The organism is Nicoliella sp. ESL1113 (assembly GCF_058509245.1).
This window is the reverse complement of sequence record NZ_CP196387.1, coordinates 1,326,442-1,384,112: the sequence shown is the minus strand read 5'-3', so window position 1 is coordinate 1,384,112 and position 57,671 is coordinate 1,326,442. Positions and strand designations below refer to the sequence as shown.

The window sequence follows — 57,671 nt, the reverse complement described above, 5'->3', positions numbered from 1 at the left end:
TTGAAGATATCGCTGATGACTTGATTGAACTATACGCTAAAAGATCATCCGAAACTGGCTTTGCATTCCCACCTGATGATGTTTATCAAGAACAATTCGACTATGCGTTCCCATATCCAGAAACGCCTGACCAACTCAAGAGCATTGATGAAATTAAAACCGATATGGAAAAGCCCCATCCAATGGATCGCCTATTAGTCGGTGACGTTGGGTATGGTAAAACCGAGGTCGCATTACGCGCGGCGTTTAAGGCCATTGAAGCGGGCAAACAAGTTGCCTTTTTAGTCCCGACGACCGTATTGGCTCACCAACACTATGAAACGATTCTAAAACGTTTCGATGGATTTCCAGTTCAAGCGGCCGTATTATCACGTTTTAGAACCCCAAAAGAGATTAAAGAGACGATTAGCGGACTTGCTGATGGTTCGATCGATATCGTGGTCGGCACCCACCGATTGTTGTCTAAGGACGTTCGTTTTAAGGACCTCGGCCTATTGATCGTCGATGAGGAACAACGGTTTGGGGTCAAGCATAAGGAACGGATCAAAACGATGCGTTCTGCCGTCGATGTTTTGACTTTGACGGCAACGCCGATTCCCAGAACTTTAAACATGTCGATGATGGGGGTCCGTGATCTGTCAGTAATTGAAACGCCCCCGATCAATCGATATCCGATTCAAACATATGTGTTAGAAGAAAATGCTGGGACGATCAAAGATGGGATTCACCGTGAGATGGACCGCGGCGGGCAGGTCTTTTATCTTCACAACCGTGTCGAAGATATTGAAAAAACGGTCGGGCTACTAGAACAATTGGTGCCAGATGCTCGGGTTGGTTACATTCACGGCAAGATGAACGAAAATCAATTGGAAAGCGTTCTCTATGACTTTGTGAATGGTGAATACGACGTATTAGTCACCACGACGATTATTGAAACGGGTGTCGATATCCCAAACGCCAATACGCTTTTCGTGGAAAATTCTGATCACATGGGCTTGTCGCAGCTATACCAGTTGCGCGGTCGGATTGGGCGGAGTAATCGAATCGCTTATGCTTATTTCATGTACAAACCCAATAAGGTATTGACCGAGGTTAGTGAGAACCGCTTGGATGCCATTCGTGACTTTACGGCACTGGGATCTGGATTTAAAATCGCCATGCGCGATTTATCGTTACGTGGTGCTGGTAACTTACTGGGGAAGCAGCAACACGGGTTCGTTGATTCGGTTGGTTATGATCTGTATACCGAAATGTTATCAGATGCAGTGGCTCAAAAACGTGGGACGAGTCGCACCCAGAAGGTTGACTCCACGATCGAATTGGATGTTGAAGCATACTTGCCAGATGATTACATTAGCGATCATCAACAAAAAATCGAGCTCTACAAACGGATTCGCCAATTGGAGAATGAAGATCAATACACTGAGATTCAGGGTGATTTGATCGATCGATTCGGTGATTATCCACAAGCGGTTGCCAACCTGTTATTGATTGGCCGAATGAAGATGTTATCGGATCAAGCTTTGATTAAAAAAATTAGTAACAATGATCAGGCCATCTTAATTACGCTTTCTAAATTGGGGACCGATAAATTCGATTCCAAGGATATTTTAAGGGCCATTGCTGAAACCAAGTTTCGTTCTACGATTGAGGTTGTGAATGAACGAATTCAAATTAAGCTGATCATTCAGCCCAATATGAAACAATCTGAATGGCTAAACGAGCTAATGAAGTTGATTGAGTCATTGTTCCAACGCAGAATGGAGATTGATGATGAGCGGTAATTCCCAAATTAAAACCGTAATGAGTGGCGCTGGAATATTAACCATTTCCGCTTTGATTGCTAAAATTTTAAGTGCAGCTTATCGAATCCCATTACAAAACCTAGTCGGGAACGTTGGCTTTTATATTTATCAACAAGTTTACCCAATTTATGGAATTGGGATGACGTTTGCGCTTTCCGGACTGCCAGTTTTAATTTCTAAACTAGTGGCTGAAGAATCCAACTTAGAACAGCGAATTGGTTTGATCAAAAGGATCCACTTGATTTTGGTGGTTGCAGCAATATTCATTTTTTCAGGACTACAATTAGGGGCGCCATTGATTGCAATTCAGATGGGGGATGTCCGATTATCGATTGTCATTCGTGCGGTTAGCTGGATGTTTTTATTAATGCCGTTCTTATCAACTAGTCGTGGTTTTTTTCAAGGCACCTTGAACATGTTGCCAACTGCAATTTCGCAGGTAGTTGAGCAGATCATTAGAATTTCAATTATTATCATAGTTGCAATTTTAGCCCACCGTAATCACTGGGACCTTTATTTAATGGGGCGGAATGCAATGTTGTCATCACCGATTGGGGCAATTTTTTCTAGCTTAGTTTTACTAATGTTCATTTGGCCAACTTTCAAAAAGCATGGTAAGCGTCCTCAAATCAGTAATTGGCAAATTACAAGAAAATTATTCATTGAAGGTGGTACGATTTGTTTATTATCTTCAATCATGATAATGATGCAATTGGTCGATTCATTTACGATTAGAAAGGGATTAATTCTATCAGGCGTCGATGGATTGCTTTCGCAAGATATCAAGGGGGTTTATGATCGGGCGCAACCATTAGTGCAAGTCGGGTTAGTAATTGGGACCTCGTTTGCTTCTGCCGCATTACCATCCCTAGCAAAGTCAATCCAAGAACACCATCAAAGAACGTTTGAATCCACTGCACGGTTGATGGTAAAGAGCAGCTTGGTAATAACCGTTTTGATAACGACGGGAATGATTATTTTAATGCCTTCAATCAATCGGGTGTTGTTTGGAACGACTTCAGGAAGCATGACGCTAGCATTTTATTGTTTAAGTATCATTATTGTAACTTTAATTACTACCGATAATAGTATCTTGCAGGGAATTGGTAATTTTCGAATTGGTTTTTATGCGGTTATTACAAGTATGGTAATAAAAGCATTCATTACAGAGGCATTAGTTGCTAGAATTGGGATATTGGGTGGTAGTATTTCGACCGTCGTTGCACTGCTAGTTGGATTAACGGTAAATGAAATCGGGGTTAAGCAGCTGCTTTCAATCCAGGCATATTCGTGGCAGATGATTTTAAAATTACTAATGGCTACTTTTATAATGGCCGTCGTCGTTATTATTATTCAATTTGGGCTAAACCAATTAATGCCGCCGACACCTGGAAGAATGGTGACGTTAGGGATGTTAATTATTGAAACATTATTCGGTGGTTGCACGGCCTTGCTTGCGGTGCTAAAACTGAAAATATTTGAACCCGATGAACTAAGCGATTTACCAGTTATTAATCATTGGATGAAAAAATAATTAAATTCGGAGAGTGAATTTTATGAGATTAGATAAATTTTTAAAGATTTCCAGAATTATTAAGAGAAGAACCGTTGCTAAAAGTATTTCTGATCAAGGACGAATTGAAATTAACGGTCGGGTTGCAAAGTCATCGACCAACGTTAGTCCCCGCGATCAATTAACAATTAAGTTTGGTAATAAAACTTTAACAATCGAGGTGGTTCAATTAGTTGATACCACTAAAAAGGCCGATGCAGATAAAATGTATAAAATTTTAAGCGAAGATTATGAACATGATTATCAAAATGAACAATTTTAAACGCTTTCATCCCTAGTACGATAGACAATGGCGTGACTTATTGCTATACTTAAGGCAATTGAATAATTTTTGGGGGAATTATTTATGAAAAATAGCAATGTCAAGGCGCTGAATAACGATTATACCAAGAGTTATTATCGTAAAATTAAGTGGGCATTCATTAATAAACCAAAATTTAGGCGCATTTGTCTAGCTTCGATTATTTTTTTATTGTTTTCAATTCCGATGTTATTTGGGATTATTAAGTCGTCTTCACAAACATCCGCAATTCAGCAACAAACAAACGTTAGCAAACAAAATTTAGTTGATGCAAAGGCAAAAAACCAAGAGTTAAAGTTGAATGTAAAACAATTGAATAATTCTGAATACGTCCAACAATTGATTCGTGACAAATATTACTATACTAAGTCTGGTGAAACCGTTTATAGTTTGCCTAATGACACGGCTAAGGATGTTACACAAAATTAAATGTTTTTACGTTTTTTATATGTAATATTGATGCTTTTGGTGCTATACTAAAAGCACTTAATTATTAGGAGGAAACACTTTTTTATGGCAATTGAAGTTGGAACAAAAGTTCCTGGCAAAGTTTCTGGAATTACTAATTTTGGGGCTTTCGTAGACCTAGGAGATCACAAAACTGGTTTAGTACACATTAGTGAAGTCTCAGATGGCTTTATTAAGGATATTCATGATGTACTTAAGGTTGGCGACCAAGTAAATGTTAAGGTCCTAAAAGTTGGTGACGATGGAAAAATTGCTCTTTCTATGAAGCAAGCAAATGATGAACATAGTCATGTTAGTGAAAAACATGGTGGACATAATCAAAACCACGGTGAACATCACGAACACAACGGTCACAAGAATTTTCATGGAAATGGTGGCAATAAGAACCACTTTAATAATCACCATAATGAAGGTGCCGTAAACCATAAAAATACCCAGACGGAAAATTTTGATGATATGATGTCAAAATTTCTCAAGCAAAGTGATAGTCGATTAGCAACACTTAAAAAGAATACTGAAGGTAAACGTGGCGGTCGTGGTGGCCGACGGAGTTAACCGTTAAATTATTTAATAATTATAAAAGATTAAGGATGAAACCTTAGTCTTTTTTATTTAGGAGGGGTGCAATGAAATTAGCGCTTCGAAAACAGTTCGCTAGTATTGTTAGACGAAATAAATATTGGCAATCAGATCAACCGATTGTGGTAGCGGTTTCAACTGGAGTAGACTCAATGGTACTACTGGATCTATTGTTGCATTTAAGGAATCGCATTCCAAAAATTATCGTGGCACATGTTAACCATAAGCTGAGAACAGCCAGTGATGAGGAACAACTTTATATTGAAGACTACTGCAAAGCGCATGGAATAGAATTAGCAGAAACGATTTGGCCCCGTGCTGATCACCCGAAAAATGGGGTTGAAGCAGCAGCACGTGATTTTCGGTACGCCTTTTTTAAGGAGGTAATGAATGTAAATCATGCTCAAGTGTTAGTTACCGCTCACCACCAAAACGATCAAGCTGAAACGGTTTTAATGAAGCTGATCCGTGGTGATAGTATTGGGCAAGTCAGGGGAATTCAACCCGAGCGTCGCTTTGCTAACGGGGGATTAGTGCGGCCGTTACTAGCATTTTCTAAAAAAACACTAATTGAGTATGCAAATGAAGCTTCGATCAAGTGGTTCGAAGATCAAACTAATCAAGATGATGATGTAATGCGCAATCGAGTCCGTCATAATTTACTACCGATGATGGAACGTGAAAATCCACGAATAGTGAGTGCATTGAGCCAATTTGCCAGTCAAATTTCTGAAGTTTTATCTACCAATCAATTTATGCTCGAACAACTAATTAATCAAATCAAAGTAGCGGATTATTATCATTTAGCTTCTTTTTTGAAGTTCCCGTTAGATGTACAGAAACAATTGTTATTTAGAATTGATCGAGATCTAGGAGCTGGACGGCCGCTAAACGCAAAACAAGTGCAAAATATTTTACGAATTTTGAATAATCACCAAAAACCACAGGGGATTTTTAAAATTAATGCAAGCATAATTCTTCGGAAAACTTACGTTGGATTTAAATTAGATGTTAGTAAAATTATTAAGAAAAATGCAATCAAAATTAATAAAATTATGGTAAGATTAAATCATTGGTATCGAATTAATGATCGAATGACTGTTGGGGTTTTTACACCTCAGAGCCCCGTTAAATTAACGAATGCCCACATCCTAAATTTTCAGTTGAACGTCTCTTGTTTACCATTAACGATTAGACCTTGGCAACCACAGGATAAAGTGACTTTGAAATCGGGTGGCCATCAGAGGGTAAAAAGAGTCTTGATTAATCAAAAAGTTCCCAATGCACAGCGTGAACAAGCAATGGTACTGGTTGATAACAATGAGCGGGTCATTTCGCTGTTAGGATATAAGGATTCTATTTTTATTGAAAATGATGGAGCAGTCGGCTCGTATCAATTATTAATTCGGACTTAACTTTGAGAGGAGAATTCCATGAATAACGACATATTGAAGTCTGTCTGTGATCAAAAGCACATTCAGCAAGTTTGTAAGCGACTTGGGGAACAAATTACAAAAGATTATCAAGGTAAAGAACCGCTGGTAGTAGGGGTGTTGAATGGTGCGATTTTCTTTATGACCGATGTCGTTCGTTATATGGACTTGTACTTATCAATCGATTTTATCGATGTGTCTAGTTATAATGGTGGCACTCAATCTTCTGGGAAGGTCAATTTAATCAAGGACTTAGATAGTGATGTTAAGGGCCGTGATGTAATCATTGTTGAAGACATTATCGAAACTGGACGGACTTTAAAGTACGTTCAAGAACTACTTAAGGATCGCGGAGCTAAGTCGATTAAAATGTGTACACTGGTTGATAAGCCTAAGGCACGCGTGGTTGAATTACCAGTTGATTACGTTGGAATTGACGTTCCTAATGAATTTTTAGTGGGATATGGACTTGATTATCAGGGAAAGTATCGTAACTTACCTTATATTGGGGTGTTAAAGCCTGATATTTATCAAAACAAATAATTAGTTCATTTATGAAAATCATGGTATCATTATTTTTTGTAAAATAAGTTTACGATTGTTGCGAAATACCGCTTAATCGTAATCGGTTAATTAGGAGGCACTTAATGAAAAACAATAAAAATGGACTATTCCGAAGTAGTCTGTTCTATATTGTTATTGCCATGTTGTTGATTGGGGTTTTATACTTCGTTAGTGGCAATGGCAATAGCGGCCAGACTCAACAAATTCAATCAAGCCAATTCATAAGTTCATTAAAAACAGATAAAGTTAAAAACTTCTCAATCCAGCCTTCTGGCGGTGTTTATAGGATTACTGGTCAATATCGTAGTGCACAATCTGCAAGTAATTCTAACCAAAGCACCTTCACACTTGGGGCAGCTAAGAGCAATAAGGTTACTAACTTTTCAACTACGATTTTAAAGAACAATTCTTCAGTTGCTGAAGTTAATAAGGCAGCAAGACAATCAGATACTAAGGTGAATGTTAAACCAGCTGAATCTAATAGTATTTGGATTAATTTAATTGTTTATATCTTACCAATGATTTTATTAGTCTTTTTCTTCTATATGATGATGAACCAAGCCGGCCGTGGTGGCGGAAATGGAATCATGAAGTTTAGCAAGAGTAAGGCTAAACCCACAGATAGTAAGGAAAACAAGGTTCGTTTTTCTGACGTTGCTGGTGAAGAGGAAGAAAAACAAGAACTAGTTGAAGTAGTGGAATTTTTGAAGAATCCTAAAAAGTATTCATCATTGGGAGCAACGATTCCACATGGGGTTCTTTTAGAGGGACCTCCTGGAACTGGTAAAACACTTCTTGCTAAGGCAGTTGCTGGTGAAGCGAACGTACCGTTTTATTCCATTTCTGGTTCTGATTTCGTTGAAATGTTTGTTGGGGTTGGAGCTAGTCGAGTTCGTGATTTATTTGAACAGGCTAAAAAATCCGCACCAGCAATTATCTTTATTGATGAAATTGATGCCGTTGGTAGAAAACGTGGTTCCGGAACCGGTGGTGGTCACGATGAACGTGAACAAACCCTTAACCAACTCCTGGTTGAAATGGACGGTTTTAGCGGGAATGAAGGGGTCATTGTTATTGCAGCTACTAACCGTGCTGATGTTTTAGATAATGCTTTGACTCGTCCTGGTCGTTTTGATCGAAAGGTGCTTGTTGGTCGTCCTGATGTTAAGGGACGTGAAGCAATCTTGGATGTGCATGCTAAGGGTAAGCCCCTTGCTGATAATGTGGATCTACATGAGATTGCTAAGCAGACGCCTGGGTTCGTTGGGGCTGACCTTGCTAACCTGTTGAATGAAGCAGCATTATTAGCTGCTCGTCGGGATAAGAAGTTAATCGGACCCGCTGAAATAGACGAAGCTGAAGATCGGGTCATTGCTGGTCCTGCCAAGAAGAATCGGGTCATTAATCAACAAGAGCAAAAGACGGTCGCTTATCATGAAGCTGGTCATACGATCGTTGGATTAGTTCTGAACGACGCAAGGGTTGTTCATAAGGTTACCATTGTCCCACGTGGTCGTGCCGGTGGATATGCGATTATGCTTCCTAAGGAAGACCAACAATTGCTTTCTAAGAAAAATGCAATGGAACAAATTGCTGGTTTAATGGGTGGACGGACTGCCGAAGAAATTATTTTTAACTCTCAATCATCTGGAGCTTCTAATGATTTTGAACAAGCAACCAATATTGCAAGAGCAATGGTTACTCAATATGGAATGAGTGAAAAGCTTGGAATGGTCCAATTAGAAAATCCAAACCAAGAAGCATATGCTCAACCTCGCTATTCTGATGAAACTGCTGCATTGATTGACTCTGAAGTTCGTCGGATTACTAGTGAAGGGCATGAAACTGCTAAGAAAATCATTGAATCGCATCGTGAACAACATCGGGTTATTGCTGAAGCATTGCTTAAGTATGAAACACTTGATGAAAAGCAAATCCTTAGTTTATACAATACTGGTAAGATGCCTACCGAGGATAGTGAATATCCAAGCGAAGCTGCTACTTTTGAACAAACTAAAGAGGAGTTAGCTAAGCAAGAGGCTGATAAGGATAAAGAATTTGAATCAGAAGCTGATCGACAAGCTAAGCACGATGAAAAAAAACATGATGATGACGATAATTATTATTAAAAAGATGAATATCTAGTTAAAAAACGTGGGTTAAACATTGCACTCACGTTTTTTGTATATCAATACCATTGATTAATGAAATGAAAGGATGGATTAAAATGGTGCCAAAAGATCATTTGATTAAAAGTATTACTAAGGATGGAATGTTTAGAGCATATGCAATTGATGCAACTGGTGTCGTTGCTGAAGCTCAAAAGCGCCAAGATACTTGGAGCGCGTCTTCTGCTGCTCTTGGACGGACATTAGTAGGAAGTCTTTTACTTTCTGCTTCTGTGTTAAAGGGGCAAGAGACAATGACGGTGCAGATTAATGGTGGTGGGCCAGTCGGAACGATTATGGTCGATGCCGATGCGAATGGACATGTTAAGGGATACGTTCAAGATCCACATGTTCACTTACCACTTAATAAATTTCACAAAATTGATGTTGGGAAAGCCGTGGGAATAAATGGCTTTATGCAGGTGATGAAGAGTATGGGAGGCGACGAACCTTACTCTAGTAGTGTTCCATTGGCATCTGGTGAAATCGGTGATGATTTTACCTATTACCTAGCTCAGTCTGAACAAATTCCTTCAGCCGTTGGAGTGTCAGTCTTCGTTAATGAGGATAATTCAATTAAGGTTGCGGGAGGGTATTTAATTCAAACCCTTCCTGATGCTGATGATCAGGCAATCAGCAGATTGGAAAAACGATTAAAAGAAATTCCAATGGTATCTGAACTATTGCTTTCAGGTCAAACGCCAAAGGATATTTTAAATTTGATTTTTGGTGAAGAAAATTTAGACTTTTTAACTGATACACCAGTTGAATTCACATGTAGTTGTTCTAAAAAAGGTTTTGCAAAGGCATTATCAAGGGTTAGTCCTGATGAAATTAAAAGAATCATTGATGAGGATCACGGGGCAGAATTAGTTTGCCATTTTTGTGGAGCTCGTTATAATTATGATGAACAAGAATTAAAATCCATATTAGCAATTAGTGAAAAACGTGCTGAAATGGATGCTGAAGATGATGAATCAAAGGATTAAGGAGAAAATTTATGAAAAATGATAGTTGGAAAATTGGGAACATTGAAATTCCTAATCGAGTAGTGGTTGCCCCAATGGCTGGGGTCACTAACTCTGCATTTAGAATTATTTGTAAAAAATTTGGAGCTGGTTTAGTAGTCTGTGAAATGATTTCTGATCGGGGCCTAATGTATCGCAATAAGAAAACCATGACTATGATTGGGGTTAATCCTGAAGAACATCCAATGAGTATCCAAATTTTTGGAGGAAGTAAGGAGACCTTAGTTGAAGCTGCTCAATTTATCGATCAACAAACTGATGCTGATATTATTGATATAAACATGGGTTGTCCAGTTAATAAGGTAGTGAGAACTGATGCTGGATCCAAGTGGCTGTTAGATCCAAATAAGATCTATGAAATGGCCAAGGCAGTTACCAGTGCCGTTGAAAAACCTGTTACGCTTAAGATGCGTACTGGTTGGGACGATGATCATCTCTATGCGGTTGAAAACGCCCTAGCTGCGCAAGAAGCTGGAATTTCTGCTTTAGCAATGCATGGTCGGACTAAGGCTCAAATGTATCGGGGACACTCTAACTGGGAGATCCTACATGAAGTGGCTAATAATATTTCCATTCCATTTATGGGAAACGGGGATGTTAGAACCCCTCAAGAAGCTAAGCAAATGCTTGAAGAAGTTGGAGCGGATGCAGTAATGATGGGTAGAGCAGTTGAAGGGAATCCATGGATTTTAAAACAAACTACTCATTATTTAGACACAGGTGAATTACTACCAGAACCAAGCGTGGAAGAAAAAATTCAAACTGCAAAGGAACACCTCCACCGTTTAGTTGGTCTGAAGGGTGATTTTGTTGCTCCCCGTGAGTTTAGAGGCCAAGCTGCTTACTACTTGAAGGGAATTTCACATTCAGCACGGGCAAGAGCAGCTTTGAATGATGCAAATACTGAAGCTGAAATGAATGAAATTTTTGATCAATTTGTTGATAAACAAGCAAAAAGAGCAAAGCGGACTACTAGAATGGCTTAATTCCAATCGTTAATCGCCAGTAGTTTTAAAAAATGATATAATGTTTTTGATAATAAGTTATGGGAAAACAATGCATCATAACAAAAAACGGAGGTTTTATTGTGGCAAAAGAAATGAATGATCAAATGCGGGTTCGTTTAGATAAAATGAACGAACTGCGCCAAGAAGGAATTGATCCTTTTGGTCATGCGTTCAAAAGAACTTATTTAGCAAAGCAACTCCATTCTGAATTCAATGATTTAAGTAAGGAATCAATTGAAGAATTAGGTAAAAAAGCAGTTATTGCCGGTCGGATGGTTGCTAAACGTGGTAAGGGTAAAGTTGGATTTGCGGACATCATGGATCGAACTGGTCGGATGCAAATTTACGTTAGAAAAGACGTTGTAGGGGAAGAAAACTACCACATCTTTAAGCGTTCTGATATTGGTGATCACCTTGGTGTAGAAGGTGACATCATTAAGACTGATATGGGTGAGTTAACGATTCGTGCTACTCATATTACTTTCTTATCAAAGGCACTACGGCCATTACCCGATAAATTCCATGGTTTACAAAATAAGGAACAAAAGTATCGTCAAAGATACCTTGATTTAATTTCAAATCCAGAAAGTTTTGATCGTTTCCAAAAACGGACTAAAATTATTTCTGCAATTAGAAGTTACCTTAATAACGAAATGGACTGTACTGAAGTTGAAACGCCAGTACTTCACAACCAAGCTGGTGGAGCAAGTGCACGTCCATTTATTACCCACCACAATGCTTTGAATATCGATCTATACCTTCGAATCGCACTAGAATTACCATTGAAACGGTTGATTGTTGGTGGAATGGAACGGGTTTATGAAATTGGACGCGTATTCAGAAATGAAGGGATGGACCAAGATCATAACCCAGAATTCACTGAATTAGAATCATACATTGCATATTTTGATTTTAAGGATGTAATGGATGAAACTGAAGGGATTTTTAAAGCTGCTGCCAATGCCGTTACCGATGACGGAAAAGTAACTTACGATGGAGAAGAAATTGACTTTAGTAAACCATTTGCTCGCAAGCACATGGTAGATGCAATTAAAGAAGTTACAGGGGTCGATTTCTGGAAACCAATGACTGATGAAGAAGCCCGTAAAATTGCTGATGAACATAACGTTAAATACGAATCATACTGGAAAGTTGGTCATATCATTAATGAATTCTTTGAAGAGTTTGTTGAAGGTACGATTAAACAACCAACTTTTATTTACGGCCATCCAGTTGAAATTTCACCATTAGCTAAGAAAAATGCTGATGATCCACGTTTTACTGATCGTTTCGAGCTCTACATTTCTGGAACTGAATACGGAAATGCATTTACTGAACTTAATGATCCAATTGATCAAAGAGAACGGTTCGAAGCTCAAGCTGCTGAAAAAGATGCTGGTAACGATGAAGCGCAAGGAATTGATGAAGACTTTATCGAAGCCTTGTCATACGGAATGCCACCTACTGGTGGATTGGGAATTGGAATTGATCGGTTAGTAATGTTACTGACGGATGCTGAATCCATTCGTGATGTTATTCTCTTCCCTACGATGCGTCCAGAAGATAATTCACAACCAGAAGAATAGTTTTAAAACTTTAAAAGATGGGATTGGAAAAATCTCATCTTTTTTTATTCAATCTGTTGACTTTTAATTTAAATGTCTGTATAGTAGTTAATGCTGATAAATTAATGACGACCTTATAAAGATTTGTTATTAATTCAGCCAAATTTAATTTTAAAAAATCGTTGACATCCAGTTAGCAATTTGATATTATTAAATAGTTGTCGTTAAGAGCGACGCACAAAAGTAGATCTTTGAAAACTGAACAAAATTATGACAAAAAATGTGTAAGGAACTTCATTTTAAATGGAGTACAAAAAACTTATGCGAAGTCAATTCGCTTTAAAGTAACAAATATTAAGAAGAGCTAACGTTAAGCTTTTCATCATAAGATGAGAGTTTGATCCTGGCTCAGGACGAACGTTGGCGGCGTGCCTAATACATGCAAGTCGAACGAACTTCCGTTAATGATAGTTGATGCTTGCATTAACTTGACTTAACATCGAAGTGAGTGGCGAACTGGTGAGTAACACGTAGGTAACTTGCCCTAAAGCGGGGGATAACATTTGGAAACAAGTGCTAATACCGCATAACAACAAAAACCGCATGGTTTTTGTTTAAAAGATGCGTTTGCATCACTTTAGGATGGACCTGCGGCGTATTAGCTTGTTGGTGGGGTAATGGCCTACCAAGGCAATGATACGTAGCCGACCTGAGAGGGTAATCGGCCACAATGGGACTGAGACACGGCCCATACTCCTACGGGAGGCAGCAGTAGGGAATCTTCCACAATGGACGCAAGTCTGATGGAGCAACGCCGCGTGAGTGAAGAAGGGTTTCGGCTCGTAAAACTCTGTTGTTAAAGAAGAACAAGTTTGATAGGAAATGATCAAGCTTTGACGGTATTTAACCAGAAAGTCACGGCTAACTACGTGCCAGCAGCCGCGGTAATACGTAGGTGGCAAACGTTGTCCGGATTTATTGGGCGTAAAGCGAGCGCAGGCGGTTTTTTAAGTCTGATGTGAAAGCCTTCGGCTTAACCGGAGAAGTGCATCGGAAACTGAGAAACTTGAGTGCAGAAGAGGACAGTGGAACTCCATGTGTAGCGGTGAAATGCGTAGATATATGGAAGAACACCAGTGGCGAAGGCGGCTGTCTGGTCTGTAACTGACGCTGAGGCTCGAAAGCATGGGTAGCAAACAGGATTAGATACCCTGGTAGTCCATGCCGTAAACGATGAATGCTAGGTGTTAGAGGGTTTCCGCCCTTTAGTGCCGCAGCTAACGCATTAAGCATTCCGCCTGGGGAGTACGACCGCAAGGTTGAAACTCAAAGGAATTGACGGGGACCCGCACAAGTGGTGGAGCATGTGGTTTAATTCGATGCTACGCGAAGAACCTTACCAGGCCTTGACATCTCCTGCAAAGCTAAGAGATTAGCCGTTCCCTTCGGGGACAGGATGACAGGTGGTGCATGGTTGTCGTCAGCTCGTGTCGTGAGATGTTGGGTTAAGTCCCGCAACGAGCGCAACCCCTATTATTAGTTGCCAGCATTAAGTTGGGCACTCTAGTGAGACTGCCGGTGACAAACCGGAGGAAGGTGGGGACGACGTCAAATCATCATGCCCCTTATGGCCTGGGCTACACACGTGCTACAATGGACGGTACAACGAGTCGCAAAACCGCGAGGTCAAGCTAATCTCTTAAAGCCGTTCTCAGTTCGGATTGCAGGCTGCAACTCGCCTGCATGAAGTTGGAATCACTAGTAATCGTGGATCAGCATGCCACGGTGAATACGTTCCCGGGTCTTGTACACACCGCCCGTCACACCATGAGAGTTAGTAATACCCAAAGTCGGTGCAGTAACCTCTTTTGAGGAGCTAGCCGCCTAAGGTAGGACTGATGATTAGGGTGAAGTCGTAACAAGGTAGCCGTAGGAGAACCTGCGGCTGGATCACCTCCTTTCTAAGGAATAATTCGGAACCTTACACAGTCATAGTTTTGTTTAGTTTTGAGAGGTCTACTCTCAAACTTGGTTCTTTGAAAACTAGATAATATTTTAATTTTTCCAAATTATTGAATTGTATTAAATACAATTTCAACCGAGAACACCGCGTTATTTTGAGTTTTTTAAATTAGTTTTATTCGTATTTACTCAATTAACCAAATACCACTTCGTGGTAATAGGTTAAGTTATTAAGGGCGCATGGTGGATGCCTTGGTACTAGGAGCCGATGAAGGACGGGACTAACGCCGATATGCTTCGGGGAGCTGTACGTAAGCTTTGATCCGGAGATTTCCGAATGGGGAAACCCAATAAATTTAATCGTTTATTATTCAATGACGAATTCATACTCATTGAAAGGCAGACGTGGGGAACTGAAACATCTAAGTACCCACAGGAAGAGAAAGAAAATTCGATTCCCTCAGTAGCGGCGAGCGAACGGGGAACAGCCCAAACCATCGAGTTTACTCGATGGGGTTGTAGGACTGAACATTTGAGTTACCAAAGAATTAGATAGTCGAAAGATCTGGGAAGTTCTGCGACACAAGGTGATAGCCCTGTAGACGAAATCTAATTCCCTCAGTTCAGGATCCTGAGTACGGCAATACACGTGAAACATTGCCGGAATCCGGGAGGACCATCTCCCAAGGCTAAATACTCCCTAGTGACCGATAGTGAACCAGTACCGTGAGGGAAAGGTGAAAAGCACCCCGGAAGGGGAGTGAAATAGTTCCTGAAACCATGTGCCTACAAGCAGTTAGAGCCCGTTAATGGGTGATAGCGTGCCTCTTGCAGAATGAACCGGCGAGTTATGATAACATGCAAGGTTAAGATGAAAAGTCGGAGCCGTAGCGAAAGCGAGTCTGAATAGGGCGCCATAGTATGTTGTGATAGACCCGAAACCAGGTGATCTACCCATGTCCAGGCTGAAAGTGTGGTAAAACACACCGGAGGGCCGAACCCGTGTACGTTGAAAAGTGCTGGGATGAGGTGTGGGTAGCGGTGAAATTCCAAACGAACTTGGAGATAGCTGGTTCTCTCCGAAATAGCTTTAGGGTTAGCCTTGGAGTCGAGAATCATGGAGGTAGAGCACTGTTTGGGTGAGGGGCCCGTCTTGGGTTACTAAATTCAGATAAACTCCGAATGCCATTGATTTATATCCAGGAGTCAGACGATGAGTGATAAGATCCACCGTCGAAAGGGGAACAGCCCAGACCACCAATTAAGGTCCCTAAATATATGCTGAGTGGAAAAGGATGTGGAGTTGCATAGACAACTAGGATGTTGGCTCAGAAGCAGCCACCATTTAAAGAGTGCGTAATAGCTCACTAGTCGAGTGATCCTGCGCCGAAAATTTACCGGGGCTAAGCATATTACCGAGATTGTGGACGCAACTTATGTTGCGTGATAGGAGAGCGTTCTAAGGGCAATGAAGCCAGACCGTAAGGACTGGTGGAGCGCTTAGAAGTGAGAATGCCGGTATGAGTAGCGAAAGATCAGTGAGAATCTGATCCACCGAATGACTAAGGTTTCCTGGGGAAGGCTCGTCCTCCCAGGGTTAGTCGGGACCTAAGCCGAGGCCGAGAGGCGTAGGCGATGGATAACAGGTTGAGATTCCTGTACTAGTTAACTATGTTTGACCGATGGAAGAACGTAGGAGGCTAAACGTAGCATCCTGTTGGATATGGATGTTCAAGCACTAAGTCAGGTGTTGAGTCAAATGCTTAATACCGTGTTGACAAGGTGTGATGAGGACCGAAATTTAGTAGGGAAGTCGTTGATGTCACACTACCGAGAAAAGTTTCTAGTTAGTAGTTAACTACCCGTACCGCAAACCGACACAGGTAGTCGAGGAGAGAATCCTAAGGTGAGCGAGTGAACTCTCGTTAAGGAACTCGGCAAAATGACCCCGTAACTTCGGGAGAAGGGGTGCTGCACTACGTGCAGCCGCAGTGAAAAAGCTCAGGCGACTGTTTATCAAAAACACAGGTTTCTGCAAAATCGTAAGATGAAGTATAGGGGCTGACGCCTGCCCGGTGCTGGAAGGTTAAGTGGATGAGTTAGCTTCGGCGAAGCCCAGAAACGAAGCCCCAGTAAACGGCGGCCGTAACTATAACGGTCCTAAGGTAGCGAAATTCCTTGTCGGGTAAGTTCCGACCCGCACGAAAGGCGTAACGATCTGAGCACTGTCTCAACGAGAGACTCGGTGAAATTGAGATACCTGTGAAGAAGCAGGTTACCCGCGACAGGACGGAAAGACCCCATGGAGCTTTACTGTAACTTGATATTGGGTGTTTGTATAGCTTGTACAGGATAGGTAGGAGCCATAGAAGTCGGGACGCTAGTCTCGATGGAGGCATTGGTGGGATACTACCCTCGCTGTATGAACACTCTAACCCGCACCACTGATCGTGGTGGGAGACAGTGTCTGGTTGGCAGTTTGACTGGGGCGGTCGCCTCCTAAACAGTAACGGAGGCGCCCAAAGGTTCCCTCAGAATGGTTGGAAATCATTCGACGAGTGTAAAGGCAGAAGGGAGCTTGACTGCGAGACATACAGGTCGAGCAGGGACGAAAGTCGGGCTTAGTGATCCGGTGGTACCGTATGGAAGGGCCATCGCTCAACGGATAAAAGCTACCCTGGGGATAACAGGCTTATCTCCCCCAAGAGTTCACATCGACGGGGAGGTTTGGCACCTCGATGTCGGCTCATCGCATCCTGGGGCTGTAGTTGGTCCCAAGGGTTGGGCTGTTCGCCCATTAAAGCGGTACGCGAGCTGGGTTCAGAACGTCGTGAGACAGTTCGGTCCCTATCCGTCGCGGGCGTAGGAAATTTGAGAGGAGCTGCTCTTAGTACGAGAGGACCGGAGTGGACATACCGCTGGTGTACCAGTTGTGCCGCCAGGCGCATCGCTGGGTAGCTATGTATGGATGAGATAAACGCTGAAAGCATCTAAGTGTGAAACCCACCTCGAGATGAGATTTCCCATTCCTTTATGGAAGTAAGACCCCTGAAAGATGATCAGGTAGATAGGCTGGAAGTGGAAGTGCAGTGATGCATGGAGCGGACCAGTACTAATTGGTCGAGGACTTAACCAAGTAAGGTTGTTCTCATGGAAGAATAAGATATTATCTAGTTTTGAGAGAACGAAGTTCTCACAGATAAATAGTGTGGTGATGATGGCCAGAAGGATACACCTGTTCCCATGTCGAACACAGAAGTTAAGCTTTTGAGCGCCAAAAGTAGTTGGGGGATCGCCCCCTGCAAGGATAGGACGTTGCCACGCAATTATTCCGGCATAGCTCAGTTGGTAGAGCACCTGACTGTTAATCAGGTTGTCGACGGTTCGAGCCCGCCTGCCGGAGTCATAACTAGATAGAGTGCTAACTTATGTTAGCACTTTTGTGTTATATTATATGCCGGCTTAGCTCAGTTGGTAGAGCATCGGTATCGTAAACCGAGGGTCACAGGTTCAAGTCCTGCAGCCGGCATAAATATAGCTAATTAGTTGAGTAATTACAATAAAATGTTAATTTACTATTGACTATTGTGCTATATTTAGGTATTATATTAATTGTCGTTTGATACGATACTTCTACATTTCGGAGGGGTAGCGAAGTCTGGCTAAACGCGGCGGACTGTAAATCCGCTCCTTCGGGTTCGGTGGTTCGAATCCACTCCCCTCCATAATATTGGGCTATAGCCAAGTGGTAAGGCAACGGGTTTTGATCCCGTGATGCGCTGGTTCGAACCCAGCTAGCCCAATCTTAATAAACAATCGTTATTATTAATGTTTAAATACGTTGATATAACGGTTTTTTTGTTTATTGTGTAAATGTTTTTAGTTTAAAAGAATTAAATTTGATCAAAGATGCTATATAATGAAACTATCAGAATCAAATGGAGGGATTTTTAATTTGAGTTCACCTATTTATATTCAAATCCATAATGTAATCAAGCGTAAAATTGAAGATAAAGAATGGCTAATTGGTGATCGAATTCCTTCAGAAAGGGAACTAGCTAATCATTTTCAAGTTAGCAGAATGACCTTAAGACAAGCAATTCAAACTTTAGTAGATGAGGGTATTTTAGAGCAACATGTGGGCTCAGGAACTTTTGTTGCTAATTCTAAGGTGCAAGAGAAGATGTCTGGGGTAACCAGTTTTACAGATATCATGGTTTCACAGGGTAAAAAACCTGATAGCAAGACCATTTCTTATCATGTGATGGCACCATCATTAAGTGAAATGGAAAAATTAAAAATTGGTCAAAACGATAAAGTTCTTAGAATGGAACGGATTCGTTATGGTGATGGAATTCCAATTTGTTTTGAGGTTGCAACGGTTCCTGAAAACATTGTTGATGGACTTAGTAAATCAGATGTTACTAGTTCACTTTATCGAGCGTTGGAAGAGAAAAAGGATTTAATTCCTAGAAAAGCGCACCAAACGGTTTCCGCAATGTTAGCTTCAGAAAAAATTGCTACCTATCTAGATATTAAAAAAGGGGATTCAATTTTAAGACTTAGACAAATCACATATTTACAAAATGGCACTCCATTTGAATATGTTCGTACTCAATACGTTGGAAAGCGGTTTGAATTTTATCTCGAAAAATAAAGTCGTAGCTGGATTATATCCAACTACGACTTTATTTTGATTTTCGAACTAACTTGAGGTATTTCGGAATGACCATAACTCGGGGAAGCCTTTTTGGTTCTTTAAGTAAACGATATAGCCACTCTAAGTGGTGGTTAATCCAAAACTTTGGGGCTCTTTTATTATTACCAGATAAAACATCAAAACTGCCGCCTAAGCCAATCCAAAGCCCGTTATTTAAATGACGATATTGATTAATGAACTCCTCTTGTTTCGGTGATCCAAGGGCTAAAAAGACCATGTCAGGTTGTTGTTGTTTTATCTCTTTTGCCACAGATTCGTTCTCCTTGAAATAACCATCACGAATCCCACTGACTATTAAATTGGGATACTTTTTATGCAAAACACTTTTTAAATCTTCAATAACCTTAGGTTTTGCCCCCACGAAATAAGCTGATTTATGATTTTGATTTCCCCATTCTAGCATTGCTTTAAATATATCAAACCCAGTAATTCTTTCTTGAATGGGTTGATTAATAATTTCAGATGCTTTAATAATTCCAATACCATCTGGAGTAATAAAATCAGCATGTTTTAAAAGGTTTTGGTAATCATGGTTTTGATATGCATAGTAAGCAATTTCTGGATTGACGGTTGCAATGAATGTATTTTCACGTTGCTGAACTCTTGCTTGAATAATTTGTAAAAAATGGGTAAAGTTAGTATTAATATATGAAATATTTAAAATTGTGGTTTTTTTTAACTTGTCGTTCAATAAAAACATCCTTTCAATGTATAATATTAATTATAATTGAACTATCAAGTTTATCAAAGATTATTTTGAGGTGTAAATAGGAAATGTCACTTAGAGACTATACGAATTTAACGCTCCATACTGATGATTACGAAATCAATATGATGCAAACTTATTTTTCAAAGAAAATGGAAAGTCGCCACGCGGTGTTCGAAGTATTCTTCAGAAAGATGCCATTTGAAAATGGATACGCCGTATTTGCTGGATTAGAGCATGTAATTAATTATGTTAATAATCTTCACTTTACCGATGATGACATTCAATACTTAAAGGAAAATGGGGAATATACCCCCGCATTTTTAGGATTTCTACGTAACTTTAAGTTTACGGGGACGATTCGTTCTGCTCAAGAGGGAGATTTAGTATTTAATAATGAACCTATCATGCAGGTAGAGGGAACTTTAGCAGAGTGTCAATTAGTTGAAACTGCAATTTTAAACATTGTAAACTATCAAACGTTGATCGCTACAAAGGCCTCTCGGATTCGCCAAGCGGTCGGATCCGATCCATTAATGGAATTTGGTTCTAGAAGAGCACAAGAAACTGCTGCCGCCCTCTGGGGGACTAGAGCTGCGTTCATTGGTGGCTTTAATTCTACTTCTAATGTTTTAGCTGGAAAGTCATTTGGAATCCCAATTAGTGGTACCCATGCTCATTCATTGGTAGAAACATTTGGTCATGATTACGATGCTTTCAAAGCCTATGCTGAAACCCATAAGAACTGTGTCTTTTTAGTTGATACTTATGATACTTTGAAAAGTGGTGTTCCTAATGCGATTAAGGTTGCTAAGGAAATGGGTGACCGCATCAACTTCGCAGGGGTGCGGATTGATTCTGGCGATATGGCATACCTTTCCAAACGGATTCGGGAGATGTTAGATGCAGCTGGTTTTAAGGACACTAAGATCATTGCTTCAAATGACTTAGATGAAAACACCATCACTAGTTTAAAAATGCAAGATGCTAAGATCGACATCTGGGGTGTTGGGACCAAGCTAATTACCGCATATGATCAACCAGCCTTGGGAGCTGTCTATAAGATGGTTTCAGTGGAGAATGACGATGGGACAATGCGTGATACCATTAAAATATCTAATAACGCTGCTAAGGTCTCTACTCCTGGGAAGAAACAAGTTTGGCGGATCAATAAGAAGTCAGATGGAAAATCAGAAGGCGATTACGTTGCGTTGAGTGATGAAGACCCTAACAGTCAAGATAGTCTGTACATGTTCCATCCGCAGTTTACTTACATTAGTAAGACGTTGACTGACTTTGAAGCTACTCCACTCTTAAAGACAATAATTGATAAGGGTGAACAGGTTTATGAGGTTCCAGAATTAGTCGATATCCAAGCCCATGCGAATGAATCGCTTGCTTCGCTGTGGCCAGAATACAAACGGCAGTTAAACCCACAGGATTATCCGGTGGATCTATCTAAGAATTGTTGGGATAATAAGATGAAGTTGATCGAACAGGTTCATGGATACGTTCAAAAGTTAAATTATTAAGATTAGGGGGAGCTTTATGAGACCTTTACAAAAGAAAATCATTGCTGCTTTGAAGGTGAAGCCTGAGATTGATCCACATCAAGAAATCAGAAATAGTGTCGAATTCTTGAAAGATTATTTGAAAAAGAATTCTTTTTTGAAAACATTGGTTCTCGGTATTTCTGGAGGACAAGATTCAACACTAGCTGGTAAGTTATCTCAAATGGCAATCAGTGAATTACGTGAAGAAACTGGTAATAATGACTACCAGTTTATCGCGGTGCGGTTGCCGTATGGTGAACAAGCAGATGAAGCTGATGCTATGGAAGCAATTAAGTATATGGATGCTGATAAGACAATTCGAGTTAATATTAAGCCAATGGTTGATGCTGCAGTTAATGCGGTTGAAGAAGGTGGCCCTACTATTAATGATTTTAATAAGGGGAACATCAAGGCACGTGAACGGATGATCGCTCAGTATGCAATTGCAGGTGAATGTTCTGGAGCCGTAGTTGGAACGGATCATGCTGCAGAAGCAGTTACTGGTTTTTATACTAAATTTGGTGATGGAGCAGCCGATATAACTCCATTGTGGCGTTTAGATAAGCGGCAGGGGAAAATGCTACTAGCCGTTTTAAATGCGCCTAAACACCTCTATGATAAAGTCCCAACTGCTGATTTAGAGGATAATCGTCCTGCATTACCTGATGAAGCAGCTTTAGGGGTTCGTTATTCTGACATCGATGCTTATTTAGAGGGTAAGGATGTTGATGAAAAAGCTGCGCAAACCATTGAAAACTGGTATATTAAGACTGAACATAAACGGGAATTACCTGTAAATATCTATTCCACATTCTGGAAATAAAAAGGAGTTAACAAATATGAAGGGCGCAAAAATGAGTAACTATGCACCAACTGTTTCACAATTAATTACTGAAACGGATAAAACTGGTGAAAAGCTGGCTAAGTTTTATGAACCATTAAAAAAGGCATTGGATAAGGATGATTTATCTGATATTAACTTAGCAGAGACGAAAGAAAAATTTCAAAATGGGACTACTTTTTATAAGGAAACCCTTCGCAAGTTAAAAGTGCTAGGCGTTCCAGCAAGGGTTCTTGGTAAGCATAAGTTGTTAGTGGGTGCTTATTCAGATTATGCTGATGCATGCCAAGAGATGGTTGATAGTATTAATGTTGATGAAAATACTATTGATAAAGGGGCCTTTAAAGATTCAGAAGATGCCCAAAGCGATAGTGTTGCACGCGTAATTAAATATACTCAAAAAATTTTAGTAGGTTAATGATTAAAAACGGGGCAACCCGTTTTTTTTATTAATCGGATAATAATATAATCACGTATTTTAAAGTATTAAGGGGTAGAGGAGATTTTATTATTGTCCAATCAGGAATTACAAGCGCTATGTGAAAAAATTTCACAACGGTATTTTGCCCGACCGTTTAACCATCGGATTTATTTTAACCATCGTTTAAAAACCACGGGCGGACGTTATTATTTAAAAAGTCACAATATTGATATTAATCCGAAGATGTTAACGGCTTTTTCTAAAGAAACGCTAATTGGGGTTATTAAGCATGAATTATGCCACTACCATCTCCATTTAGCAGGTTATAGTGGTCAACATCGTACAAAAGAATTTCAACAGCTTTTAGCTGCGGTGGGTGGGCTACGGTTTGCTCCACGCATTGATCAACCCAGATATACATTTGAGTGTGAAAAATGTCATCGAAAATATAATCGCGAACGGTTAATTAACACGAGCAAGTTTGTTTGCGGGAAATGTCGTGGTAGGTTAAAATTAATTTCACAAAGAAGATAAAGGAGCGATATTCATTGGGAAAGATCATTATTCGAGTTCCAGCGACTGTTTCTAATTTAGGTCCTGGTATCGATTCATTAGGGTTAGCATTACACCTTTACTATACAGTAATCGTAGAAGAAGAAACTGACCATTGGCGTGTTAACCATGCGCTCGGTGAAAACATTCCGCATGATGAAAATAATTTAATCGTTCAAACAATTTTACGGTTAGATCCTAAAATTCATCCCCATCAATTAACGGTAATGTCTGATATCCCAGTTGAACATGGTTTGGGATCTAGTACTACTGCAGTAATCGTAGGGATAAAAATTGCCAATGCTTTGGGAAATTTAAATCTTTCAATCGACGAACAGATGCAAATTGGAAGTGAAATTGAAGAGCATTCTGAAAATGTTGCTGCCGGTTTTTTAGGTGATTTAACAATTTCAAATGAAAAAGATGGTCAATTAACTGCAATTAAAGCTAAAATGCCCGCCGTTTCAGCGTTAATGTTTGTTATGCCACGTGGTAAAGTAGGCAAAATCGAGCTACCTAAGCAAATTAATGCCCAGTCTGCATTAGCAGCCAGTAACGATGCTAACTTATTAGTAGCAGCTTTAATTACTGATAATTGGGCCGTTGCATCTTCTTTGATTGAGGGAGAATATTTTGGAGAAGAAAATTTGAAACGCGATCAAGACAATTTAGATCTAATTCGTACGGCCGCTCATAATTTAGGGATTTATGGAACCTTTATTAGCGGTACGGGTCCAGTGATCGTATCGCTGGGGCAAAGAGACTTATTGATCAAGTTGCGTGATCAACTCCGTGCAGATGACCGATTAGCAGGAAAAGTGCGGGTAATGGATCTCGACCGTGATGGCGCTACTGTTCGTGGTGAATAATAAAAAAAGAGTTGCTTATTTTGTGAATATTTGATATATTTATATATGTTGATTTTCACATGCGGCCATGGCGGAATTGGCAGACGCGCAAGATTAAGGATCTTGTCGGGAATTTTCTCGGTGGAGGTTCGAGTCCTCTTGGCCGCATAAATAAGAAGCTGAAATGCAGAAATGCGTTTCAGCTTTTTTTGTGCGCCGTTTTGTTTGTCAATAAAGTGACACCATGTTACCATTATTCTGTAAAAATATTGTATTTATTAAAAGGAGTGGTTCACATGACAGATAAGATCAAAACAGCTGAAGGTCAACCATGGGCTGACAATAATCATTCACAAACAGCTGGAAATCGTGGCCCTGTTTTAATGCAAGACTACCAATTACTAGAAAAACTAGCACACTTTAATCGTGAAAGAATTCCAGAACGAGTCGTTCATGCTAAGGGAGCTGGTGCAAAGGGGTTCTTTAAGCTAACTCATGATATGAGTAAATATACTAAGGCTGATATTTTTAATGGCGAACCTGGTAAAAAGACACCAATGATCATCAGATTTTCCCAAGTTGCTGGTGAATCAGGATATCCAGATACAGAACGCGATGTTCGTGGATTCGCATTGAAGTTCTACACTAATGACGGTAATTACGATATCGTTGGTAATAATACCCCTGTCTTTTTCGTTAATGATCCACTTAAGTTCCCAGATTTTATTCATTCGCAAAAGCGTGAACCAGATACTCACTTAAGAAGTCAAGATATGCAATGGGATTTTTGGTCCCATTCTCCAGAATCAGTTCATCAAGTGACCTATTTAATGGGTGACCGTGGTAATCCTGCTAGTTATCGTGAAATGAATGGGTATGGAAGTCATACTTATAAATGGGTCAACGCCAAGGGTGAGGTGTTCTGGGTTAAATATCACTTTATGAGTGAACAAGGCGTAAAGAACATGTCGAACGAAACGGCTGCTAAGACCGCTTCAAAGGATACTGATTTCTTGCTTCATGATCTATATGATGCAATTGCAGATAAAAACTTCCCAAAGTGGAAAGTGATGGTGCAAATTATTCCTTATGAAGATGGTTTGAATTATAAGAAGGACATTTTTGATGTGACCAAGGTCGTTAGTCATGCAGACTATCCACTCCAAGAAGTCGGTGAATTTACATTGGATGAAAATCCAACTAATTATTTTGATGACGTCGAAGAAGCCGCTTTTTCACCAGCTAATCTAGTTCCAGGAATTGAAGCATCCCCAGACAAGTTACTTCAAGGACGCTTGTTTGCATATAAAGATGCTGAAAGATATCGATTAGGTGCTAACTATGAACAGCTACCAATTAATCGTCCGAAGAACGGTACCCCTAAGAACTATGAACGGGATGGTTTTATGGCTCATGATCAGGGGAATGCCGTTAACTACGAACCAAATGGTGAAGGTGGTCCTGTTGAAGATCCTCATGCTAATATTAAGCCATTTAGCGTTGAGGGGGATGCAGGTAGTTATAAGACCTACGATGTCGACTATTATTCTGACGCTGGTGCCTTATACCGTGTTATGAGCCCAGAGGAACGAGACCGCTTAATTGAGACGATTAAGGGAACTCTCGGGACTGTGAAGAGCCATGAAAATAAGGTTTTGGAAACGCGTCAATTTTACAATGCAGATCATGAATATGGAAAACGTGTCGCTGATGCATTGGGCTTAAACATGGATGAAATTACCAAATAATAATTGAAACTAAAAATACCAATCTGGGCATTACCCAGATTGGTATTTTTTTGTTTAATATCCAGTTGATGAATTGGTAGTAGTGCCAGTACCAGTTCCATCAGTACTAGTTCCGTCAGTGGTACTATCAATTCCGCTACCGTTATCATCAGTAGCACTTTGTGTTGCTGAGATACTTGATAGTGAACTGAGGTTTAGATTCTTACGAATGTAGTTAGAAACCCTTAGTAATTCTGATTCTGGTGCGACTTGATAGTCAATCCCATCGATAGTGGCGTCTTCACCTTGCAGGGTATCTGACTTAATATGGTGCGTTGCATCACCATAACGAGCCCGCATCGAAACCATGTCATTAAAAGTAATATCAGTCTTTAAATTACCATTTAGTGATTCGAGGATTTCTTTGTAACGTGGTAGTGAAGAAATCTTCATTGCCTTAAGGACTAGTTTTTGAAGTACTTCTCTTTGGCGTGCTTGTCGACCGTAATCACCGGTTGGATCTTCATGGCGCATTCTTGAGTAATCAAGTGCTTGTTTACCGTTTAAAGTTACCTTTTGCCCCTTGACCACGTTTGCATTACCGTACTTAAACGTAAGTGGCGGATCGACTTCCACGCCACCGACGGCATCAACCATTTTTTCGAGTCCACCCATGTTAATGATTGCGTAAAAATCAATTGGGATGTTCAACAAGTTTTGAACCGTTTGAACGGCAGTCGATGGCCCACCAATCGTATACGCAGCATTAATTTTTTCATATGGTTGCGAATCACCAGGTACAGTTACCTTAGTATCCCGTGGAATACTAGTGATTGAAATATTCTCTTTTTTGGGATTAATCGTGACTACCATCATGGTATCAGTTCTTCCCATGTCATCACGACCCAATGCCCCTGTATCAGTTCCTAATAGTAAGATTGAAAATGGCTTATCCTTACTGATCACTGATGATACATCCCTTAATTTATGAGTATCACCAGCTTCAAATGTTTTATTGAATGTTTTTTGTGCACTATTATAAGCCATATATAAGTAAATCAATCCAGCCGTTACGATGATTAGTAAGATAATCAGGAACGTCCATAGCTTTTTATGACTACGTTTTTTAAAATGGGTTCGATTTTCGCGTCGTTGATAACCATTATTTTCGTTTGAATTATTCATATTTTAATTACCCCATCATTTATAGTCTTGAATTCGATTTTTAAACAATATGTTTGCATTATAAAAAAAATTGAACCAAATCACAACTTTACTTAGTGATATTTAACACCAATTTAATATTTAATATTTGAAAAAATTGAAGCGTTAAAGCAGACTTATTTTTATGCTATAATGCAAACTGTTACAATAATTTTTGAGTTAGGATGTGATGCTATTTGATAGTTTTTGAGAAGAGTATTTCTGGAATTGTAGTGATTTTATTAATGATCCTATTAGGCTTCTTCTTGGCTAAACGACAGTGGTTCGATGAGAAATCTTCGAAACTGATCGCAAAAATCGTTACCCAAGTTGCTTTACCTGCCTATATGATTAGCACGATCACTAGTAAATTTACCGCACAGACGCTTTTACATACATTGCCTGACCTTCGCTTCCCCGTTATTTCCATGTTGATTTTATTCGGGATCTCAGTGGCGGTTGCCAGGGCGCTTAGGATCGCTAAGTACCATCGTGGATTGTTCGAATCCATGTTTTTTAATTCTAATACTGTTTTTGTGGGCTTGCCAGTCAACATAGCATTATTTGGGAATCGCAGTTTACCATATGTGTTGGTTTATTATATGGCAAATACCACGTTCTTTTGGACGCTGGGCGTTTATTTGATCCAACGGGATGGTGATGCCGATAGCAAGTTTAATTTAAAACAAACCCTACAAAAAGTTTTTTCACCACCACTGTTAGGGTTTATCGTTGCCGTTATCATGGTCCTCTTGGACATTCCCAAAATGGAGTTATTACACCCAATTTTAGAACCAGTCCTCCAAAGCTGTGACTATATTGGTGGGTTAACAACCCCGCTTTCGATGTTATTTATAGGGATTGCTGTTTCTAAGGTGAGCTTAAAGGCTGTGAAGTTCGATCGTCTTAACTGGGGCATTCTATTGGGACGGTTCATGATGGCACCGCTTTTGATGACATTATTGGTAACGTTTACGAACATGCCAGTATTAATGAAACAAGTTTTTATTTTGCAATCTGCAATGCCCGTGATGACGAATGCACCAGTTGTATCCAAACTATATAATGCGGATGATGAATACGCATCGTTAATGGTAACTGAAACTACGTTACTTAGTTTAATCGTAATTCCAATCTTAATGACGTTGGTTCAAAAATTTTAATCAGATAAGGAAGCGAAATTGTTTTGCGAAAAACGCTTTTATATGTTTTAATTTCAACCTTTATGTTCAGTTCGATGGAAATTGCTTTAAAGAGTGTCCAAGGTGCTTTTTCACCGATTCAACTTAATTTAATTCGATTCTTCGTGGGTGGCTTGGTCCTATTACCAATTGCTTTGCGGCACAGTAAAAAAGCGAACCAGCAATTTACCAAAAAAGACCTGCTAGTGTTTGCATTGAGTGGCTTTTTATGTGTGATTGTTAGTATGACGCTATATCAAATGGCGATTGAATATGATGAAGCCGCAACGGTTGCGGTATTGTTTAGCGTTAATCCCGTTTTTTCATTGCTATTTGCGTTTATTATTTTAAAAGAGCGAATTGGTCGCTTGAATTTAATTTCAATGCTATTATCAATAGCAGGGTTATTAATAATCGTTAATCCAACTAAGTTAACTAATCCGCTGGGGATTTCACTAGCGATTGGTTCTGCAGTTACGTTTGGCCTTTATAGCATCGTATCACGGTGGTCATCCGTAGTTAGTGGCTTTGATGGAATAACGATGACCTGTTATACATTTATTGCTGGTTCGATCGAGTTGTTTGGATTAGTATTGATTTCTAAAGTTCCAGCAGTTGCTAATTCAATGAGAACGGTTAATTGGATGAAATCCTTTGCTGATACACCGATTTTACAAAACGTTAGTGTCCATTATTTTTGGATTTTATTCTTTATTTGTGTCTGCGTGACAGGTGGGGGCTTTGCATTTTACTTCTTGGCCATGGATCGCGGCGGGGTCTCAATGGCATCGCTCGTATTCTTTATAAAGCCAGGGTTAGCCCCTATTTTGGCACTCTTGATTTTACATGAAACCCTCTCGATTAATACAATTATTGGAATTATTGTAATTTTAATTAGTTCAGTCATTACCTTCATTGGTAATCGCACTAAGACCGATAGCTCCGAAATGAAGGATGCTATTGAGTGATCAAATTAGAAAGTGTGGGATAACGATTGTTTTTAACGTTAATGCGGCATGGAGAAAGTTTAGCAAATGCTAATAATATCTTTACTGGTTGGAATGATGTTTCATTGACTGATGTCGGAATTGCACAGGCTCATTTAGCAGGTCAGAAAATTAAGGCCACTGGAATTCAATTTGATGATGTTCACACTTCCTTTTTAATTCGAGCAATCGATACCACTAACATCGTTTTAGATGAAATTGAGCAGGCCTTTATTGATGAGCATAAATCATGGCGCTTGAACGAACGCCATTATGGAGCGCTACGTGGTCAAAATAAACAAGTTGTTAAGCAACGAGTGGGGGAGCAACAGTTTAATCAATGGCGGCGTAGTTTCGATTCGGTGCCGCCGTTGTTGAAAGAACGTGACCATGACTACCGCTATGAACGAATTGGGGTATTGGAACCCCTAGGGGAAAGTTTAAAAATGGCTTACGAACGGATTATGCCATACTGGGAGGATGCCATTGCTCCACGCCTGTTAGATGGTCATAATCAATTGGTCATTGCCCACGGTAGTACTTTACGCGCCATGATTAAGTATCTAGAACGCATTAGTGATGGACAAATCGATAGAGTCGAGGTACCGAACGGGAAACCAATTCAATATGAATTAGACCGTCAATTAAAAATTGTTGATAAAAAAACATTGTAAATAAAAAGCTGATCCCTAAGGATCAGCTTTTTATTTTGAAATTAGAATTTAGCTAAGGTACCCATTGGATCCCATGGATCTAAGACGATTGGGTCTTGTGCTTGGGCTTTCTTTAATTCATCTGAGAAGTATTTTTTGTTGATAACAACTTGGTAAACGTACTTTCTGAACCATGATTCACTCATTACGAAGTAACCATCAGTTCCAACTTTTTTACCCCAACTATTTTCAACTTTCCACTTAGTTGGTTTACCATCAACGATGTCTACTCCAGTGATAACCATAGCATGATCCATTACACTTTCACCGTAGTCTAATTGTTCTGCCTTGGTTAAATCAAGGTTAATGTCAAATAGTTCATTTCTGGAGTAAAGTTTGTCGTCCATGATTCCCTTTTGCCGATCAGAATCTTGACCAACATCACTACCGAACCAAACTGTTTCGCCATTTTTTAGCTGCTTGATTGCTAATTTTTCAAAGTCATCGATTGAAAGGTTTAAATGCTTAACTTGACGACCACCAACAACGTTTCCTAGTAATTCAATTGTGTAAGTCTTCTTGTAAGGCTTATCGTCAGTAGGCGAATTAATGATTGAAACGTAATCTTCCAAATCTAATTGGATGTATTTCTTGTAGAACGTCTTAGGAGTAAGACCCTTTTCAATGTGATAGTTATTATTTTTATCACGGTATTCAAAGTCAAACTTTTTAGCTGGTTCACCCAAAGCATAAACAAGTACTCGATAGATTTCATTGAGCATCTTGTCCTTTTTAGCAGCGATTTTTTCTTTTGATTCACCATCATTAACTAGGTTTCTCAAGATCATTGCATCGCGTCTAAGCTTCAAGTTTAAAACGCTGTTTAAATCAGCAGAGTTATTACTATTGAAAGTTTCTGACATTGCTGATTGAGGAACGACACCGTACTTTTCAACTAATGCACAGAGCATATCCCATTGTCCACCGTCTTGTTGGGGGGTAGCAAGGAGAAATGAAACTTTTCTAGATGTCCGCTTTTTATCGGCAGTGTTAATGATATTTTCCAAGAAGAAGTTTGACTTTTCAAACTTATCCCAGAAGTTAATGTAGTTTTGTGATAATTCAAAGTTACCCTTGAGGTTAAATTCATTTGCAACTTTGTGGCGTAAAGTGTTCAAGGCTGCAAATGTCCAACAACGACCACTGCGTTGTTGGTTCGCAACGTCACCAGTTTCTAATTCAATGGAAAACACAGGTTTGTTAGCGATTTCTGAACTGTAGTTAGCACTAACTTTAGCGACTCCTTGGTGAGAAACGGCGCGCTCTAAAATCTTAGCGTCTTTGCGCTTATCTACGTCAGACTGATAATTCTTGATATCATCAAAATTGATACTCTTACTCATTGAATTCACTCCTTAATTAATAGAACAATAACCATATTGTAAACAAAAAAAGCCTAAATAAAAAGCAAAACCCACTGAGTTTTGCTAATTTTTACAGATTATCTAGCTTGAATTGTTTCTGGACCATCTGGATGGCCAACGATAATTGTATTAACTATGTCTAAAAATAGTCCATGTTCAACGACGCCAGTCATATCCTTTAGATTTTTGGCGAGTTTATGGGGATCACCAATTTTACCTAATCCAAGGTCAATGATGTAGTTTTTGGAATGGGTCAGAATGAATCTTTCACCATCCATTCTAAATTTTGGATTGTAGCCGCGCTTTTTAAACTTTTTAAATAGTTGTTGACTACCATATGGGATAACTTCGACTGGTAGGGGAAATGAACCTAATTGTTTAGTTAACTTCGATTCATCAACGATCCAAATGTTCTTCTTGGAATTAATTGCAACGATTTTTTCTCTTAGGTGGGCAATGCCGCCCCCCTTGATTCCCTGGTAGTTTGCATCAATTTGATCTGCTCCATCAATTGTTAAATCAATATGGTCAACTTGATCAATATCCTTAACCGTGATTCCCAATTGGGTTGCACGCTTGGCAGTTCGGTTCGAAGTTGGGACTCCAATGATATTTAAGTGTTCATTTTTGACCCGTTCCCCTAATGCTTCAACTAGGTATCTAACCGTTGAACCAGTACCTAATCCAACGGTCATCCCATCTTCAATGTACTTTACGGATTCAATCCCAACTATTTTTTTTAAATCGTCTTGGCTCATCTTGTATGCCCCTCTAGAAATTAATAAGTGTACTGCGGAATGAGAACTTAGCAACTATTTAATCATCCGATTAAAATCCAACATATTTATTCGCTAATGGTAATTGTCTCAAAATTTGTTGCAATAAGCAATTCAAGATTTAATATTTATCGTTATTAATAAAAAAATTTTAGCAAAATCTAATTAATTTATCTACTTTTTTCGTAAATCATCTTTTGAATACTGATTTAAAGAATGGATAATAGTATAATTTGACTATTAATTAAATTAAGGACGTGAAAAAATGAATCGTGGATTTGAGATCGTTTCAAAATATAAGGATAGTGGATTAACCCTTCCATTTCGAGCTACTCAGCAGGCAGCTGGGTATGATTTTGCTAGTGCGGAGGATTTTGTTCTACCATCGATTTGGAAACTGAACTTTTTACGAATTTTGTGGGCCATCAAGCATCGTAAAAAGGTGGCTACTGATGATTTAAAGGATGCTCAACAAATTTTAAAACCCCTGTTAGTACCTACTGGTATTAAGGCTTATATGAAAAATGATGAGGTCCTAATTATTGCGAACCGTTCTAGTAATCCGCTTAAGCGGGGAATGTATTTGCCGAACGGAATTGGTGTAATTGACGCTGATTATTATGACAATCCCAATAATGAAGGCGAGATTTTCGTTCAAATGATTAACTTTGGGCTTACTGATCGCAAAATTAAAAAGGGTGAAAGAATTGCTCAAGGCATTTTTATGCCTTACTTGGTGGCGGACAATGATGATGCTAGTCAAGCCCAGCAAAGAACTGGTGGTTTTGGTTCTTCTGGTAAGTAGGAAGGGGTGGTCACTTGGCAAAGGTAAAAACCCAGTATGTTTGTGATAATTGTGGATATATTTCACCACGTTTCTTAGGCCGATGCCCCAATTGCGGCAAATGGAATACACTGGTTGAAGAAATCGTTAAACCGCAAAACGCAAGCACCGGGAGTGCCAAAAAAATTTCGCCTAGTCGAACTGACTTTGATGGAAGCTCAACTAGGCCTGAATTAGTCGGTGAAATTAAATCGCGTACTGAGATGCGAGTAAAGACGGATTCAGAGGAATTTAATCGCGTCTTAGGAGGAGGTGTGGTGCCCGGCTCATTAATATTAATTGGTGGGGATCCAGGAATTGGTAAATCAACACTCTTGTTGCAAATATCAGGGGAGTTAAGCAATTCTGGACACAAGATGCTTTATGTTTCAGGTGAAGAAAGTGCTAATCAAATTAAGTTGCGCGCTGATCGCTTAGCGGTTGCTAGTGATCAGTTATATATTTACCCAGAGACTGACATGGATTCAATTAGACATGCCATTGAGGAGTTACAACCAGATGCAGTCGTAATTGATTCAGTTCAGACTGTCGAAGAGCCTGCAATCCAGTCTGCGATTGGCTCCGTTGCGCAGGTTAGAGGGATTACCTCTGATTTAATGAACATTGCTAAGTCAAAGGGGATTACCATCTTCGTAGTTGGTCATGTTACTAAGGGTGGCGCATTAGCAGGTCCTAAGACTTTGGAACACATGGTTGATACGGTCCTTTACTTTGAAGGCGATATGCACCATTCTTATCGACTACTAAGGGCCGTTAAAAATCGGTTTGGTTCAACGAACGAGCTAGGTGTTTTTGAAATGCGTGAGGGGGGCTTAAAAGAAGTTCGGAACCCTTCAGAAATTTTCCTAGAAGAACGACTTAAGGATGCAACGGGATCGGCAATCGTTGTCTCAATGGAGGGAACACGGCCGATCCTAGTTGAAATTCAGGCTTTGATCACACCATCGATTTTTGGAAACGCTCAGCGGACGGCATCTGGTCTGGATCGCAACCGCGTTTCCTTGATCATGGCAGTTTTAGAAAAACGTGCGGGCCTAATGTTACAGAACCAAGATGCTTATTTGAAAGCTGCTGGTGGGGTGAAGTTGAACGAGCCGGCAATTGATTTAGCAATGGCAGTCAGCATTGCTTCTAGCTATAAGGATCAAGGAACGCTTCCGTCAGAATGTTATATCGGAGAAATTGGATTGACCGGAGAAATTCGTCGGGTCACAAGAATTGAACAACGGGTTGCAGAAGCTCAAAAGCTGGGCTTTGAACGGGTATTAGTTCCTAAAAATAATTTGAATGGTTGGACACCACCGACTGGAATTAAAGTCATTGGTGTTTCAACCCTTAGAGAGGCCCTTTCAATTGCGCTTAGAAAATAAGTTAATCCTAGGGCAAAAAAATATGAGTATGTTATAATTAATAACGATTTTAGTAAAAGAGGGGAATAGAATTGGCTAAGAATTCGATTCGAGTTAGATACGCACCAAGTCCTACTGGACATTTACACATTGGAAACGCAAGAACTGCAATTTTCAATTATCTTTTTGCCCGTCATAATAAGGGTAAATTTATTATCAGAATTGAAGATACTGATACGAAAAGAAACGTGGCTGATGGTGAAATCAGTCAATTAGATAACTTAAAGTGGTTAGGTTTGGATTGGGATGAAGGTCCAGATAAACCAGGTGATTTTGGACCATACCGTCAATCAGAACGCCGTGATATTTATGAACCACTCATTCAAAAATTATTGGATGAAGGGAAGGCTTATGAATCATATCGGACTGAAGAAGAGCTTACCGCTGACCGAGAAGAACAAAAGGCCCGTGGTGTAATGCCCCATTATGAATATGAATTTGAAGGCATGACCGAAGAAGAAAAGAACCAAGCAATTGCTGATGCAAAAGCCAAGGGCTTAAAGCCAGTGATTCGGTTCCGAGTTCCAAAGAACCATGACTATGAATGGGATGATATGGTAAAGGGTCATTTATCATTTAATTCCGATAGTGTTGGTGGGGACTTCGTTATTGCCAAGCGTGACGGGATGCCTACTTATAACTTCGCCGTAGTTGTTGATGATCATTTAATGGAAATCAGCCACGTCTTTAGAGGTGATGACCACGTATCCAATACACCAAAGCAATTGATGATCTACGATGCATTTGGTTGGGATGCTCCTAAGTTTGGGCACATGAGTTTGATCACCAGCGCTGATTCAGGGAAGAAGTTAAGTAAACGTGATGAATCGATTATTCAATTCATTGAACAATATCGCGACTTAGGATACCTCCCAGAAGCAATGTTCAATTTCATTACCTTACTTGGTTGGTCACCAGTTGGTGAAGATGAAATCTTCTCAGAACGTGAATTCATTAAGATGTATGATTATAAGCGATTGAGTAAGTCACCCGCTAAGTTCGATAACAAAAAGTTGGAATGGATCAATAATCAATACGTTAAATCTAGTGATGAAGACGTTGTGATGGATCTTGCGCTTCGTCAATTGATCGATAAGGGTAATATTCCAGCTAATCCAGATGCCAAGACAGTTGAATGGGCACGGAAGCTGATCAACGTTTACAAACAACAAATGAGTTACATGGCGCAAATTAATGAAATGGCTGATGTTTTCTTCCATGAACCAGATCAAGTAACTGGCGATGCACTTGAAGAAATCAGTAACGATACTGCACCTGTAGTTCTAAAGGAATTTGCTAAGCGGGCAAAGGAATTACAAATCTTTGATAAGATTGAAATTCTAAGAACGATTAAGGCGGTTCAAAAAGATACCAAGATTAAGGGGCGTAAACTTTGGATGCCAATTAGAATCGCGGTAACCCATGAAATGACTGGTCCTGAATTGCCAGAATCAATTGAATTAATTGGTCGCGATAAGGCCCTTGAACACATTGAACAAACATTAAAGCAAATTGATTAATTTAAAAAGGATTCCCGTACGATAATTTATCGTAAAGGAACCCTTTTTTATTTTAAATTGATGATTAGTTTATGCTAAAATGAAAACACTTATTAATAATTTTGAGATTGGGGTGTAGGATGTGCTAAAAATTTACAATACGTTAACTCAAGAAAAAGAAAACTTTGAACCAATTCATCCAGGAGTAGTGAATATGTACGTCTGTGGACCTACCGTCTACAATTACATCCACATTGGCAATGCGAGAAGTGTCGTTGCTTTTGATACCATTCGCCGTTACTTAGAATACTGCGGATATCAAGTTAATTATGTTTCTAATTTTACTGACGTTGACGATAAGATGATTAATGCGGCTAAGCAAGAGGGGATTACAGTTCCCGAGCTGGCAGATAGATATATTGCTGCATTTATGGAAGATACGCGGGCTTTAAATGTCCAAAAGGCAACCAAGCATCCGCGTGCTACAGAAAACATTCCAGAAATTATTCAATTCGTTAGTGATTTAGTTGATAAGGGATATGCTTACGTCGTTGATGGAAATGTTTATTATCGGGCCCGTAAGTTTGCGACCTATGGTCAATTAGCGCATGAAAGTATCGATGACTTAGAGGCTGGTGCTAGTAAACACGTTAGTGATGAGGAAACAGCCCAAAAAGAAGATCCAATTGATTTTGCACTTTGGAAGAAGCAAAAGGGCGATGAGATTGCTTGGGATTCCCCATGGGGGAAGGGTCGTCCCGGATGGCATATTGAATGTTCAGTAATGGCTACCAAGTATCTCGGCGATACAATCGATATTCATGGTGGGGGCATCGACCTAGAATTTCCTCATCATGAAAATGAACGTGCCCAAAGCCAAGCTAGAACTGGGCAAACATTCGTTAACTACTGGATGCATAATGGATTCGTGACCGTTGGTGAAGACAATGAAAAGATGAGTAAGTCCCTAGGTAACTTTGTGACGGTCCATGACTTAATTAAAACCACTGATCCACAAGCAGTCCGTTTTTTGATGTCGACGACTCAATATCGTAGACCAATTAATTATAATCCTACTAACTTGCAAACAGCGGCTGCTAATTTAAAGAAAATCAAAACTGCTTATAGTAATTTAAGCTATCGGCTTAAGGATGCTGATGATTATAATGATCCAAAGGTCGATCAAGAAATTAGACAGATCCAAGCAGATTTTCAAGATGCCATGGATGATGACTTTAATGTGCAAAATGGAATTGATAAAGTCTATGAATTAGCTAAGTTAGGGAATGTTTATTCCGAACGCCCATTGGTGTTCAAGGATACTATCAAGTTGATCTTACAACGTTTAAAGCAACTAGCTAGTATTTTTGGGATTGAGTTTACGGTTGATCAATTAGATGATCAAAAAATTGAAGCCTTAATTCAAGAACGGAATCAAGCGCGTGATGATCGTAATTTTGAACGTAGTGATCAGATCAGAGCAGAGCTAAAGGCACAGGGAATCGTGCTTGAAGATACAGCACAAGGAACTCGTTTCAGAAGGGAATCATAATGACAGAGAAGAATGTTGATTATCAACAGCTTAACGGGATTGTTTTAGCTTATTTAGGCGATTCAGTTTATGAGGTATACATCCGCAAGCACCTCCTTACACTTGGAATCACGAAGCCAAATCGGTTACAAAAAGTGGCTACTAAGTACGTTTCAGCGAAAGCGCAAGCAGCTTTGATTGCTCTAATGCAAGAAGATGGGATTCTTTCTGAAGCGGAATGGGCGGTCTTTAAACGGGGAAGAAATGCAAAGAGTTATACCCATGCTAAAAACACCAGTGTTGTAACTTATCGCATTTCAACTGGATTTGAGGCGTTAATGGGCTACCTATCGTTAAGTGAAGAATTAGATCGGCTCAATTTCTTAGCTGATTGGTGTATAAAACAAGTTGATAATGGGAGAACGATTCATGAAAAGTAATGACGATTTTGTGATTGGCCGCCATCCTGCAGTTGCGGCTTTAAGAAGTAAGCAGGAAATTAATAAAGTGTTTTTGCAAGATGGAATTAAAAAAAGCGATGCAGTGGTTAGTGAAATAATTAAATTAGCAAAGGGTCGTCATTTAATTATTTCGATGGTTCCAAAAGCAAAGTTAGATTTACTTTCAGATCATCAAAATCACCAAGGTGTCATTTTGGCGATTGCATCATATAAATACGCAACGATCGATGAAATTTTTGAAAATGCTGAAAAAAAGGGGACTGCTCCATTTTTCGTAATTTTGGATAGTATTGAGGATCCACATAACTTAGGTTCCATTATGAGAACCGCTGATGCTGCTGGTGTTTCTGGAATCATTATTCCAAAGCATCGTGCAGTCGGTTTAACTTCAACTGTTGCTAAGACTTCTGCTGGCGCGATTGAACGGGTTCCAGTTGCTCGGGTTACAAATTTGGTACAAACCGTAAATGAATTAAAAGATCGTAATGTTTGGATTTTTGGAACCGATGTTAATGGAACTGATTACCGGAAATGGAATGGAAATGGTGCGGTTGCTTTGGTAATTGGAAATGAGGGCAAGGGAATTTCACCGCTTCTAAAGAAGCAAGTTGATGAAATGTTAACAATCCCAATGGTCGGAGAATTACAAAGTTTAAATGCAAGTGTGGCTGCCGGACTATTAATGTATCAATGTTTTAACTCCAGAAATCCATTATCTTAAAATAATGGAGTTGATTAATTATGAAAGAGCAGCTATTGTTGGTCGATGCTTATAATGTAATTGGTAGTTGGCCAAAGTTAAATGAACTAAAATTGGATAATCGCTTACCAGAAGCACGTGACGAATTACTACGGATTTTATCGGAATATCAAAAATACCGTAAAATTAATATGGTAATAATTTTTGATGCGATGTATGTTCCTGGGTTGGCTAAAAAAGATAAACATTATAATCTTGATATTGTTTGGACTGGTAAGGATGAAACTGCTGATAGCTACATCGAAGCGTTAGCTCGTAAGAAGCAATCTCGTTTTATCCAAGTGATAGTAGTTACCAGTGATCAAGCTGAACAATGGACTGTGTTTTCAGCTGGCGCATTGCGATTGACTTCCCGAGATTTATTGCGGGATGTTACGCGTGCTAAAAAGGAAATTACGCGCCATGTGCATAGTTATAAAAACATAGGCAGTGGACGTAATTCACCTTTTTCAGATCAACAGTTAAGTAAGTTAGCGCATTTACGAGACCGTCTTTCAGATCAATAAATTAATTTAATTTTTATTAATTAATTAATATTTAATAATTGGTACATGTTTTAAGAATAAATGTTCGCTTGTTGTTATGATACCCTTTTGCTAAATTTGTTTAAAAGGGGGTGATCCATAATGAACACGATCGAACAAAATCGAATTGCGAATACTACTACTACGCATGTTATAAAATCTAAAAAACCCATTCATAAAAACCAAATTATTAGTGAAATTGATTTAATTAAATCGATTCAAAGTGGGAACGAACAATCAATTAGAAAGTTATTTAATAAATATAAACCAATCGTTAATAAAATGTGGCGTCAATATTTTATCAAGGGAATGGAAATTGAGGATTGGTATCAAGAATCAATGATCGTTTTAGTCCGAATCGTAGATAAATATGATTGTGACAGAGGGATTAGCTTTGGTAGTTATTACCGCCAAGCATTAAAAAACCGCTTTTTTGATTTAATTCGGCGTAAAAATGCCCAAAAAAGATTTCCTGATAATTTAGTGAGTTCATTTGAAGCATCTGAGGGTTTTTATTCTGATACGCTTGTTGATACGAATTCATTTTGTCCTGAAAAATTAATTTTTCAAATTGAAAAGCTAAGTGCAATCTTTAGTAAGCTTTCTAAATTTGAATCTAGGGTTTTTGGTGAAATGGTAAAATCATCCTCCATAAGTAAGATTGCTAATAAGTATAATTGTTCGGAAGAAAAAGTAATAAATGCTTTTGAACGTTGTAAGCGTAAGTTTAACCAAATGGAATGAACGTTGATTTAGTGATGTTTGACTACCAAGGTTGAACATGCTAATATTTAAATGATTACGTGGGGGTATTCCTATGTCAAAAAATAAGTTAGTACTAGCATGTTCAGTTTGTGGATCACGGAATTACATCACGGATGACAATTCAAAACGATCTGAACGCCTAGAAGTAAAAAAATTTTGTAAGCACTGTGGAAAGCATACTTTGCATCGAGAGACACGCTAGTAGGAGGGTCTTATGCGATTAATTAATTTTTTTAAGAGCGTTATTCAAGAAATGAAAATTGTTGTTTGGCCTAATGCTAAACAAACAAGGGAAGATACTTCAACTGTTTTAGGAGTTACAATTTTATTTGCAGTTTTCTTTGCAGTTGTCGACCACTTGGTTCAGCTATTATTAAAGATTTTATAAGATATATAAAAACCTACAAATGTGAGGTTTTTTTATTTTGGAAAATTTTGCATAATTAGTGGATAGTGGTTATTATGATATAATATTCTAGATGGTTGAATGATTAATAAATAAAGGAGCAATTTGAAATGGTAGAATCAGCAGAAAAACAATGGTATGTATTACATACTTACTCTGGTTATGAGAACCGTGTCAAAGCGAACATCGAGTCACGTAAGGAATCAATGGGGATGTCTAACTATATCTTTAGAGTAGTCGTTCCTGAACAAGAAGAACATGAAGTTAAGAACGGGAAAGATAAGATTAAAATGGACAAGACTTTCCCTGGATATGTATTAATTCAAATGGTTATGACCGATGAATCATGGTATATTGTTCGAAATACACCAGGAGTGACTGGTTTTATTGGTTCCCATGGACAAGGAAGTAAGCCAACGCCATTGCTACCTGATGAAGTAGAATTAATCTTGAGTCGTTTGGATCAAACTCCTGAAACAAAGGAAATCGATGCCAAAGTTGGTGACACTGTTACCATTATTGATGGTGCATTTTCCGGACTATCTGGTAAGATTATTGAAATTGATAATGAAAAAGCTAAATTAAAGGTTGATATTGATATGTTCGGTCGGGAAACTAGTGCTGAATTAGATTTTAATCAAATTAAAACTGATGAATAAAACCTTGAAACACAAATAACTTTGTGTTATATTTACTTTTGTATGTTTTTTGCATATGTTTTTGAACGTGGGAGGAGAAATTTAGATCTCCATTTACCACACACGGACTTAAGGAGGTATGTCTCGTGGCTAAAAAAGTAGCTAATGTAGTTAAATTACAAATTCCTGCGGGTAAAGCAACACCCGCTCCTCCAGTTGGACCTGCTTTAGGTCAAGCTGGAATTAACATCATGGGATTCACTAAGGACTTTAATGCCCGTACCGCTGATCAAGCTGGTATGATTATCCCAGTTGTTATTACTGTTTTCGATGACCGTTCATTCGAATTTATTACTAAGACACCACCAGCTGCAGTATTATTAAAGAAAGCTGCTGGAATTCAAAAGGGTTCTGGTGAACCTAACACTAACAAGGTAGCTGAAGTTACCAAGGACCAAGTGAAGGAAATCGCCGAAACTAAGATGAAAGATCTTAACGCAGCTGATGTAGAAGCCGCAATGCGTATGGTCGAAGGTACTGCACGCAGTATGGGGATCACTGTTAAGTAATTTCATTCATACTGTGGGTAGGCCCCGATGCTCTAATTGATTTTAGGGTATCAAGTGGGAGGTTTATCCGTTATAACCACAATTGCAAGGAGGAAAATACACATGGCTCGTAATAGAGGTAAAAAATACCAAGACGCACTTAAGCAAGTAGACCGCGAAAAGGCTTACTCTGTTGAAGATGCAGTTAACTTGGTTAAGAAAATTGATTTTGCAAACTTTGACGCAAGTGTTGAAGTTGCATTTAACTTAAACGTTGATACTAAGCAAGCAGACCAACAATTGCGTGGTGCTACTGTGTTACCAAATGGGACCGGTAAAGACCAAACTGTTGTTGTATTTGCTAAAGGTGACAAGGCCGCTGCTGCTAAGGAAGCTGGCGCTGACTTCGTTGGTGACGCTGATTTAGCTGAAAAGATTCAAGACGGTTGGTTGGACTTTGATGTTGCAATCGCTACTCCTGACATGATGGCACAAGTTGGTCGTCTTGGTCGGGTACTTGGACCTAAAGGTTTAATGCCAAACCCTAAGACTGGTACTGTTACTATGGACGTTGCTAAGGCTGTTAATGATGCCAAAGCAGGTCAAGTTACTTACCGTACTGACCGTGACGGAAACGTTGCTGTTTTAGTTGGTAAGGTATCATTCGATGCTGACAAATTAGTTGGTAACTTAAAAGAAATTGAAAACATTATTGCTAAGAACCGCCCTGCTTCAGTACGTGGGACTTACATTAAGAATATTTCAATCGCTTCAACTTTTGGCCCTGGAGTTAAGGTTGACGTTGAATCATTCTAAGTTATTAAACTAGGATCGAAATAAAAAATCCTCATATTGACTGTAACGATCCCTTGTGGTATAGTTACTCTGTTATATCAATCTACCTAAGACTCAGGTGGCGTTCGCCTTAAATATCCTGCCGAGGAATTCAATTCTCTCTATGTCTGGGTAGGCGTGGGGATTTTTTTATTTAAATCCCAAACAAATTTGGGAGGTGAAAATGGATGCGTAAAGATGTTTTAGCTGCTAAGGAAGAATTAGTAGCAGAATTTACAAAGAAATTGCAAGATGCTAACTCTGCGATCGTAGTTAACTACCGTGGATTAGATGTTGCTGACGTTACTGACTTACGTAAGCAATTACGTGATGCTGACGTTTCATTTAACGTTATTAAAAACAACGTTATCAGTCGTGCTGCTGAAAAGGCTGGTTATGAAGAATTAAAGGATATCTTTAAGGGACCTACTGCAGTTGCCTTCTCTAACGAAGACCCAATTGCTCCCGCTAAGATCTTGAAGAACTTTGCTGACAATAATGACGCTCTTGTTATCAAGGGTGGTATGATTGAAAAGAAGGTTGCTTCATTAGATGAAATTAATGAATTCGCTTCATTACCAAGTCGTGACGAATTACTTGCTACTCTTGCTAACGTATTGCAAGCTCCTATTCGGAACGTTGCTTACGGTGTTAAGGCAATTGCTGAAAGTAAAGACGACGATAGTGCCGCTTAAAAATTAAAATTTATCCAAAATGGAGGAAAATAAAATGGCTTTTGATAAAGATAATATTATTGCTCAACTTAAAGATGCTTCAATCTCTGACTTAAACGACTTAGTTAAGTCAATCGAAGATGAATTCGGTGTTTCAGCTGCTGCTCCTGTTGCAGCTGCTGGTGCTGCTGGTGCCGATGGTGGCGCTAAGGATTCATTCGACGTTGAATTAACTTCAGCTGGTAGTGCTAAGATCAAGGTTATCAAGGCAGTTCGTGAAATCACTGGTGCTGGTTTGAAGGACGCTAAGGACATGGTTGACGGTGCTCCTGCCGTTGTTAAGGAAGGCGTTTCTGAAGAAGAAGCTAACAAGCTCAAGGAACAACTTGAAGCTGCTGGTGCTACTGTTACCCTTAAGTAATTTTAGTATTAAGCTTAAAGCGTGTGGCATTTAGATGCCATGCGCTTTTTTGTTTATTGGAACTAAGTTTAGAGATGGAGGGCACTTCCGTTGAAATCTTTATATCAAAATACTAGGGAATTTTTTGCTAGGCACCTTAAGGTTATTCGAATTTTATTCATTTTTTCAGTTTTAATTTTTTCAATTCGAGAATTTTCTAAAATTATTTCTGAAGTGAATGGTCAACAGGTTAAGGCTAGTTTTGAAAGTCAATCGCCAACATCGCTATTAATCATGTCTGTATTGGGGATTATTGCGGTTTTACCAATGCTAGTATATGATTTTACAATTGTGAAATTTTTACCTGGTAAATTTAAGCCCCTTTATATTGTCAAAACCGGATGGATTACCAATGCGTTTACCAATATCCTGGGTTTGGGTGGACTGATTGGGGCAAGTCTACGAGCTAATTTTTACAATGAAAATGCTAAGCCTAAGGAAATCTTATATGCGATTTCTAAAATTGCATTGTTTTTATTGGCGGGACTTTCCACTTTCTGTTGGGTTTCGTTAATAATGATCTTTGGCTTCGATATGGATGGCGTATTAGCTAATTATTGGCCATTTCTTTTTGCGGGAGCGCTTTATTTCCCCATTATTTTCATTATTACTCGTCTGAATAATTCAGATTTTTTCAAAGATTTAACCATTAAAAGAGAATTAACTTTGATCATGGGTTCTTGTTTAGAATGGGGAAGCTGTGCTGCACTGTTCTTAATTATTGGTGCTTTAATGCACGTTGAAGTTAATTTAGTCTCAGTATTTCCGTTATTCATTATCGCCAACCTAATGGGGGTAATTGGAATGACGCCCGGTGGATTGGGCGGATTCGATGTAACCATTACGACTGGATTGATTATGATCGGACTTGATAAACCACAAACACTAGTTTGGCTGGCACTCTACCGAATCTTTTACTATGTTATTCCGTTTGTGATTGCATTAATTCTGTTCATTCATGATTACGGGAAACGGATTAATGAATTTTTAGATGATATTCCAAAGACCATTTTTCAAAGGACATCGCAGCTTTTAATGACATTTTTCCTTTATTTTTCTGGAATTATGTTGTTACTTTCGATTACCTTACCGAACGTGGTATTGGTAAATAGCTTTTATCTATCGTTCGAGCCTTATACGTTCTACTTCTTGAATCAATTGTCGACAATTATCGTAGCGTTTATTCTCATTGGATTAGCGCGCGGATACGGTTCAAGAGTCAATCGGGCTTTTTGGCCTACGGTAGTCGTTTTAATAGTTGCGATTGGTAATACCTTGTGGAAAGAGAGTTTTCCTGCTAATATGACCATTTTATCAATCATATTGATATTGTTATTATGGGCATCCAAGGGTTCACTATATCGTTCCCGACTATCTTATTCCTGGGGTCAACGAATTATGGATACGGTTATTTTTGCATTTACATTTACAGCTTACACGTTGTTAGGTATTTATAACCGTTTTCACCATAACTTTAAGCATGGACCATTTAAGGGCTTTTTCCATCAACAAAATTCCTATCTATTCCCATCCCAGCAGGTTTGGTTATCCGGTTTTCTAGGATTGTTAGCTGCTTCGCTAATTTTAGTAATTATTTATCGCTACTTCTCATCTAAGGAATCTAAATGGTTAGACCAACCCTTTAATGCCGATCGAGTTCGCAAAGTAATTGAACAATTTGGTGGCAATGAAGTGAGTCACTTAGCGTTTGTTCGCGACAAGCAGATCTATTTCTATACCGAAGATGATGAAGATCAAGTCTTCTTTATGTTTAAGCGAAAGGCAAATAAATTAGTTATTATGGGAGAACCAGTTGGAAATCAAGAACGGGTTTCAGCAGCAATCGATCAATTTATGGTCGATGCTGATAAAATTGGTTTATCATTAGTATTCTATGAAGTTGGGGAAAAATTCACCATGATCCTTCATGAAAAGGGCTTTGATTTTACCAAGGCTGGTGAAGAAGGAATGGTCGAATTAAGCAAGTTCACCTTAGTTGGTAAAAAACATCGGGGTGAACGAGCTTTGATGCATAAGTTTGAACGTGATGGGTATGTATTTTCAATTGTTCAGCCACCGTTTGATGATCAATTTATGAATGAATTGAAGGATATTTCTGACCAGTGGTTAAACGGCAATTCTGAAAAGGGCTTTTCGCTAGGCTATTTTGACCCTTATTATTTGAATCAGGCACCAATTGCGATCATGAAGAACCAAGATGGCAAGGTAGTTGCGTTTGCCAATATTATGCCAACTGGTGAACATGACATCACTTCAATTGATTTGATGCGTTCAAGTGAAGATGCTCCATCTGGAATCATGGATGGCATTTTCATTAATTTATTCCAATATTCATTGGAAAATAAGTACCAATACTTTAACTTAGGAATGGCACCATTATCAAATGTTGGTCGTTCACGGTTTAGTTTTATTGATGAAAAGCTTGCTAACTTAGTTTATCGTTATGGTCAATCGTTTTATAGTTTCCAAGGATTAAGATCATATAAGGAAAAATACGTTAATGTCTGGGTCCCTCGTTACATCGTTTATCGCAGAAAGAGTTCATTGATATTTACAATGCTGCAAATTTTGATGATTGTGAACGAACGGATTGGCGGGGAACAGCATCAACGAGGACCGTTTAAATTAATTGCACAGTTATTTTCATCGAAGTAACCAAAAAAGTGCTCCCTAGATAATTCTAGGGGGCACTTTTTGCGTAGATTGATTATTTTTTAGGACGACCGATATCATAGTCATCGTTATTCATTGCCTCAACTTGGCCTAGCCGATACCCATTTCCAACTTGTGAAAAGAAGTCATGGTTAGCAGTGGAAGTTGAAATTCCGTTCATAACGATTGGATTAACATCATCTGCAGTATCAGGGAAGAGTGGATCTTGACCTAGGTTCATCAATGCTTTATTAGCATTATATCTGGTAAAAGTTAGGACTTCGTCAGACCAGCCAACTTGATCGTAAAGCACGTGAACGTACTTTTCTTCATTAGAATATAATTCATAAAGGAAGTCATACATCCAACTTTTAATCGATTCTTTTTCACTATCTGGAAGTTGATTAAAAGCTAATTGGAATTTATAACCAATATAAGTTCCGTGGACCGATTCGTCACGTAAAATTAACTTAATGATTTCAGCTACGTTTGGTAACTTATTATTACCGAGGTACCATAATGGGGTAAAGAAGCCAGAATAGAATAAGAATGTTTCAAGGAAAACACTGGAAACCTTTTTCTTTAGTGGATGGCTGTCGTCATGATAGAGCGTGTATATCTTCTTAGTTTTATTTTGTAAGAACTCTTCACTGTCGCTCCAATCAAAAATTTCTTTAATTTCTTCATTCGTATTTAACGTTGAAAAAATTGATGAATAGCTTTTGGCATGCACTGATTCCATAAATTGAATGTTATTTAATACTGCAGTTTCATGAGGGGTTCTAACATCTTGTTTTAAAGCTGCCATCCCATCTTGAGATTGCAAAGTATCTAATAATGTCAATCCGCCAAAAACGTGCCCCACGACCCATTTATGGTCATCATCAAGGCTCCGCCAATCATGAAGATCGTTTGACAATGGTACCCGAGTGTCTAACCAAAATTGTTCGGTTAACTTTTCCCAGGTAGCCTTGTCAATTTCATCATTGATTGCGTTCCAGTTAATTGCTTTATAATTTTCCATGAGATTCTCCCATCCTATAAAATAAGCTTTCTGTTCGAATATTAAACATATCTAATAACTATAACTAATAATTATCATTTATACAACTACTTATTAGATAATCTTAAATTACACAGCTTTCACATTGACTAGCCCCAACTTCTTGTTGGTCATCTGTAAATGTTCTCACGTAGTATAATGATTTAATTCCCTTATAGTAAGCGTAGTTTCTCAGGATGTTTAGATCACGAGTCGACATCTTATCAGTCCGACCATTCTTCCATTCGTAGAGGCCTTCTGGAATGGTGGAACGCATGAATAGCGTCAAACTCATGCTTTGATCAATGTGTTCTTGAGCAGCTGCGTAAACGTCGATGACCTTGCGCATATCGATATCGTAAGCAGACTTGTAGTACTTGATCGTATCATTTGAAAGGTATGGAGCAGGGTAATAGATTTTACCGATCTTTGATTCGTACCGTTCTTCGATTCGGCTAATGATCGGATGTAAACTAGCAGTAGTATCATTGATGTATGAAATCGATCCGTTCGGTGCGACTGCTAATCGATTTTGGTGGTAAAGGCCATCCTTCATAACGGCTTGTTTTAATTCGTTCCAATCTTTAGTGGTCGGGACGAAAATGCCCTTGAATAGTTCCTTGACCCGTTCTGATTGTGGACCCCAATCCTTTTCAACGTATTTATCAAAGTAAGTCCCATCTGCGTACTTGCTCTTTTCGAAATTATGGAAACTGGTATTTCGTTCCCGTGCGATTTGGTTAGAAACCTTTAGTGTCCAGTAGTTCAATAGCATAAAGTATACGCCAGTGAATTCAATGGATTCAGGTGCACCGTATTCGATTTGATTTTTAGCGAGAAAACTGTGGAGCCCCATTGCGCCTAAACCAATGGTATGGGCTAATTTATTACCATGTTGAATTGATGGAACGACATCAATGTCTGAATGATCGGTAACGAATGTAAGTGCTCGGACCATTGCCTCGATCGACTTGCCAAAATCAGGACTTGCCATCATATTGACCATATTTGTGGATCCTAGGTTACATGAAATATCAGTCCCCAACTTAACGTATTCTTGCTTATTATTAACAGTGGATGGGGTTTGAACCTGCATGATTTCGGAACAAAGGTTACTCATTACGATCTTACCATCGATTGGGTTTGCACGATTAGCAGTATCGATATTGATGATGTAAGGATAGCCTGATTCTTGTTGAAGCTTACTGATCTCAGTTTCTAGCTCCCGCGCCTTGATCTTAGTCTTTTTGATTTCCGGATTGTTGACCATGTTGTCATATTCTTTTGAAATATCAACGTATGAGAAGGGTTCGCCATAAATCCGTTCAACATCGTAAGGACTGAATAGGTACATATCAGCATCAGCTCTCACTAGTTCATAGAACTTATCAGGAACGGTTACCCCTAATGACAGGGTCTTGACCCGAATTTTTTCATCAGCGTTTTCTTTTTTAGCGGATAGGAAGGAAATAATGTCAGGATGGAAAAGACTGAGATAAACCACTCCGGCTCCTTGGCGTTGGCCTAATTGGTTGGAGTATGAGAAACTATCTTCTAGCAATTTCATTACTGGAACGACCCCACTTGCGGCTCCTTCAATGTGCTTGATTGGATCGCCAGCGGCTCTTAAGTTCGAAAGGTTGATTCCAACCCCGCCACCAATTCTGGATAATTGAAGGGCGGAATTAATGGTTCTACCAATTGTATTCATATCATCAGTTGTTTGAATTAAGAAACAAGATACCAGTTCACCACGACGCTTCCGCCCGGCATTTAAGAAACTAGGGGTAGCTGGTTGGTAACGTTGGTTAATGATTTCATTTGCTAAACTCATTGCCAATTCTTCGTTACCATCAGCAAAGTAAAGGGCGTTTACGGCTGCACGATCAATGAAGTTTTCTAGGTAGTATTCATTATCGTTAGTTTTTAAAGCATATTGGGCATAGAATTTATATGCGGCCATGAATGTTTTGAAATGGAAATTTTGTGCCTTTAAGTAATCATATAGCTTTTCAATGAAGCTAAAGTTGTACTTGCTTATGAATTCCTTTTCCAAATAGTCATTATCAACTAGGTATTGGTATTTTGCTTTTAATGATTCAAATTGCTTAGTATTTGGTTGGACGTTTTCCTTTAAAAAGGCTGCTAGTGCTTCTTTGTCCTTGTCCAGTTGAATTTGACCATCAACTGGGATGTTGATTTCATTGTTTAAGTCGTAATAAGTAACGTCCTTTAGATTCGATAGTCCCATTATTTCTCCACGCTCTCCTTCAAAATTTGCTAAAATAAAAGTGGCGAGGTCTTTACAGACATCGCCATTGTAGTAGAATTATTTAAGCTTAGGCTAACACTGATAACTTATTTAGTTGATCAGGTCTAAAACCGCTAAATGCCTTAATGCCGTCAGCTTTAACAACTGGCATTGCCATAAATCCTTCTGATTTTAATGTTTCAATGTATTCTGGTTGTTCATTGATGTTGATTTCATTGAAGTCGATTGAGTGTTCTTCTAGAAAACGTTTTGTCATTTTGCATTGCATACAGTTGTTTTTTGAGAATAGGGTAACTTGTGTCATAAGCGCGACCTCCAGTAAATTTTCATTTTAATTCGAATCAATTGAGGTGAACCTCAATTGATATCGACATGTTTTAATTTTACACTCTTAATAAATAATTTCAATGTAAAAATACCACAAGTAGTGTCTCTAAATTCGTGTAACACTAGATGTGGTATTATGATAATGTGTGAAACAATTTTAAAATTACTTTTTTAGTATTAAATTCGATAAATATTATTAACCTTATAGAAACGGATGGTAGAAATGACTGAATATTATTATACACCAAATCCTGATGTTAAACACGAAGAACAGACATGGAATTTTGAATTATTAGGGAATCGATTTACTTTCACTACCGATAACGGTGTTTTTTCGAAAAAGACTGTTGATTATGGATCACGGGTTTTAATTGACAACGTTGAAATTAATGCCCTTCCCGATGGAGACATCTTAGATTTAGGTTGTGGATATGGTCCAATTGGTTTGTCCTTGGCTAAAAAGTACCCACATCGTCAATTTACCTTAGTTGATGTTAACAATCGGGCGTTAGCATTGGCTGAAGTAAATGCTAAGCAAAACCAGGTCCAAAACGTGATCGTTAAAAATTCTGATGGTTATGAATCGGTTCCAGAACAATTTGCAGCTGTAATTACGAATCCACCAGTACGAGCTGGTAAAAAAGTTGTTGATGATATGATCACTGGCGCATTGGAGCACTTAGTAATCGGAGGACGGCTTACCGTTGTTTTACAAAAAAAGCAAGGGGCGCCTTCCGCTAAGCGATTAATGACCAACACGTTTGGCAATTGTAAGGTTTTAAAGCGTGATAAAGGTTATTACATTTTAGAAAGTCGCAAGCAATAGCAGGGGGTCAAATGGACAATCAACAAATTGAATCTTTTATGCAAATGGCGCTAACTGAGGCTCGAGTGGCCTATTACATTCATGAAGTGCCAATTGGAGCAGTAGTCGTTCATAATGGCAGGGTAATCGGGACTGGCCATAATCTCCGTGAATTAGCCGAGGATGCAACTGGTCATGCTGAGATTTTTGCGATTCAAGAGGCCTGTAGTACTTTGAATAGTTGGCGCTTAGAAGATTGTGATCTATATGTAACCGTTGAACCCTGTTTAATGTGTGCGGGGGCGATTTTAAATGCGCGCATTAAAAATCTTTATTATGGTTCCCGTAATGCTAAGGGTGGGGTAGTTGATAGCCTATACCAAGTTTTGAACGATCAGCGATTTAATCATCAAGTCAACGTTAACGGTGGGATATTAGCTAATGATTCTAAAACGATAATGAAATCATTTTTTAAGGCAGCTCGGAAGCGTAAAAAAATGGCTCGTCGTTCTGGACAATCATAGTAAAATAAGTTAAGATAATATTTGCCGTTAGGCCTTGAAGCAAGGATGTGCTAACGAACCGTGTCAGATCCGGAAGGAAGCAGCACTAAGTTTCCTACGTTCTGTGCTTCTCGTACATAGAATAACGCCCTCTTAGTCTGTTTAGGCTAAGAGATTTTTTATTTTAACATGGTTTGATTAGAAATCGTGTTTAATTCCATTTATAATTGTTAATAGTTGTTTCGTTATCGTTATCATTATTAGGAGGAAAAGTAGATGAGTTATCAAGCGCTGTACCGAGTTTGGCGGCCCCAACGTTTTGCCGATTTAGTTGGCCAACACGTTATTACTGAAACGTTAAAGAATACCATTATTACGAATCAAATTAGTCATGCTTACCTATTCTCTGGGCCCCGTGGAACTGGTAAAACATCTGCTGCCAAGATTTTTGCAAAGGCTGTTAATTGTCCGAACGTAAAGGATGGTGAACCTTGTAATGAATGTAAAATTTGTAAATCCATTACGAATGGGACCTTAAATGATGTAATTGAAATCGATGCCGCTTCTAATAATGGGGTTGATGAAATTCGAGACATTCGTGATAAGGCCAAGTATGCGCCAACTGAAGCGACATACAAAGTTTATATTATCGATGAAGTTCACATGCTTTCTACGGGGGCCTTTAATGCCTTGTTAAAGACATTAGAAGAACCTCCTGCTAACGTTATTTTTATATTAGCGACGACGGAGCCCCATAAGCTGCCAGCTACGATTATTTCTCGGACCCAGCGTTTTGATTTTAAACGGATTCAACCTAAGGATATCTTAGAACGAATGGAATATATACTGAATCAAAAATCAGTCAAATATGACGATCGTGCTTTGAAGGTAATTGCGAAGGCAGCTGAGGGTGGAATGCGGGATGCCTTGAGCATTTTAGATCAAACGATGTCATATGGAGATGATGTTGTTACCTATGATAATGCGCTGCAAGTTACTGGCAGTGTTACTACGTCTTTACTATTTCAGTACGTAAGTGATGTTTTTAATCAAGATGTGAAAGCTGCGCTAGTTTCTGTTCGTAAAATTATGGATGAGGGCAAAGATGCTGGGCAATTTATTGAAGACTTGATTAGTTATTATCAAAACATCCTTCTTTATAAACAAGCTCCTGAAATGCTATTAGAACAAGAGTTAGGGATCGTTAATGACCAGTTCAAACAATTAGCTGAGCGGGTAGATTCGAATATTATTTATCAAATTATTGAAAATTTGAATGATATCCAACAACAAATGCGGTATACAATGCACCCAGATGTTTATTTAGAGGTGCTAACGGTTAAAATTGCAACGTTAAGTCAAAATAATGCGTCTAGTTCTGTCGAACACAATGAAAATGACCAACATCTAATTCAAAATTTGTCTGTTCAGATCAATGACTTAAAACAACAGATCAATCAACTTAAGCAACAACAAATGCAGCAATCGCAAAATAATCAGAATTCACAACCTGTAAATGCTGCCTCGACTAACAATCAACAGAATAATAAAATAGATGTGAATCAAAAAACAATTAAGGTGAACTTGAGTAAAATTTATCCTATTTTAGATTCAGCCACTAAGGAGGACTTAGTCCGCGTGCGCAGCGCTTGGACTGAGTTAGTCCAAAAGATGCCGATTATTTATAAATCTTTACTTAGTATTGCTACCCCAGTAGCTGCCAGCAGTAGTGGAGTTGTGGTATCATTTGGTTATGATTTCTTTTACCAACGGGCAGTTAATGACCGCGAATTAGATGATATAATTGGTAAAGGCTTTAATCAATTTATTGGGTATACTCCTAACTTGGCATATGTGTCAGAGAACCAGTGGCCTAAAGTTAGGCATGACTATTACACTCGTAGTGGGGTAATGCCTAATGAAAATTCTAACCCTAGTTCTGCAGTTCCCAAAAGTGCTGCAGTAAAGGATGATTTAAAGCCTTCTAATGATTCGTTAAATTCATCAAGTGCTGATGACGGTGTTGATGATTTAGCACATCAAGATTCGCAAGTTGCTGCCACCGTTCAGCAATCAAGTTCGAATTCAGAATCGCAAGTCGCAACTGAGTCGGATTCGAATGCTGACGTTGTTGAAAAAGCGATCAAAACATTTGGTAGTGATATTTTAGATATTAAAGATGATTAATTAAAGGATGGTAGATAATATGATGAATGGAATGAACATGAACAAAATGCTGAAGCAAGTTAAAAAAATGCAAAAGCAAATGGGTGCAGAACAAGAAGAATTGAACAAGCAAGAATTTATTGGCTCTGCTCCTGATGAAATGGTCAAAGTTACATTTACTGGTGATCGTAAGATGACTGACATGCAAATTAACCCAGAAGTAATCGATCCTGAAGATCCAGACATGCTGTCAGACATGGTATTAACTGCTGTAAACGATGCGCTTGGTAAAATTGATGACGCAACTCAAAGTACCCTTGGTAAATACACTAAGGGTATGCCAGGAATGTAAAATAAAGAAGGAATTTAAATGCAATATCCAGAGCCAATTGCAAAACTAATTGCTAGTTATATGCATCTGCCAGGAATTGGACAAAAGACTGCCGTTAGATTAGCCTATTTTACTGTTAACATGAACAAAGATGACATTGCTAATTTTGCGGAAGCACTTACTGAAACAAAGGATAAACTAACTTATTGTTCGATTTGTGGGAACTTAACCGATGAAGATCCATGTGAAATTTGTCAAGATCCAAATCGTGATCAAACCAAAATTTTAGTAGTTGAACAACCTAAGGATATCATGACGATGGAGCAGATGAAGGATTATAATGGCCTTTATCACGTCTTAGGTGGGGTTTTATCTCCCTTGGATGGCACTGGTCCAGATGAACTAAACGTTAGTTCATTGATCAAGAGACTACAATCGAATGAAGCCGTTAACGAAGTGATTATTGCTACCAATGCAACTCCCGAAGGAGAAGCAACTGCAATGTATCTTTCCAAGTTGATTAAACCAGCTGGAATTAAGGTAACTCGTTTAGCTTATGGACTTTCAGTGGGAAGCGATATTGAGTATGCTGATGAGATGACTTTGTTTAGAGCCGTTCAAGGTCGAACCGAAATTTAGGGGCGAATTATTTATGTTTGGTAGAAAGAGCAGTGCACAAAAGAATAAAATGCAATATGATCAAGAATTATTGGATTCAATTGACGAAGCAAAGTCTGAATGGTCACGGGCTCAAGAAACCCAAAACGCAATTTCAGAAGTGGATGACGAAATTATTGCTCAAACCCAACTTGCTCGTTGTAAATATTTGTATCTGTATCGAGAAGCTAGATTCCGAAATGTTCATAATAATCGGATTCAATCGTCGGTATTTGATTATTAAAGGGTCGGAATCACGTTTGTGGTTTTGACTCTTTTTGCTTTGCCAATGAACTTTTAATAAAGTACAATTATAGTTAGAAAACAAAAAGGATAGTTACTAATGAATAAAAATTTTATTACGTTCGAAGGCTCTGATGGGGCTGGCAAAACCACGGTTTTAAAACGGGTTTTTGAAACCGTGCAAAGCCAATTGGATGTACCAGTGATCCTAACTCGTGAACCAGGCGGGAATCGAATTTCAGAAATGATAAGGAATGTAATTTTAGACCGTGATAATCAAGCAATGGATTTCAAAACGGAAGCGTTATTGTATGCTGCCGCTAGACGGCAACATTTGGTGGAGACTGTCATTCCAGCTCTGGAGAAGGGTAAATTGGTTTTAAGCGATCGATACCTGGACAGTTCGCTTGCTTATCAAGGTGGCGGTCGTCAGCTGGGAATCAAACCAGTTTTTGACATGAATCAATTTGCTACCGATGGTTTAATGCCGGGCTTAACGATTTATTTTGATGTCCCGGTTGAAGTTGGTTTAAATAGGATTAGTGCTCATCGAAGTGCCAATGAAGTTGATCGATTGGATGTTGAGACCAAGGAATTTCATTATCGGGTTCATTCTACTTATGAGCAGCTAGTTCATGATTATCCTAATCGAATCATCCGAGTTGACGCAACTAGGTCAATCGATGAAGTTTATGATGCGGTATTAAAAATTTTGCACGATTATCTAAATAGGGGTGACAAATAATGAAATTATTAATTGCAGTTATTCAAGATAAAGATACTAGTGAGCTACAAGAGGCATTTATCAAAAATAATATTCGAGCAACCAAGTTATCTACAACTGGGGGCTTTCTTAAATCAGGGAACACCACTTACATGATTGGAATTGAAGATGAAAAGGTGCAAAAAACCTTAGATATCATCAAGAATATTTCAAGAACTAGAAAGAAATATATGACGCCACCAGTTAATCTAGATGGCGGAGCAAATGAAGGTTCATATCCCGTCAAAATCCAAGTTGGTGGGGCAACTGTAATGATCTTACCAATGGATCAATTTTATCAATTCTAATGGCGATGGAAAAATCAGTTGCTGAGTCCATTATTAAAGAGGCATCTATTAAGCAACCCCAATTAGTTGATCATTTTGCCCAGGTTGTTAGTGACCATGATTTGACCCATGCGTACCTATTTAGCGGGGCGCTAGGAAATGGGAAGTTAGCGGTTGCGTTACAGATTACGATGGCATTGTTTTGTCCCCATCAAAAAGATGGTAGACCTTGTGGTAAGTGCAATGAGTGTATCCGAATTGCCAGTCGGCAGCATCCAGATGTAATGATCATTGAACCAGACGGAGCAAGCATCAAAATTGATCAAGTGCGATTATTAAAGGCTGAATTTACCAAGAGTGCTGTTGAGGGTAATCAAAAGGCATTCATAATCAATGATGCTGATAAAATGACCACAGAGGCTGCTAATAGTCTTTTAAAGTTTATTGAGGAGCCAGTTGGGAATGTATTTTCATTTCTACTTACCAGCAATAAATCACTATTGTTACCAACCATTATTTCAAGAACCCAATTAGTTGAATTTCCTTCAATTTCGCCGACCCTCTTTAGCGAAGAACTCACTAAAGCTGGTATTGATAGTGTATATTTTAACTTAATTATGAAAATGACTAATAATATTGATACTGCCTCTGGGTGGTTTGAAAATAATTGGTTCGCAAAGTTGCAAAATGCAATTAGTCAATGGTTTCTTCAGCTCAACAAGCGCAATCCAGTTGCATTTACAATGGTGCAAACTGATATGATGGCCTTGATTAATAATCAGGATGCAAAGCGAATTACAATCGATATGATGATTGAAGTTTGGCGGGATGTATTAGATATTAAATTTAAAGCAGTTGATGATAATGAACTTAATTTTCCACAAATTAATAGCCAAATTCACCAAATTGCGTTGCAGATTCCTAAGCAAAAGTTGCTCAGTATAATTGAACTAATGCTTAAGAGTAATAGTGATTTAGCAATTAACATTAATTTTCAAAACGTTTTAGAATCAACTACTTTAAAGGTGCTAGATCAGTTGAATTAAACAATTAATAAGGGTGAAATTGATATTGAATAATAAAGAGCTATACAGTGGGTTAAAGAATATGGAGTCTCAAACTCAATCGATGTTGACCCGCTTTTCCGAACTCCGTGAAGCAATGAACGAAGTTTTGGAAAAAAATTCAGAATTAGAAATTGAAAATCAGCATTTGCGTGAATTATTGGAAACACATTCAAATGAAAATCATGATCAAAAAGTACCAACACAGAAAGCAACCAAGCATAATGAGTCCCGCAAGATATTAGAAAAGTTATTTAATGATGGATTTCACGTATGTAATCAATTTTATGGTAAACCGCGTGAAAATGGTGAAGGTTGTATGTTCTGTGATGAAATTATTAACCGAAAATAAGAAAGTTAGGGATTAAATTGCAAGTTCAACACAGTTTTGCTAAACATGATACTGGAACGTTATACCTAGTGCCAACCCCAATTGGCAATTTAGATGACATGACTTTTAGAGCAGTTAAGGTGCTTCGTGAAGTCGATTTAATTGCGGCTGAGGATACACGAAATACCCAGAAATTATTGAATCATTTTGAAATTGAGACTAAGGAAATTAGTTTTCATGAACATAACACAATGGAACGGATTCCAGAATTGATTCAAAAATTGCAATCAGGAATGAACATTGCCCAAGCTAGCGATGCGGGAATGCCATCGATAAGTGATCCAGGACACGAATTAGTGGTTGCTTGTATTGAGGCTAATATCCCAGTCGTTCCATTGCCAGGGGCGAATGCCGGATTAACTGGACTAATTGCATCTGGGTTATCACCACAACCCTTTTATTTCTATGGCTTTTTGAATCGGAAGCCAAGTGATCAAATCGCTGAACTTGAAGATCTGAACCGTCATCAAGAAACGTTCATTCTATATGAGGCGCCACATCGTTTAAGAAAAACCCTTAAGAACATGGCGAGCGTACTTGGTGAAGGAAGACGTGCCGTCTTATGTAGGGAAATTACAAAGCGGTATGAGGATTTTCATAGGGGGACCTTGCTTGAATTATTAGATTGGGCTGCCAACAATAAAATTATGGGAGAATTCGTAATTATTGTTGAGGGCAATTCAGAGGCACAAATCGATGATCATCAAGATGATGAACTGAACGGGCTTTCGATGGTTGAACAGGTCGATT

The 57,671-nt window shown here is 38.9% G+C and carries 55 protein-coding genes, 5 tRNA genes, 3 rRNA genes, 1 other RNA gene and 1 other annotated feature (2 of these 65 only partly in view); of the genes, 57 read left to right on the top strand and 7 right to left on the bottom strand.

Annotated elements, in window-relative coordinates:
• The 19 genes from mfd to ACSYTJ_RS05970 form a co-directional block, all read left to right on the top strand.
• A protein-coding gene (gene mfd, locus ACSYTJ_RS06060; protein ID WP_491719748.1) for a transcription-repair coupling factor crosses the window boundary here: on the top strand, positions 1 to 1,784 show its 3' portion. Its footprint begins 1,741 nt before the window's first position; 1,784 of the gene's 3,525 nt are visible here — the last part of the coding sequence; the start codon falls outside the window, past its left edge; the stop codon is at positions 1,782 to 1,784.
• Entirely contained in the window at positions 1,774 to 3,339 is a 1,566-nt protein-coding gene (locus tag ACSYTJ_RS06055) for a putative polysaccharide biosynthesis protein (protein ID WP_491719747.1), read from the top strand. Before mfd ends, ACSYTJ_RS06055 begins: the two co-directional genes overlap by 11 nt.
• 22 nt (positions 3,340 to 3,361) lie before the next feature.
• On the top strand, positions 3,362 to 3,640 hold the full coding sequence (locus tag ACSYTJ_RS06050; RefSeq protein ID WP_491716695.1) for an RNA-binding S4 domain-containing protein: 279 nt from the start codon (positions 3,362 to 3,364) through the stop codon (positions 3,638 to 3,640).
• A gap of 84 nt (positions 3,641 to 3,724) precedes the next feature.
• Positions 3,725 to 4,108 (top strand): FtsB family cell division protein, encoded by a 384-nt coding sequence (locus ACSYTJ_RS06045; protein ID WP_491716694.1) that lies wholly within the window; start codon positions 3,725 to 3,727, stop codon positions 4,106 to 4,108.
• A gap of 84 nt (positions 4,109 to 4,192) precedes the next feature.
• Positions 4,193 to 4,702, top strand: coding sequence for a S1 domain-containing RNA-binding protein (locus tag ACSYTJ_RS06040; RefSeq protein WP_491716693.1), 510 nt, complete (start codon positions 4,193 to 4,195; stop codon positions 4,700 to 4,702).
• Positions 4,703 to 4,773: 71 nt separating this feature from the next.
• A complete protein-coding gene (tilS, locus tag ACSYTJ_RS06035; protein ID WP_491719746.1) occupies positions 4,774 to 6,141 on the top strand; it encodes a tRNA lysidine(34) synthetase TilS in 1,368 nt (455 codons plus the stop codon).
• A gap of 18 nt (positions 6,142 to 6,159) precedes the next feature.
• On the top strand, positions 6,160 to 6,702 hold the full coding sequence (gene hpt, locus ACSYTJ_RS06030) for a hypoxanthine phosphoribosyltransferase (protein WP_491719745.1): 543 nt from the start codon (positions 6,160 to 6,162) through the stop codon (positions 6,700 to 6,702).
• Positions 6,703 to 6,806: 104 nt separating this feature from the next.
• Entirely contained in the window at positions 6,807 to 8,852 is a 2,046-nt protein-coding gene (ftsH, locus tag ACSYTJ_RS06025; RefSeq protein ID WP_491719744.1) for an ATP-dependent zinc metalloprotease FtsH, read from the top strand.
• Between the two features lie 98 nt (positions 8,853 to 8,950).
• Positions 8,951 to 9,880 carry an Hsp33 family molecular chaperone HslO gene (gene hslO / locus ACSYTJ_RS06020; protein WP_491719743.1) on the top strand — a complete coding sequence of 310 codons (930 nt, stop codon included), beginning with the start codon at positions 8,951 to 8,953 and terminating at the stop codon, positions 9,878 to 9,880.
• A gap of 11 nt (positions 9,881 to 9,891) precedes the next feature.
• Positions 9,892 to 10,905 (top strand): tRNA dihydrouridine synthase DusB, encoded by a 1,014-nt coding sequence (dusB, locus tag ACSYTJ_RS06015; protein ID WP_491716688.1) that lies wholly within the window; start codon positions 9,892 to 9,894, stop codon positions 10,903 to 10,905.
• A 113-nt stretch (positions 10,906 to 11,018) separates the two neighbouring features.
• A complete protein-coding gene (lysS, locus tag ACSYTJ_RS06010) occupies positions 11,019 to 12,512 on the top strand; it encodes a lysine--tRNA ligase (protein WP_491720137.1) in 1,494 nt (497 codons plus the stop codon).
• A gap of 364 nt (positions 12,513 to 12,876) precedes the next feature.
• Positions 12,877 to 14,452: ribosomal RNA gene (locus tag ACSYTJ_RS06005) — 16S ribosomal RNA — on the top strand.
• A 221-nt stretch (positions 14,453 to 14,673) separates the two neighbouring features.
• Positions 14,674 to 17,589: ribosomal RNA gene (locus tag ACSYTJ_RS06000) — 23S ribosomal RNA — on the top strand.
• Positions 17,590 to 17,660: 71 nt separating this feature from the next.
• A 5S ribosomal RNA gene (gene rrf, locus ACSYTJ_RS05995) occupies positions 17,661 to 17,777 on the top strand.
• Together the 16S, 23S and 5S rRNA genes with 4 tRNA genes alongside form the textbook arrangement of a ribosomal RNA operon.
• A gap of 6 nt (positions 17,778 to 17,783) precedes the next feature.
• A tRNA-Asn gene (locus ACSYTJ_RS05990) sits at positions 17,784 to 17,856 on the top strand.
• Positions 17,857 to 17,909: 53 nt separating this feature from the next.
• A tRNA-Thr gene (locus tag ACSYTJ_RS05985) sits at positions 17,910 to 17,982 on the top strand.
• A 113-nt stretch (positions 17,983 to 18,095) separates the two neighbouring features.
• A tRNA-Tyr gene (locus tag ACSYTJ_RS05980) sits at positions 18,096 to 18,178 on the top strand.
• 6 nt (positions 18,179 to 18,184) lie between these two features.
• A tRNA-Gln gene (locus tag ACSYTJ_RS05975) sits at positions 18,185 to 18,256 on the top strand.
• A gap of 152 nt (positions 18,257 to 18,408) precedes the next feature.
• Complete coding sequence (locus tag ACSYTJ_RS05970; protein ID WP_491717311.1) at positions 18,409 to 19,110, top strand: GntR family transcriptional regulator; 702 nt, start codon at positions 18,409 to 18,411, stop codon at positions 19,108 to 19,110.
• Between the two features lie 31 nt (positions 19,111 to 19,141).
• On the opposite strand, the gene ACSYTJ_RS05965 is transcribed toward ACSYTJ_RS05970, so the two are convergent.
• Positions 19,142 to 19,873 (bottom strand): WecB/TagA/CpsF family glycosyltransferase, encoded by a 732-nt coding sequence (locus ACSYTJ_RS05965; RefSeq protein WP_491719742.1) that lies wholly within the window; start codon positions 19,871 to 19,873, stop codon positions 19,142 to 19,144.
• A gap of 74 nt (positions 19,874 to 19,947) precedes the next feature.
• Here ACSYTJ_RS05965 and ACSYTJ_RS05960 point away from each other — a divergent pair, with 74 nt between their 5' ends.
• From ACSYTJ_RS05960 to ACSYTJ_RS05930, 7 genes are all read left to right on the top strand, one after another.
• Positions 19,948 to 21,411, top strand: a complete 1,464-nt coding sequence (locus ACSYTJ_RS05960) for a nicotinate phosphoribosyltransferase (protein WP_491719741.1) — start codon at positions 19,948 to 19,950, stop codon at positions 21,409 to 21,411.
• A gap of 16 nt (positions 21,412 to 21,427) precedes the next feature.
• Positions 21,428 to 22,255, top strand: coding sequence for an NAD(+) synthase (nadE, locus tag ACSYTJ_RS05955; RefSeq protein WP_491719740.1), 828 nt, complete (start codon positions 21,428 to 21,430; stop codon positions 22,253 to 22,255).
• Positions 22,256 to 22,271: 16 nt separating this feature from the next.
• The gene (locus ACSYTJ_RS05950; protein ID WP_491716684.1) at positions 22,272 to 22,691 is read left to right on the top strand and encodes a hypothetical protein; all 420 of its coding nucleotides are present in this window, start codon (positions 22,272 to 22,274) and stop codon (positions 22,689 to 22,691) included.
• Between the two features lie 93 nt (positions 22,692 to 22,784).
• On the top strand, positions 22,785 to 23,228 hold the full coding sequence (locus ACSYTJ_RS05945) for a SprT family protein (protein WP_491716683.1): 444 nt from the start codon (positions 22,785 to 22,787) through the stop codon (positions 23,226 to 23,228).
• 14 nt (positions 23,229 to 23,242) lie between these two features.
• Positions 23,243 to 24,115, top strand: a complete 873-nt coding sequence (locus tag ACSYTJ_RS05940) for a homoserine kinase (RefSeq protein WP_491719739.1) — start codon at positions 23,243 to 23,245, stop codon at positions 24,113 to 24,115.
• A 61-nt stretch (positions 24,116 to 24,176) separates the two neighbouring features.
• Positions 24,177 to 24,262 (top strand) — tRNA-Leu (locus tag ACSYTJ_RS05935).
• Positions 24,263 to 24,390: 128 nt separating this feature from the next.
• Entirely contained in the window at positions 24,391 to 25,842 is a 1,452-nt protein-coding gene (locus tag ACSYTJ_RS05930; protein WP_491716681.1) for a catalase, read from the top strand.
• 54 nt (positions 25,843 to 25,896) lie between these two features.
• Here the strand turns inward: ACSYTJ_RS05930 and ACSYTJ_RS05925 are convergent, their stop codons facing one another.
• Complete coding sequence (locus ACSYTJ_RS05925; RefSeq protein WP_491719738.1) at positions 25,897 to 27,006, bottom strand: LCP family protein; 1,110 nt, start codon at positions 27,004 to 27,006, stop codon at positions 25,897 to 25,899.
• A gap of 215 nt (positions 27,007 to 27,221) precedes the next feature.
• Here ACSYTJ_RS05925 and ACSYTJ_RS05920 point away from each other — a divergent pair, with 215 nt between their 5' ends.
• Genes ACSYTJ_RS05920 through ACSYTJ_RS05910 form a run of 3 tightly spaced genes read left to right on the top strand, consistent with a single transcriptional unit; the run spans position 27,222 to position 29,865 of the window.
• Positions 27,222 to 28,187 (top strand): AEC family transporter, encoded by a 966-nt coding sequence (locus tag ACSYTJ_RS05920; protein ID WP_491719737.1) that lies wholly within the window; start codon positions 27,222 to 27,224, stop codon positions 28,185 to 28,187.
• Positions 28,188 to 28,210: 23 nt separating this feature from the next.
• On the top strand, positions 28,211 to 29,173 hold the full coding sequence (locus ACSYTJ_RS05915; RefSeq protein WP_491719736.1) for a DMT family transporter: 963 nt from the start codon (positions 28,211 to 28,213) through the stop codon (positions 29,171 to 29,173).
• Positions 29,174 to 29,214: 41 nt separating this feature from the next.
• Entirely contained in the window at positions 29,215 to 29,865 is a 651-nt protein-coding gene (locus ACSYTJ_RS05910; RefSeq protein ID WP_491716677.1) for a 2,3-bisphosphoglycerate-dependent phosphoglycerate mutase, read from the top strand.
• Positions 29,866 to 29,906: 41 nt separating this feature from the next.
• Here the strand turns inward: ACSYTJ_RS05910 and ACSYTJ_RS05905 are convergent, their stop codons facing one another.
• Entirely contained in the window at positions 29,907 to 31,247 is a 1,341-nt protein-coding gene (locus tag ACSYTJ_RS05905; RefSeq protein ID WP_491716676.1) for a C1 family peptidase, read from the bottom strand.
• A 98-nt stretch (positions 31,248 to 31,345) separates the two neighbouring features.
• Positions 31,346 to 32,026, bottom strand: coding sequence for a ribose-5-phosphate isomerase RpiA (gene rpiA, locus ACSYTJ_RS05900; RefSeq protein ID WP_491719735.1), 681 nt, complete (start codon positions 32,024 to 32,026; stop codon positions 31,346 to 31,348).
• A gap of 283 nt (positions 32,027 to 32,309) precedes the next feature.
• Here rpiA and ACSYTJ_RS05895 point away from each other — a divergent pair, with 283 nt between their 5' ends.
• The 16 genes from ACSYTJ_RS05895 to mprF all read left to right on the top strand — a co-directional run bounded on the left by ACSYTJ_RS05895 (position 32,310) and on the right by mprF (position 46,073).
• Positions 32,310 to 32,849 (top strand): dCTP deaminase/dUTPase family protein, encoded by a 540-nt coding sequence (locus tag ACSYTJ_RS05895; protein ID WP_491719734.1) that lies wholly within the window; start codon positions 32,310 to 32,312, stop codon positions 32,847 to 32,849.
• A gap of 14 nt (positions 32,850 to 32,863) precedes the next feature.
• On the top strand, positions 32,864 to 34,258 hold the full coding sequence (gene radA / locus ACSYTJ_RS05890; RefSeq protein WP_491719733.1) for a DNA repair protein RadA: 1,395 nt from the start codon (positions 32,864 to 32,866) through the stop codon (positions 34,256 to 34,258).
• Between the two features lie 71 nt (positions 34,259 to 34,329).
• Positions 34,330 to 35,817 carry a glutamate--tRNA ligase gene (gltX, locus tag ACSYTJ_RS05885; RefSeq protein WP_491716672.1) on the top strand — a complete coding sequence of 496 codons (1,488 nt, stop codon included), beginning with the start codon at positions 34,330 to 34,332 and terminating at the stop codon, positions 35,815 to 35,817.
• Between the two features lie 121 nt (positions 35,818 to 35,938).
• Entirely contained in the window at positions 35,939 to 37,348 is a 1,410-nt protein-coding gene (gene cysS, locus ACSYTJ_RS05880; RefSeq protein ID WP_491716671.1) for a cysteine--tRNA ligase, read from the top strand.
• Positions 37,348 to 37,767, top strand: a complete 420-nt coding sequence (locus tag ACSYTJ_RS05875; RefSeq protein ID WP_491719732.1) for a Mini-ribonuclease 3 — start codon at positions 37,348 to 37,350, stop codon at positions 37,765 to 37,767. The genes cysS and ACSYTJ_RS05875 overlap by 1 nt, the downstream gene beginning before the upstream one ends.
• Positions 37,757 to 38,509, top strand: coding sequence for a 23S rRNA (guanosine(2251)-2'-O)-methyltransferase RlmB (gene rlmB / locus ACSYTJ_RS05870; protein WP_491716669.1), 753 nt, complete (start codon positions 37,757 to 37,759; stop codon positions 38,507 to 38,509). Before ACSYTJ_RS05875 ends, rlmB begins: the two co-directional genes overlap by 11 nt.
• Before the next feature lie 20 nt (positions 38,510 to 38,529).
• Complete coding sequence (locus ACSYTJ_RS05865) at positions 38,530 to 39,054, top strand: NYN domain-containing protein (protein ID WP_491716668.1); 525 nt, start codon at positions 38,530 to 38,532, stop codon at positions 39,052 to 39,054.
• 120 nt (positions 39,055 to 39,174) lie between these two features.
• Entirely contained in the window at positions 39,175 to 39,816 is a 642-nt protein-coding gene (locus ACSYTJ_RS05860) for a sigma-70 family RNA polymerase sigma factor (RefSeq protein WP_491719731.1), read from the top strand.
• A 73-nt stretch (positions 39,817 to 39,889) separates the two neighbouring features.
• On the top strand, positions 39,890 to 40,039 hold the full coding sequence (rpmG, locus tag ACSYTJ_RS05855) for a 50S ribosomal protein L33 (protein WP_491716666.1): 150 nt from the start codon (positions 39,890 to 39,892) through the stop codon (positions 40,037 to 40,039).
• Between the two features lie 12 nt (positions 40,040 to 40,051).
• Complete coding sequence (secE, locus tag ACSYTJ_RS05850) at positions 40,052 to 40,225, top strand: preprotein translocase subunit SecE (RefSeq protein WP_491716665.1); 174 nt, start codon at positions 40,052 to 40,054, stop codon at positions 40,223 to 40,225.
• A 128-nt stretch (positions 40,226 to 40,353) separates the two neighbouring features.
• Positions 40,354 to 40,902 carry a transcription termination/antitermination protein NusG gene (nusG, locus tag ACSYTJ_RS05845; RefSeq protein WP_491716664.1) on the top strand — a complete coding sequence of 183 codons (549 nt, stop codon included), beginning with the start codon at positions 40,354 to 40,356 and terminating at the stop codon, positions 40,900 to 40,902.
• A 125-nt stretch (positions 40,903 to 41,027) separates the two neighbouring features.
• Positions 41,028 to 41,450, top strand: coding sequence for a 50S ribosomal protein L11 (gene rplK / locus ACSYTJ_RS05840; RefSeq protein ID WP_491716663.1), 423 nt, complete (start codon positions 41,028 to 41,030; stop codon positions 41,448 to 41,450).
• A gap of 102 nt (positions 41,451 to 41,552) precedes the next feature.
• Positions 41,553 to 42,245, top strand: coding sequence for a 50S ribosomal protein L1 (gene rplA / locus ACSYTJ_RS05835; protein WP_219282776.1), 693 nt, complete (start codon positions 41,553 to 41,555; stop codon positions 42,243 to 42,245).
• Positions 42,246 to 42,312: 67 nt separating this feature from the next.
• Positions 42,313 to 42,423, top strand: a sequence feature (ribosomal protein L10 leader region).
• A 28-nt stretch (positions 42,424 to 42,451) separates the two neighbouring features.
• Positions 42,452 to 42,958, top strand: coding sequence for a 50S ribosomal protein L10 (gene rplJ / locus ACSYTJ_RS05830; protein ID WP_491716662.1), 507 nt, complete (start codon positions 42,452 to 42,454; stop codon positions 42,956 to 42,958).
• A 34-nt stretch (positions 42,959 to 42,992) separates the two neighbouring features.
• Complete coding sequence (gene rplL / locus ACSYTJ_RS05825) at positions 42,993 to 43,358, top strand: 50S ribosomal protein L7/L12 (protein WP_491716661.1); 366 nt, start codon at positions 42,993 to 42,995, stop codon at positions 43,356 to 43,358.
• Positions 43,359 to 43,448: 90 nt separating this feature from the next.
• The gene (mprF, locus tag ACSYTJ_RS05820; RefSeq protein WP_491719730.1) at positions 43,449 to 46,073 is read left to right on the top strand and encodes a bifunctional lysylphosphatidylglycerol flippase/synthetase MprF; all 2,625 of its coding nucleotides are present in this window, start codon (positions 43,449 to 43,451) and stop codon (positions 46,071 to 46,073) included.
• A 52-nt stretch (positions 46,074 to 46,125) separates the two neighbouring features.
• On the opposite strand, the gene nrdF is transcribed toward mprF, so the two are convergent.
• The 3 genes from nrdF to ACSYTJ_RS05805 form a co-directional block, all read right to left on the bottom strand.
• Entirely contained in the window at positions 46,126 to 47,094 is a 969-nt protein-coding gene (nrdF, locus tag ACSYTJ_RS05815; RefSeq protein WP_491716659.1) for a class 1b ribonucleoside-diphosphate reductase subunit beta, read from the bottom strand.
• Between the two features lie 103 nt (positions 47,095 to 47,197).
• Positions 47,198 to 49,363, bottom strand: a complete 2,166-nt coding sequence (nrdE, locus tag ACSYTJ_RS05810) for a class 1b ribonucleoside-diphosphate reductase subunit alpha (protein ID WP_491719729.1) — start codon at positions 49,361 to 49,363, stop codon at positions 47,198 to 47,200.
• Positions 49,364 to 49,451: 88 nt separating this feature from the next.
• A complete protein-coding gene (locus ACSYTJ_RS05805) occupies positions 49,452 to 49,688 on the bottom strand; it encodes a redoxin NrdH (protein ID WP_491716657.1) in 237 nt (78 codons plus the stop codon).
• 246 nt (positions 49,689 to 49,934) lie between these two features.
• On the opposite strand from ACSYTJ_RS05805, the gene ACSYTJ_RS05800 reads away from it, so the two are divergent.
• From ACSYTJ_RS05800 to rsmI, 12 genes are all read left to right on the top strand, one after another.
• Positions 49,935 to 50,537 (top strand): class I SAM-dependent methyltransferase, encoded by a 603-nt coding sequence (locus ACSYTJ_RS05800; RefSeq protein WP_491716656.1) that lies wholly within the window; start codon positions 49,935 to 49,937, stop codon positions 50,535 to 50,537.
• A gap of 11 nt (positions 50,538 to 50,548) precedes the next feature.
• Positions 50,549 to 51,040 carry a tRNA adenosine(34) deaminase TadA gene (tadA, locus tag ACSYTJ_RS05795; RefSeq protein WP_491719728.1) on the top strand — a complete coding sequence of 164 codons (492 nt, stop codon included), beginning with the start codon at positions 50,549 to 50,551 and terminating at the stop codon, positions 51,038 to 51,040.
• 31 nt (positions 51,041 to 51,071) lie between these two features.
• Positions 51,072 to 51,158, top strand: an RNA gene (gene ffs / locus ACSYTJ_RS05790) — signal recognition particle sRNA small type.
• A 137-nt stretch (positions 51,159 to 51,295) separates the two neighbouring features.
• Positions 51,296 to 53,206 (top strand): DNA polymerase III subunit gamma/tau, encoded by a 1,911-nt coding sequence (gene dnaX, locus ACSYTJ_RS05785; RefSeq protein ID WP_491719727.1) that lies wholly within the window; start codon positions 51,296 to 51,298, stop codon positions 53,204 to 53,206.
• A 19-nt stretch (positions 53,207 to 53,225) separates the two neighbouring features.
• Positions 53,226 to 53,537, top strand: coding sequence for a YbaB/EbfC family nucleoid-associated protein (locus tag ACSYTJ_RS05780; RefSeq protein ID WP_491719726.1), 312 nt, complete (start codon positions 53,226 to 53,228; stop codon positions 53,535 to 53,537).
• An 18-nt stretch (positions 53,538 to 53,555) separates the two neighbouring features.
• Positions 53,556 to 54,155: a recombination mediator RecR gene (gene recR, locus ACSYTJ_RS05775; protein ID WP_491716652.1), complete on the top strand. Its 600-nt coding sequence runs from the start codon at positions 53,556 to 53,558 to the stop codon at positions 54,153 to 54,155.
• 13 nt (positions 54,156 to 54,168) lie between these two features.
• Entirely contained in the window at positions 54,169 to 54,417 is a 249-nt protein-coding gene (locus tag ACSYTJ_RS05770) for a YaaL family protein (protein ID WP_491716651.1), read from the top strand.
• A gap of 99 nt (positions 54,418 to 54,516) precedes the next feature.
• A complete protein-coding gene (gene tmk / locus ACSYTJ_RS05765) occupies positions 54,517 to 55,161 on the top strand; it encodes a dTMP kinase (RefSeq protein WP_491719725.1) in 645 nt (214 codons plus the stop codon).
• Complete coding sequence (darA, locus tag ACSYTJ_RS05760; RefSeq protein WP_491716649.1) at positions 55,161 to 55,487, top strand: cyclic di-AMP receptor DarA; 327 nt, start codon at positions 55,161 to 55,163, stop codon at positions 55,485 to 55,487. Before tmk ends, darA begins: the two co-directional genes overlap by 1 nt.
• 5 nt (positions 55,488 to 55,492) lie before the next feature.
• Positions 55,493 to 56,512: a DNA polymerase III subunit delta' gene (gene holB, locus ACSYTJ_RS05755; RefSeq protein WP_491719724.1), complete on the top strand. Its 1,020-nt coding sequence runs from the start codon at positions 55,493 to 55,495 to the stop codon at positions 56,510 to 56,512.
• Positions 56,513 to 56,537: 25 nt separating this feature from the next.
• Positions 56,538 to 56,882, top strand: a complete 345-nt coding sequence (locus ACSYTJ_RS05750; protein WP_491716647.1) for a DNA replication initiation control protein YabA — start codon at positions 56,538 to 56,540, stop codon at positions 56,880 to 56,882.
• 17 nt (positions 56,883 to 56,899) lie between these two features.
• Positions 56,900 to 57,671, top strand: partial view of a 16S rRNA (cytidine(1402)-2'-O)-methyltransferase gene (gene rsmI, locus ACSYTJ_RS05745; RefSeq protein ID WP_491719723.1) — the 5' portion only. It continues 116 nt past the right edge of the window; only the first 772 of its 888 coding nucleotides appear in the window; the start codon lies at positions 56,900 to 56,902; the stop codon falls past the right edge of the window.

Coding starts and splice junctions, on each gene's coding strand:
- rpmG (WP_491716666.1), top strand. CDS start 39,890: ATGTCAAAAAATAAGTTAGTACTAGCATGTTCAGTTTGTGGATCACGG.
- dnaX (WP_491719727.1), top strand. CDS start 51,296: ATGAGTTATCAAGCGCTGTACCGAGTTTGGCGGCCCCAACGTTTTGCC.
- rlmB (WP_491716669.1), top strand. CDS start 37,757: ATGAAAAGTAATGACGATTTTGTGATTGGCCGCCATCCTGCAGTTGCG.
- ACSYTJ_RS06050 (WP_491716695.1), top strand. CDS start 3,362: ATGAGATTAGATAAATTTTTAAAGATTTCCAGAATTATTAAGAGAAGA.
- rpiA (WP_491719735.1), bottom strand. CDS start 32,026: ATGAGCCAAGACGATTTAAAAAAAATAGTTGGGATTGAATCCGTAAAG.
- ACSYTJ_RS05865 (WP_491716668.1), top strand. CDS start 38,530: ATGAAAGAGCAGCTATTGTTGGTCGATGCTTATAATGTAATTGGTAGT.
- darA (WP_491716649.1), top strand. CDS start 55,161: ATGAAATTATTAATTGCAGTTATTCAAGATAAAGATACTAGTGAGCTA.
- tilS (WP_491719746.1), top strand. CDS start 4,774: ATGAAATTAGCGCTTCGAAAACAGTTCGCTAGTATTGTTAGACGAAAT.
- nusG (WP_491716664.1), top strand. CDS start 40,354: ATGGTAGAATCAGCAGAAAAACAATGGTATGTATTACATACTTACTCT.
- hpt (WP_491719745.1), top strand. CDS start 6,160: ATGAATAACGACATATTGAAGTCTGTCTGTGATCAAAAGCACATTCAG.
- rplJ (WP_491716662.1), top strand. CDS start 42,452: ATGCGTAAAGATGTTTTAGCTGCTAAGGAAGAATTAGTAGCAGAATTT.
- holB (WP_491719724.1), top strand. CDS start 55,493: ATGGAAAAATCAGTTGCTGAGTCCATTATTAAAGAGGCATCTATTAAG.
- tmk (WP_491719725.1), top strand. CDS start 54,517: ATGAATAAAAATTTTATTACGTTCGAAGGCTCTGATGGGGCTGGCAAA.
- ACSYTJ_RS05905 (WP_491716676.1), bottom strand. CDS start 31,247: ATGAGTAAGAGTATCAATTTTGATGATATCAAGAATTATCAGTCTGAC.
- nrdF (WP_491716659.1), bottom strand. CDS start 47,094: ATGGAAAATTATAAAGCAATTAACTGGAACGCAATCAATGATGAAATT.
- ftsH (WP_491719744.1), top strand. CDS start 6,807: ATGAAAAACAATAAAAATGGACTATTCCGAAGTAGTCTGTTCTATATT.
- ACSYTJ_RS05910 (WP_491716677.1), top strand. CDS start 29,215: ATGCGGCATGGAGAAAGTTTAGCAAATGCTAATAATATCTTTACTGGT.
- ACSYTJ_RS05965 (WP_491719742.1), bottom strand. CDS start 19,873: ATGTTTTTATTGAACGACAAGTTAAAAAAAACCACAATTTTAAATATT.
- ACSYTJ_RS05780 (WP_491719726.1), top strand. CDS start 53,226: ATGATGAATGGAATGAACATGAACAAAATGCTGAAGCAAGTTAAAAAA.
- ACSYTJ_RS05895 (WP_491719734.1), top strand. CDS start 32,310: ATGAATCGTGGATTTGAGATCGTTTCAAAATATAAGGATAGTGGATTA.
- ACSYTJ_RS05770 (WP_491716651.1), top strand. CDS start 54,169: ATGTTTGGTAGAAAGAGCAGTGCACAAAAGAATAAAATGCAATATGAT.
- ACSYTJ_RS06055 (WP_491719747.1), top strand. CDS start 1,774: ATGAGCGGTAATTCCCAAATTAAAACCGTAATGAGTGGCGCTGGAATA.
- rplL (WP_491716661.1), top strand. CDS start 42,993: ATGGCTTTTGATAAAGATAATATTATTGCTCAACTTAAAGATGCTTCA.
- ACSYTJ_RS06040 (WP_491716693.1), top strand. CDS start 4,193: ATGGCAATTGAAGTTGGAACAAAAGTTCCTGGCAAAGTTTCTGGAATT.
- ACSYTJ_RS05805 (WP_491716657.1), bottom strand. CDS start 49,688: ATGACACAAGTTACCCTATTCTCAAAAAACAACTGTATGCAATGCAAA.
- dusB (WP_491716688.1), top strand. CDS start 9,892: ATGAAAAATGATAGTTGGAAAATTGGGAACATTGAAATTCCTAATCGA.
- rplA (WP_219282776.1), top strand. CDS start 41,553: ATGGCTCGTAATAGAGGTAAAAAATACCAAGACGCACTTAAGCAAGTA.
- lysS (WP_491720137.1), top strand. CDS start 11,019: ATGAATGATCAAATGCGGGTTCGTTTAGATAAAATGAACGAACTGCGC.
- recR (WP_491716652.1), top strand. CDS start 53,556: ATGCAATATCCAGAGCCAATTGCAAAACTAATTGCTAGTTATATGCAT.
- ACSYTJ_RS05930 (WP_491716681.1), top strand. CDS start 24,391: ATGACAGATAAGATCAAAACAGCTGAAGGTCAACCATGGGCTGACAAT.
- hslO (WP_491719743.1), top strand. CDS start 8,951: ATGGTGCCAAAAGATCATTTGATTAAAAGTATTACTAAGGATGGAATG.
- ACSYTJ_RS05875 (WP_491719732.1), top strand. CDS start 37,348: ATGACAGAGAAGAATGTTGATTATCAACAGCTTAACGGGATTGTTTTA.
- nadE (WP_491719740.1), top strand. CDS start 21,428: ATGAGACCTTTACAAAAGAAAATCATTGCTGCTTTGAAGGTGAAGCCT.
- ACSYTJ_RS05925 (WP_491719738.1), bottom strand. CDS start 27,006: ATGAATAATTCAAACGAAAATAATGGTTATCAACGACGCGAAAATCGA.
- ACSYTJ_RS06045 (WP_491716694.1), top strand. CDS start 3,725: ATGAAAAATAGCAATGTCAAGGCGCTGAATAACGATTATACCAAGAGT.
- nrdE (WP_491719729.1), bottom strand. CDS start 49,363: ATGGGACTATCGAATCTAAAGGACGTTACTTATTACGACTTAAACAAT.
- tadA (WP_491719728.1), top strand. CDS start 50,549: ATGGACAATCAACAAATTGAATCTTTTATGCAAATGGCGCTAACTGAG.
- ACSYTJ_RS05860 (WP_491719731.1), top strand. CDS start 39,175: ATGAACACGATCGAACAAAATCGAATTGCGAATACTACTACTACGCAT.
- secE (WP_491716665.1), top strand. CDS start 40,052: ATGCGATTAATTAATTTTTTTAAGAGCGTTATTCAAGAAATGAAAATT.
- ACSYTJ_RS05960 (WP_491719741.1), top strand. CDS start 19,948: ATGTCACTTAGAGACTATACGAATTTAACGCTCCATACTGATGATTAC.
- ACSYTJ_RS05950 (WP_491716684.1), top strand. CDS start 22,272: ATGAAGGGCGCAAAAATGAGTAACTATGCACCAACTGTTTCACAATTA.
- ACSYTJ_RS05800 (WP_491716656.1), top strand. CDS start 49,935: ATGACTGAATATTATTATACACCAAATCCTGATGTTAAACACGAAGAA.